The sequence below is a fragment of the Actinomadura vinacea genome (assembly GCF_039532545.1).
GTDB classification, from domain to species: domain Bacteria; phylum Actinomycetota; class Actinomycetes; order Streptosporangiales; family Streptosporangiaceae; genus Spirillospora; species Spirillospora vinacea.
In genome coordinates this window covers 399,117-456,087 of the sequence record NZ_BAAARW010000020.1, presented here as the reverse complement: position 1 = coordinate 456,087, position 56,971 = coordinate 399,117, and the positions used below count along the sequence as shown (strand labels likewise).

49 protein-coding genes and 1 pseudogene (2 of these 50 only partly in view) are annotated in these 56,971 nt (G+C 71.3%); 23 read left to right on the top strand and 27 right to left on the bottom strand.

Annotated elements, in window-relative coordinates; all coding sequences use genetic code 11:
* The 8 genes in view from ABD340_RS26450 to ABD340_RS26415 are tightly spaced (at most 29 nt apart) and all read right to left on the bottom strand, a layout consistent with a single transcriptional unit that may run on beyond the window.
* Nucleotides 1–893, bottom strand: the beginning of a protein-coding gene (locus ABD340_RS26450; RefSeq protein ID WP_344592454.1) for a hypothetical protein. 1,345 nt of this gene lie to the left of the window's left edge; 893 of the gene's 2,238 nt are visible here — the first part of the coding sequence; it begins with the start codon at nt 891–893; its stop codon lies off the left edge, out of view.
* Complete coding sequence (locus ABD340_RS26445) at nt 883–1,659, bottom strand: hypothetical protein (protein WP_344592452.1); 777 nt, start codon at nt 1,657–1,659, stop codon at nt 883–885. Before ABD340_RS26445 ends, ABD340_RS26450 begins: the two co-directional genes overlap by 11 nt.
* Nucleotides 1,659–3,542, bottom strand: coding sequence for a hypothetical protein (locus ABD340_RS26440; protein WP_344592451.1), 1,884 nt, complete (start codon nt 3,540–3,542; stop codon nt 1,659–1,661). The genes ABD340_RS26445 and ABD340_RS26440 overlap by 1 nt, the downstream gene beginning before the upstream one ends.
* Before the next feature lie 3 nt (nt 3,543–3,545).
* Nucleotides 3,546–5,492, bottom strand: coding sequence for a hypothetical protein (locus ABD340_RS26435; protein WP_344592449.1), 1,947 nt, complete (start codon nt 5,490–5,492; stop codon nt 3,546–3,548).
* Nucleotides 5,489–6,670 (bottom strand): protein kinase family protein, encoded by a 1,182-nt coding sequence (locus ABD340_RS26430; RefSeq protein ID WP_344592448.1) that lies wholly within the window; start codon nt 6,668–6,670, stop codon nt 5,489–5,491. The genes ABD340_RS26435 and ABD340_RS26430 overlap by 4 nt, the downstream gene beginning before the upstream one ends.
* A complete protein-coding gene (locus ABD340_RS26425; protein WP_344592446.1) occupies nt 6,667–8,889 on the bottom strand; it encodes a hypothetical protein in 2,223 nt (740 codons plus the stop codon). The genes ABD340_RS26430 and ABD340_RS26425 overlap by 4 nt, the downstream gene beginning before the upstream one ends.
* Nucleotides 8,886–12,020, bottom strand: coding sequence for a tubulin-like doman-containing protein (locus ABD340_RS26420; protein ID WP_344592444.1), 3,135 nt, complete (start codon nt 12,018–12,020; stop codon nt 8,886–8,888). Before ABD340_RS26420 ends, ABD340_RS26425 begins: the two co-directional genes overlap by 4 nt.
* A 29-nt stretch (nt 12,021–12,049) precedes the next feature.
* Nucleotides 12,050–14,431 carry a VWA domain-containing protein gene (locus ABD340_RS26415; RefSeq protein ID WP_344592442.1) on the bottom strand — a complete coding sequence of 794 codons (2,382 nt, stop codon included), beginning with the start codon at nt 14,429–14,431 and terminating at the stop codon, nt 12,050–12,052.
* A 601-nt stretch (nt 14,432–15,032) separates the two neighbouring features.
* Here ABD340_RS26415 and ABD340_RS26410 point away from each other — a divergent pair.
* Nucleotides 15,033–15,161, top strand: a pseudogene (locus ABD340_RS26410) (transposase); the annotation flags it as partial.
* Nucleotides 15,155–16,450, top strand: coding sequence for an RNA-guided endonuclease InsQ/TnpB family protein (locus ABD340_RS26405; protein ID WP_344592441.1), 1,296 nt, complete (start codon nt 15,155–15,157; stop codon nt 16,448–16,450). The pseudogene ABD340_RS26410 and the gene ABD340_RS26405, both read left to right, overlap by 7 nt.
* Before the next feature lie 117 nt (nt 16,451–16,567).
* Here ABD340_RS26405 and ABD340_RS26400 read toward each other — a convergent pair whose 3' ends face one another.
* Nucleotides 16,568–17,476, bottom strand: a complete 909-nt coding sequence (locus ABD340_RS26400) for an isocitrate lyase/PEP mutase family protein (RefSeq protein WP_344592440.1) — start codon at nt 17,474–17,476, stop codon at nt 16,568–16,570.
* A 651-nt stretch (nt 17,477–18,127) separates the two neighbouring features.
* On the opposite strand from ABD340_RS26400, the gene ABD340_RS26395 reads away from it, so the two are divergent.
* Complete coding sequence (locus tag ABD340_RS26395; protein WP_344593251.1) at nt 18,128–20,038, top strand: glycosyltransferase family 2 protein; 1,911 nt, start codon at nt 18,128–18,130, stop codon at nt 20,036–20,038.
* Here ABD340_RS26395 and ABD340_RS26390 read toward each other — a convergent pair.
* From ABD340_RS26390 to ABD340_RS26375, 4 genes are read right to left on the bottom strand one after another with little or no spacing between them, the layout of a single operon-like run.
* Entirely contained in the window at nt 20,025–20,570 is a 546-nt protein-coding gene (locus tag ABD340_RS26390) for a DinB family protein (protein WP_344592439.1), read from the bottom strand. The genes ABD340_RS26395 and ABD340_RS26390 overlap by 14 nt on opposite strands.
* 50 nt (nt 20,571–20,620) lie before the next feature.
* Nucleotides 20,621–21,433 (bottom strand): alpha/beta hydrolase, encoded by an 813-nt coding sequence (locus ABD340_RS26385; RefSeq protein WP_344592437.1) that lies wholly within the window; start codon nt 21,431–21,433, stop codon nt 20,621–20,623.
* Nucleotides 21,430–23,976: a PEP/pyruvate-binding domain-containing protein gene (locus ABD340_RS26380; protein ID WP_344592436.1), complete on the bottom strand. Its 2,547-nt coding sequence runs from the start codon at nt 23,974–23,976 to the stop codon at nt 21,430–21,432. Before ABD340_RS26380 ends, ABD340_RS26385 begins: the two co-directional genes overlap by 4 nt.
* The gene (locus ABD340_RS26375) at nt 23,973–24,635 is read right to left on the bottom strand and encodes a TetR/AcrR family transcriptional regulator (protein WP_344592434.1); all 663 of its coding nucleotides are present in this window, start codon (nt 24,633–24,635) and stop codon (nt 23,973–23,975) included. The genes ABD340_RS26380 and ABD340_RS26375 overlap by 4 nt, the downstream gene beginning before the upstream one ends.
* 76 nt (nt 24,636–24,711) lie before the next feature.
* On the opposite strand from ABD340_RS26375, the gene ABD340_RS26370 reads away from it, so the two are divergent.
* Complete coding sequence (locus ABD340_RS26370) at nt 24,712–24,939, top strand: hypothetical protein (protein WP_344592433.1); 228 nt, start codon at nt 24,712–24,714, stop codon at nt 24,937–24,939.
* Nucleotides 24,940–24,976: 37 nt separating this feature from the next.
* Here ABD340_RS26370 and ABD340_RS26365 read toward each other — a convergent pair whose 3' ends face one another.
* Complete coding sequence (locus tag ABD340_RS26365; protein ID WP_344592432.1) at nt 24,977–25,534, bottom strand: TetR/AcrR family transcriptional regulator; 558 nt, start codon at nt 25,532–25,534, stop codon at nt 24,977–24,979.
* A gap of 76 nt (nt 25,535–25,610) precedes the next feature.
* Here ABD340_RS26365 and ABD340_RS26360 point away from each other — a divergent pair, with 76 nt between their 5' ends.
* From ABD340_RS26360 to ABD340_RS26340, 5 genes are all read left to right on the top strand, one after another.
* Nucleotides 25,611–26,003 (top strand): nuclear transport factor 2 family protein, encoded by a 393-nt coding sequence (locus ABD340_RS26360; RefSeq protein ID WP_344592431.1) that lies wholly within the window; start codon nt 25,611–25,613, stop codon nt 26,001–26,003.
* 137 nt (nt 26,004–26,140) lie between these two features.
* Entirely contained in the window at nt 26,141–27,514 is a 1,374-nt protein-coding gene (locus ABD340_RS26355; protein WP_344592430.1) for a flavin monoamine oxidase family protein, read from the top strand.
* A 233-nt stretch (nt 27,515–27,747) separates the two neighbouring features.
* A complete protein-coding gene (locus ABD340_RS26350; protein ID WP_344592428.1) occupies nt 27,748–28,278 on the top strand; it encodes an RNA polymerase sigma factor in 531 nt (176 codons plus the stop codon).
* 4 nt (nt 28,279–28,282) lie between these two features.
* Nucleotides 28,283–29,146 carry a hypothetical protein gene (locus ABD340_RS26345; RefSeq protein ID WP_344592426.1) on the top strand — a complete coding sequence of 288 codons (864 nt, stop codon included), beginning with the start codon at nt 28,283–28,285 and terminating at the stop codon, nt 29,144–29,146.
* A gap of 4 nt (nt 29,147–29,150) precedes the next feature.
* The gene (locus tag ABD340_RS26340; RefSeq protein WP_344592425.1) at nt 29,151–29,321 is read left to right on the top strand and encodes a DUF397 domain-containing protein; all 171 of its coding nucleotides are present in this window, start codon (nt 29,151–29,153) and stop codon (nt 29,319–29,321) included.
* A gap of 49 nt (nt 29,322–29,370) precedes the next feature.
* Here the strand turns inward: ABD340_RS26340 and ABD340_RS26335 are convergent, their stop codons facing one another.
* Nucleotides 29,371–30,246 carry a LysR family transcriptional regulator gene (locus ABD340_RS26335; RefSeq protein ID WP_344592423.1) on the bottom strand — a complete coding sequence of 292 codons (876 nt, stop codon included), beginning with the start codon at nt 30,244–30,246 and terminating at the stop codon, nt 29,371–29,373.
* Nucleotides 30,247–30,349: 103 nt separating this feature from the next.
* On the opposite strand from ABD340_RS26335, the gene ABD340_RS26330 reads away from it, so the two are divergent.
* Entirely contained in the window at nt 30,350–31,021 is a 672-nt protein-coding gene (locus ABD340_RS26330) for a type 1 glutamine amidotransferase domain-containing protein (protein ID WP_344592421.1), read from the top strand.
* 68 nt (nt 31,022–31,089) lie between these two features.
* On the opposite strand, the gene ABD340_RS26325 is transcribed toward ABD340_RS26330, so the two are convergent.
* Together ABD340_RS26325 and ABD340_RS26320 are read right to left on the bottom strand one after the other, a co-directional pair.
* Nucleotides 31,090–31,344 carry a DUF397 domain-containing protein gene (locus ABD340_RS26325; RefSeq protein WP_344592419.1) on the bottom strand — a complete coding sequence of 85 codons (255 nt, stop codon included), beginning with the start codon at nt 31,342–31,344 and terminating at the stop codon, nt 31,090–31,092.
* 37 nt (nt 31,345–31,381) lie between these two features.
* Nucleotides 31,382–32,227, bottom strand: a complete 846-nt coding sequence (locus tag ABD340_RS26320; RefSeq protein WP_344592417.1) for a helix-turn-helix domain-containing protein — start codon at nt 32,225–32,227, stop codon at nt 31,382–31,384.
* Between the two features lie 328 nt (nt 32,228–32,555).
* On the opposite strand from ABD340_RS26320, the gene ABD340_RS26315 reads away from it, so the two are divergent.
* A complete protein-coding gene (locus ABD340_RS26315; protein WP_344592416.1) occupies nt 32,556–32,951 on the top strand; it encodes an ATP-binding protein in 396 nt (131 codons plus the stop codon).
* Nucleotides 32,952–33,019: 68 nt separating this feature from the next.
* The gene (locus ABD340_RS26310) at nt 33,020–33,850 is read left to right on the top strand and encodes a TIGR03620 family F420-dependent LLM class oxidoreductase (RefSeq protein ID WP_344592414.1); all 831 of its coding nucleotides are present in this window, start codon (nt 33,020–33,022) and stop codon (nt 33,848–33,850) included.
* Between the two features lie 155 nt (nt 33,851–34,005).
* Here the strand turns inward: ABD340_RS26310 and ABD340_RS26305 are convergent, their stop codons facing one another.
* Complete coding sequence (locus ABD340_RS26305) at nt 34,006–34,155, bottom strand: hypothetical protein (RefSeq protein ID WP_344592413.1); 150 nt, start codon at nt 34,153–34,155, stop codon at nt 34,006–34,008.
* Between the two features lie 98 nt (nt 34,156–34,253).
* Here ABD340_RS26305 and ABD340_RS26300 point away from each other — a divergent pair, with 98 nt between their 5' ends.
* From ABD340_RS26300 to ABD340_RS26285, 4 genes are read left to right on the top strand one after another with little or no spacing between them, the layout of a single operon-like run.
* Nucleotides 34,254–34,490: a hypothetical protein gene (locus tag ABD340_RS26300; RefSeq protein ID WP_344592411.1), complete on the top strand. Its 237-nt coding sequence runs from the start codon at nt 34,254–34,256 to the stop codon at nt 34,488–34,490.
* On the top strand, nt 34,487–34,960 hold the full coding sequence (locus ABD340_RS26295; RefSeq protein WP_344592410.1) for a Clp protease N-terminal domain-containing protein: 474 nt from the start codon (nt 34,487–34,489) through the stop codon (nt 34,958–34,960). The genes ABD340_RS26300 and ABD340_RS26295 overlap by 4 nt, the downstream gene beginning before the upstream one ends.
* A gap of 20 nt (nt 34,961–34,980) precedes the next feature.
* Nucleotides 34,981–35,895 (top strand): ABC transporter ATP-binding protein, encoded by a 915-nt coding sequence (locus ABD340_RS26290; RefSeq protein ID WP_344592408.1) that lies wholly within the window; start codon nt 34,981–34,983, stop codon nt 35,893–35,895.
* Complete coding sequence (locus ABD340_RS26285; RefSeq protein WP_344592406.1) at nt 35,892–36,737, top strand: ABC transporter permease; 846 nt, start codon at nt 35,892–35,894, stop codon at nt 36,735–36,737. The genes ABD340_RS26290 and ABD340_RS26285 overlap by 4 nt, the downstream gene beginning before the upstream one ends.
* A gap of 268 nt (nt 36,738–37,005) precedes the next feature.
* Here ABD340_RS26285 and ABD340_RS26280 read toward each other — a convergent pair whose 3' ends face one another.
* Complete coding sequence (locus ABD340_RS26280; RefSeq protein ID WP_344592404.1) at nt 37,006–37,443, bottom strand: winged helix-turn-helix transcriptional regulator; 438 nt, start codon at nt 37,441–37,443, stop codon at nt 37,006–37,008.
* Nucleotides 37,444–37,568: 125 nt separating this feature from the next.
* Between ABD340_RS26280 and ABD340_RS26275 the strand changes: the two genes are divergently transcribed.
* On the top strand, nt 37,569–38,330 hold the full coding sequence (locus ABD340_RS26275; protein ID WP_344592402.1) for an alpha/beta fold hydrolase: 762 nt from the start codon (nt 37,569–37,571) through the stop codon (nt 38,328–38,330).
* A gap of 94 nt (nt 38,331–38,424) precedes the next feature.
* Here the strand turns inward: ABD340_RS26275 and ABD340_RS26270 are convergent, their stop codons facing one another.
* A complete protein-coding gene (locus ABD340_RS26270) occupies nt 38,425–39,906 on the bottom strand; it encodes an alpha/beta hydrolase (protein ID WP_344592400.1) in 1,482 nt (493 codons plus the stop codon).
* 88 nt (nt 39,907–39,994) lie between these two features.
* Nucleotides 39,995–40,534 carry a TetR-like C-terminal domain-containing protein gene (locus ABD340_RS26265; protein WP_344592399.1) on the bottom strand — a complete coding sequence of 180 codons (540 nt, stop codon included), beginning with the start codon at nt 40,532–40,534 and terminating at the stop codon, nt 39,995–39,997.
* A 20-nt stretch (nt 40,535–40,554) separates the two neighbouring features.
* Here ABD340_RS26265 and ABD340_RS26260 point away from each other — a divergent pair, with 20 nt between their 5' ends.
* Complete coding sequence (locus ABD340_RS26260) at nt 40,555–41,121, top strand: siderophore-interacting protein (RefSeq protein ID WP_344592398.1); 567 nt, start codon at nt 40,555–40,557, stop codon at nt 41,119–41,121.
* Between the two features lie 413 nt (nt 41,122–41,534).
* A complete protein-coding gene (locus ABD340_RS26255; RefSeq protein ID WP_344592397.1) occupies nt 41,535–42,368 on the top strand; it encodes an NAD(P)H-binding protein in 834 nt (277 codons plus the stop codon).
* 7 nt (nt 42,369–42,375) lie between these two features.
* Here ABD340_RS26255 and ABD340_RS26250 read toward each other — a convergent pair whose 3' ends face one another.
* Entirely contained in the window at nt 42,376–43,047 is a 672-nt protein-coding gene (locus ABD340_RS26250; protein WP_344592395.1) for a TetR/AcrR family transcriptional regulator, read from the bottom strand.
* A 60-nt stretch (nt 43,048–43,107) separates the two neighbouring features.
* Between ABD340_RS26250 and ABD340_RS26245 the strand changes: the two genes are divergently transcribed.
* Nucleotides 43,108–43,767 (top strand): class I SAM-dependent methyltransferase, encoded by a 660-nt coding sequence (locus ABD340_RS26245; RefSeq protein ID WP_344592394.1) that lies wholly within the window; start codon nt 43,108–43,110, stop codon nt 43,765–43,767.
* Nucleotides 43,768–43,896: 129 nt separating this feature from the next.
* Here the strand turns inward: ABD340_RS26245 and ABD340_RS26240 are convergent, their stop codons facing one another.
* Entirely contained in the window at nt 43,897–45,663 is a 1,767-nt protein-coding gene (locus ABD340_RS26240; protein ID WP_344592393.1) for a glycoside hydrolase family 15 protein, read from the bottom strand.
* A 494-nt stretch (nt 45,664–46,157) separates the two neighbouring features.
* Between ABD340_RS26240 and ABD340_RS26235 the strand changes: the two genes are divergently transcribed.
* Nucleotides 46,158–46,973, top strand: coding sequence for a lytic polysaccharide monooxygenase auxiliary activity family 9 protein (locus tag ABD340_RS26235; RefSeq protein ID WP_344592392.1), 816 nt, complete (start codon nt 46,158–46,160; stop codon nt 46,971–46,973).
* Here the strand turns inward: ABD340_RS26235 and ABD340_RS26230 are convergent.
* Nucleotides 46,963–47,838 (bottom strand): exonuclease/endonuclease/phosphatase family protein, encoded by an 876-nt coding sequence (locus ABD340_RS26230; protein ID WP_344592391.1) that lies wholly within the window; start codon nt 47,836–47,838, stop codon nt 46,963–46,965. The genes ABD340_RS26235 and ABD340_RS26230 overlap by 11 nt on opposite strands.
* A 201-nt stretch (nt 47,839–48,039) precedes the next feature.
* Here ABD340_RS26230 and ABD340_RS26225 point away from each other — a divergent pair, with 201 nt between their 5' ends.
* Nucleotides 48,040–51,408 carry a DUF4132 domain-containing protein gene (locus ABD340_RS26225; RefSeq protein WP_344592390.1) on the top strand — a complete coding sequence of 1,123 codons (3,369 nt, stop codon included), beginning with the start codon at nt 48,040–48,042 and terminating at the stop codon, nt 51,406–51,408.
* 17 nt (nt 51,409–51,425) lie between these two features.
* Here the strand turns inward: ABD340_RS26225 and ABD340_RS26220 are convergent, their stop codons facing one another.
* The 3 genes from ABD340_RS26220 to ABD340_RS26210 are packed head-to-tail and all read right to left on the bottom strand — an operon-like array spanning nt 51,426 to nt 55,045.
* Nucleotides 51,426–53,261, bottom strand: a complete 1,836-nt coding sequence (locus ABD340_RS26220; RefSeq protein ID WP_344592388.1) for a choline/carnitine O-acyltransferase — start codon at nt 53,259–53,261, stop codon at nt 51,426–51,428.
* Complete coding sequence (locus ABD340_RS26215) at nt 53,251–54,144, bottom strand: class I SAM-dependent methyltransferase (protein WP_344592387.1); 894 nt, start codon at nt 54,142–54,144, stop codon at nt 53,251–53,253. The genes ABD340_RS26220 and ABD340_RS26215 overlap by 11 nt, the downstream gene beginning before the upstream one ends.
* Before the next feature lie 31 nt (nt 54,145–54,175).
* Complete coding sequence (locus ABD340_RS26210) at nt 54,176–55,045, bottom strand: HalD/BesD family halogenase (protein ID WP_344592386.1); 870 nt, start codon at nt 55,043–55,045, stop codon at nt 54,176–54,178.
* Nucleotides 55,046–55,434: 389 nt separating this feature from the next.
* Between ABD340_RS26210 and ABD340_RS26205 the strand changes: the two genes are divergently transcribed.
* A protein-coding gene (locus tag ABD340_RS26205; RefSeq protein ID WP_344592384.1) for an outer membrane protein assembly factor BamB family protein crosses the window boundary here: on the top strand, nt 55,435–56,971 show its 5' portion. 629 nt of this gene lie beyond the right edge of the window; only the first 1,537 of its 2,166 coding nucleotides appear in the window; it begins with the start codon at nt 55,435–55,437; its stop codon lies beyond the right edge, outside the window.

Below are 56,971 nucleotides of genomic sequence, written 5' to 3'. Positions count from 1 at the left end.
TCGAGCAGCGCCGCGACCTCTTCGTCGTCCAAGATCGCGTCGGCCGTTCCGGTGCTCAGCCGCCAGGCCAGATGGCGTTCGACGATCAGTGCCCGGTTCCGGACCCGGCCCGGCCGGACCACCAGCTCGGCCACCGCGTCGTCGGCGAATGCCACCGCAGGCCCGACCGTGACGACCATGCGGCAGCCGCGTTCGCGCAGCAGCCCGGTCAGGTGGGTCACGGCGGGGGCATCCAGCTCCCTGGCCTCCGCGCGGGTCAGGTTCCGTTTGATGTAACCGCCGTCCTGGCTCAGGTCGGCGCCGGTGAGCCCGGTCAGGGCGACGTCGGCGTTCAGCGAGTACACCCGGGCCGAATCGCGCAGCAGCCACCTGGCCACCGCGTACCGGCCCTCGCCCTTGGAACCCTGGACGATCACCAGCGGCCCGTCTTCCATCGCCTGCCGCACGGCCGCGAAGTCCTCGGGCTCGACGAAGGTGTGCGCGATCTCCTCGATCACCGCGTCCGGCTGCGCCTTGATCCGTGCGCCGCCGCCGGCGGCGGGCGTGCCGAAGTGGTAGTTGATCTGGTCGCCGCCGACGGCCGTGTCGGCGCGCACGTCCGCCCGGTTGAAGCTGGACAGGGCCTCGCGCTGGTAGGCGCGGCGCTCCCGGCTGCCGCCCCGGTTGCGGTTCTTGAGGATGCTGCCGGGATCGGGGCGCGGCTCGGGCGCGGCCTCCTGCTGCCCCTGTGCGCCGCCGCCCTCCTCACCGGACTGGCCGGGCTGGTCGCGCTCGGGGCCGGGACCGGGGCCGGGGCCGTCCTGGCCGTCCTTGGGCGCGGCGCCGGGCGGGGCCGGGCCATCGCCGCCCCCTCCGGCCGGCGGGGACGCGGGCGGGCGCTCGTCACCGCTCATGGTCGCTCCCGTGGTGGTGGATGTTCAGCTGGTCGCCGCCGATGACCGGCCCGGTGGTGATGATCTTCGCCCCGGTGAAGCTCTCGCGGTGCACGGGCGGAGGCGCCCCCGCCGCGCCCGCGCCCCCGCCCGGCCCCTCCTCTTCCTTCTCCGGGACGGGACCGCCGCCGGCCGCGGCGGTGCCGAGCCGCACGTCGTTCGGGGTGCGGCCGGGCAGCCACAGCCAGGCGTCCACGTCCCGGCCGGGCTCGCGGACGCGCACCCGCCGCGTCCGCTCCGGGTCCAGCGGGATCCGCAGTGCCTCCACGGTGCCGGTGTAGATCTCGTAGGAGAGCAGGACCGCCAGCGCGCAGTCGGTCTGCTCGAGCGCCGCGAGCAGCGGGCGGCTGCGGCACAGCCAGGCGGCGAGCACCGGACCGTCCCCCGAGAAGCCCAGCGAGCTGCGTGTGGCCGGGCCGAAATGGATCGCCAGCCGCAGCCGCAGCCGCGCGTCCTCGGCGACCAGCCGGTTGTGCTGGGCGAGTTCGCTGTTCAACTCCGGGACGAACGCGCCGACCACGGCGTCCTCGGACTCGTCCAGCGGGAGCACCGACAGCTCGCCGCCTTCGGTGTCCTGCCGCCACCACTCGTCGCGCCGCAGGCCCGCCCGCTCGGCCGCGCGCGCCAGCACGTCCTCCAGGCCGCGCTGCATGGCGTCCTGGAACAATTGCGCGCGGGAGCCGTAACCCTCGGCGCCCAGGGCCAGCACGATCCTTCGCAACGTCATCAGAACAGCACCACCTTGGACAGGGCCCCCAGGGCCACCGCGAGCGTCACGAACGCCAGCCAGAGGGCCAGGGCGAGCAGCTCTTTCGGGACGAGGCCGATCGGGATCAGGAACACCCGGGCGGAGCCTCCGGCCGGGCGCGGGGCGACGGGTTGTAGACGGTCCGGTTGCTCGTCCTGGACGAAGGCGGGTTCGTAGGGGTGGTCCAGGAACAGCTTGGTGAGGAGCTTTTCGAGGGTGGGGCCGGGTTCGTCGTCGCGGAACTGCGGCAGGGCCCGGCCCAGGGCGCGACGGACGAGCGGGGGCACGTTGGTCCACGGCTCGACGCCGGCGAAGTGCGAGCCGCTGTGCTGCAGCAGCCCCCTCAGCATGGGCATGACCAGGAGCGCGAGCTGGTCGGCCGCGCGGTCGCCGAACGCCTCGGTCAGCTTGGCCACGTACCATCCGCCGGCCTGGAGGTCCTTGAACACCTCCAGGCCGCCTTCGTACGAGAGCGAATGTCCGAGCTTCGCCTTGGCGCTGATCAGGTACAGCACCTCGACGAAGCGTTCGGTGTTGTCCCGGAGCGTGTGCAGCTGGTGGTAGAGCTTGCCGAAGTCGGGATCGGCGTGCGCGGCTCCTTGCGGTGCGTGCCGCGGGGTGTGCTGGGGAGCCGCCGGGCGCGTGTGCGCGGGTCTGCGCGGCTCCGCCCGGCGCGGTGCGGGTGCGGGCGGAGGTGGAGGCGCAGGTGAGGGCGGAGGCGGCGGCGGAGGCGCGGGTGCGGGCGCGGGAAGCGGCGGCGGCGTCTCCAAGGGAGGCGGAGTCTGCTGCTGGGGCGGCGTCGGCGGTGCCGGCGGCGCCTGTGCGGCCGGACGCTGGGCGCGCCTGGCCGACCAGTACTGGCCCAGGTCGGGGACGGTCTTGAGCAGCTCGAACCGGTCCCGCAGATCGAGCCCGGCGAACCGGTCGACGGGCATGCAGCCGAGCAGGTCCGGGCCCAGCTCACCGAACGCCCGCGCCAGCCCGGCGGCGAACTGCTCGAAATAGTCGTGCCGGTCGTCCACGCCGTTCTCGCCGGACAGCAGGACGGGCAGGCGCTTTCGCGTGTTCCGGTTCCCCGGCTGGAACACCACATGCGGCAGCTTGAGGTCGCGGTCCTCGTCGCCCGCCGCCTCGAACGAGGAGAACGTGGACTGCCAGTGGTCGTCCGGCGGATCGTCCACGCCCGCCGGACGCAGGCCGTGCAGGACGGGGCCCGCGGTGTGCAGCAGCCCCCACAGCAGCGGGACGGCCGGGCCCGTGTAGAGGTTCAGGGCGTCACCGCGCGCCAGCACCGTGACCGGGGTGCCCGGATCGCGGAGCCGGGCGGCGATCAGCCTGGCCAGCCAGCCCAGCCTGTCCTTCGCCTCCCCGGTCAGAACCGGCGCCTGCGGCGCCACCTCCCGCCGCAGCCGCGCCGCGTCGAGCCGGTCGAGCGCGGCGTCCTGCTCGACCGTGCCGGGCGGCGGATCGAGGAACGAGACGAACGGGGTGCGCGACAGCAGCAGCGCCAGCTCGGGCGTGAGCACAGCCACCGGCCCGACCAGCACCCGCGCCACCAGCGCGTGCCGGCCCGACCCGGTGTGCGCGACGCGGCGGGCGTTCGGCAGGTGGCCGCGCACGATGTACGCCGCCTCGCGCGCGGAGGTGGTGAGGTACAGCCGCTGCTCGGGCGAGACGGCCTGGCTGTGCTCCCCGAGCGGCCGGACGTACTGCTTGAGCAGCAGCCGCCACCGGTCCTTGGCCTGGGACTCGAGCTGGGAGGCGGCGATCGCGGTGAGGTCGTAGTTGTCCTGCCAGCGGAACTCGATCTGGTCGATGGCCGGGCCGTGCCGCGGCGCGCTCTGGAACGTCGGATCGGACACCGCTCAGACCCCCACGTTCTCGGCGCCGGGCGCGGACAGCAGCCCCGTCATCGCCATCAGCGCGACCAGGGGGCGCAGCACGCGGCGCGGCTGGACGCCCCGCTCGAAGCTGTCGGAGCCGAGTGCGGACGCCACGTGCAGGGTCGCGCGCGTGCAGTCGTCGTACGGCCGCGTCCAGGCCCGGGCGCCGCGCTGGTGGAGGTAGGCGTACACTTCCTCGCTCTCGCGCAGCGCCGCCTCGGCGGTCAGCGTCTCGACGTCGTCGCGCAGCCAGAACGCGATCGGGTCGTCGAACTTGAGCAGGTCGGCCTTGTTGAGGACCACCGTGGCGCTCACCCGGTCCAGCCGCCCGGAGTTGCGCAGCAGATTGATCACGGTGCTGAAGGTGACGTCGTCGGGGTTGTTCCGCTCCCACAGATCGGGATCGACGACGAAGATCAGCCCGTCCGCCAGCTCCAGGAACCGCTTGGCGTTCTCGACCTCCGCCAGCTCCGAGCCGGCCACGTCGAACAGCGCCATCGGCCGGGTGGCGCCGCCCGCGACGCCGTCGCCCGACAGCACGAACCCGTCGACGAACTGGACGATGTTCTCCCGCGTGGGCGGGATCCGGCGGCCCCGCGCCAGCAGCGGCCGCACGACGTCGCGCATGTACCGCTGGTGCCGCGGCAGCTCGATCGGGTGCGTCCGCACCCCGTGGACGCCCAGGCCGCCCTGCTCGATCGCCCCGACCATCGCCGCGAGCAGGTGCGACTTGCCCGAGTTGGACGCGCCGATCAGCCCGAACACCGCGGGCGGGCCGTGCCGCCCGTAGTCGGCGGGCAGGTAGTGCTCGCCCACGGCGCCGCCGGGGTCGGGGCACTGGACGTAGGCGTTGCGCATCGCCATGGCCCGCTGCTCCGGGCTGGTCCAGGAGGCCGGGTCGAGCTCGACGTAGTCGTCGTGGTCGAGGTCGTAGCGGTAGTGGCCGAGGTCGTGCCAGGCGAGCCTGCCGAGGCAGATCGGGCAGGAGACCTGGCCGTCCGCCGGCTCGTCCGCCGCCTCCTGGGACGGTTCGGCGGCCTGCGGGGACGGGTGCATGGTCGCTCCAAGGACGGTGGACGGCCGGGACGCGGACGAGGCCGCCATCGCCGGCCGCAGCCGGTTCAGCAGGCGCATCCGCTCGGCCAGGGTGCGGCCCTCGAAGACGCCGTGCCGGTGGCACAGGGCGCGGAGGCCGTTCGCCCGGTCCTGCCGGTAGGTCTCCAGCAGCGCCCGGGCGGCGTCGGCGGTGCCCGGGTGCGGCGCCGCGGGCGGCGCGTCGGGCCGGAAGCGCAGATGGATCCCGGGCCGGTCGGGGAGCGCGGGCTGGTCGTCGAAGGTGTCGAACGACAGCTCGGGCGGCGCCGGCAGGTCGGTGGCGAGCACGCCCAGGATCTCGTCGAGCATCCACACCATCCGCGGCGCGTCCTCGCCCGCGGGGGCGGTCACCGCCTCCGCCCCGGCGAGCAGCCGCGACAGCGGGACGTGCAGCAGCCGGTAGGCCGCCCCGTGCCTGCCGCTCACGTCCGGGACGTCGCGGTGTGCGGCCAGGTCGGCGGTCCGCAGTACCTGGTCGTACGGCACGCTGGTGCGGTCCCAGCCGCGCAGCTCCAGCGCGAGCCGGACGGTGAGCAGGCGCCGCGCGCCGATCAGCAGGTGCGCGGTGGCGTTGGCGACGCTGGGCCGCTGGTCCCGGTAGACCGCGACCGCGTCGCTGCCGAACACGCTGTAGAACAGGCTGGGTTCGGGTGCGCCGCCGGGGTCGGTGCGCAGCCACGGGTCCACCCGCTCGTGCCAGAGCCGCAGCGCCGCGGGCGCCCCGAACGACCAGCCGATCGGCCAGAACCCGGGGCCGGAGTCCGCGTCGAAGGGGCTCTGCCCGGTCCAGCGGTAGACGATCTGGTGAAGCTCGTCGGCGGCCATCGCGGTCACCGCCCGAACGCGAGGTAGCCGGTCACCAGGAGCAGCGCCGCCGCGGCGAGCCAGAGCAGCACGGCCGCCCCGCCGGGACGCGACCCGTTCGCCGCCGGTTCCTTCTCCGGCGACGGCGGGGGCGGGGGTTTCGCCTCGGGTTCGGCCTCGGGCTCGGACGGCTCCGGCGGGACGGCGCCGGGGTGCTTGGAACGCCTCTGGTCGGTGAACCTCTTCCTGCCCGCCTCGAACTCCGGATCGGGGCCCAGCAGCCGGATCGGCGCGGTGCCGCCGAACCGCTCCAGGACCTCGGCCACCGGCGGCCGCCGCTCCGCCCGCGCGAACACGCCCGCCAGCCGCCGGGCCAGCTCGGGATGCTCCTCCAGCTGGGCGGCCGAGCGCAGCTCCCGGCCGGTCACCACGTAGAAGATCAGCCGGCCCGCGGCCCACAGGTCGTCGCGGTCGCCGACCGTGCCGGCCACCCGTCCGGGCCGCTGCTCGGGCGCCTGCCAGGGCGGCTCCCCGGTCACGGTGCGGGCCGTGCCGATCAGGGCGGCCTGGGAGAAGTCGGTGACCTGCGCGGTGGAGCCGTCCCAGTAGACGGTGTCGGGGCCGATCCGCCGGTGCGCGATGCCCGCGCCGGTGAGCTGCAGCACGCCCTTCAGCAGGCTGGTCTGGAAGTTCTTGTGCTGGGCGAGGAGCATCCGGCCGGCGTGCCGGCCGACCGGTTCGCCGCGCGGCGGTTCCAGGAAGGCGACCGGGGAGGCCGAGTCCGCCTCGTAGCCGATCAGCTCCGTCACCTCCGCCGGGTACGGGCCGTTCGCGTTCAGCCGGGCCAGCCGGACGCCCGCCAGGATCTCGTTGTCGAGCATCGCGAAGGCGGTGCCGGCCGTGCCGTTCGCTGTGCCGTTCGCGGGGGCGGGCGCGAGCGGGGCGCGGTCGTCGTCCCCGGACGCACCGGCCCGCCTTCCCGGGGACGCGGCACAACTCAGCCGCCGGGCCTCGCGGACGTCCCCGTCCGCTTCGAGCACCAGCTCGACGCGGCTCGCCCGCAACGGCGGCGGCGCGGGATCCGCGGGTGCGTCCAGCTCGACGACCTCGGCGCCGAAGACGTCCCCGAGCGGCGCACGGTAGTAGCGGACGGCTCCCTGCCCGGGCGGTACCGGGTCGGGCGGGATCGGCTGGGACGGCTCGGTCAAGACTCGTCTCCGTTCAGCGAAACGGCACCCGGGTCGCCCATGACGGGGACGCCGGGCGCACCGTCGTCGTCGGTCCAGCTCCAGGCCACGACCCGGGCCCGGAACGGGACCAGCCGCAGCACCCCGCTGTGCGCGGCGGCCGGCAGCCAGACCGTGTCGGCCGGGACGGAGCCGTGGAAGGCCGCCCGCCCGGCCCGCGGCGCGTACCGGATCGCGCGGGGGCGGCCCGGCGGCACGTCCAGCAGCGGCAGGTCGGCCGCCCGGCACAGCTGCCACATCACCCCGGCCGGGTCGTACGCGGCGGCCCGCACCAGCCGGCCCAGGTCCGCGCTGGAGTCGGGCACGGGGGAGACGTCGCGGTCGGAAGCGAACTCCGGCGGCTCCGCCGGGCCGTGCTCGACCACGTGCTCGCGCCATTCCGCCAGCAGGTCGTCCGCCCGCCCGGAAGCCTCGCGGGCGTGCGCGCCGGTGCCGAGCCGGTGGTCGCCCAACCGGTCCAGCGACGGCCGCAGCGCCGTCAGCACGAGATCGGTCATCTGGCGCCGCACCGCCGCCTCGTATTCACCGTCCGGCGCGCCGGGCGGCCCGGTCAGCTCCCGGTCGAGCGCGGACGACTGCTTCCGCAGCGACACCTCCACGCCGTCCACCGCGGCCTGGAACCGGCTGAGGGCGTCCAGCGCCGTCGCCCGGGCCCGGATGCCGGCCCATTCGGCCGCGGCCCGGCCCAGCAGAGCCGACAGCTCGTCCAGGCAGCGGACCGCCCTGGCCAGGGCGTCGGCGGGCCCCCACTCGTCCATCCGCAGCCGCCACGACAGCACGATCGCCGTGATCGCGGCGACGGCGGCCAGCGCCCCCACCACCGGCCAGGCCAGTGCGGGCACATCCGCCGAGCCCGGCGCCCCGGCGCCGCCCGCCCCGGCCATGCCCCCGCCGATCGCCCCGGCCAGCCCGGCGAGCAGGTTGAGGGCCAGCGCGTTCGAATGGGCCGTCAGCGGACGCGAGTTCGGCTCGCGCACCACCGTGAACAGCACCAGCACCATCCACAGCACCGCCGCGAACATGCCGCCCGCCACGCCCGCCGGCATGCACCCCGCCAGCGCGCTCACGGCGGCGCCGACCAGCGGCAGCCACCGCTGCGGGCCGGGGAACGGCACCGGGGCGCGGAGCCGTTCGAGCAGGTCGTCGGGCAGGACGCGGCGCAGCGCGGCTTCGTGCCCGCCCGCGCGGCCCAGCTCGTCGGCCCACTGCCGCAGGCTCTCCCGCACCCGCGGCAGCGACGCCCCCGCCCCGGCCAGCCAGCCGTGCGCCGAACGGTCCAGCGCCCGCCCGATCTGATCGGCGGCCAGCTCCTCCTGCCGCGGCAGCAGCAGGCCCCGCTTGGCGATCAGCCGCTCCGGCGACTCGTGCAGCGGCACCTCCTGCATCAGGCCGCGGACCAGGTCGCGCAGCGTCCCCAGGCGCTCGGCGACCTCGGCCAGCGCCGCCCGGAGCGGGCCGCCGGGCAGGAACGGCGCCCGCCGCCCCGCCAGCGCCGCCGCCACATGGTCGGCATCGGCGATCGCGTCCCTGGCGGCCTCCTCGGCACGTGCCAGCGGGCCGTCCTCGACCAGGTCGGCGGGCGCCGCCCCGGCCGGGCGGCCCGGCAGGTCGTCGCCCAGCGGGGGCAGCGGCTCCTCCGCGCCCGGGTCGGCGAGCATCGACCGCACCGCCGCCCGCAGCGCCACCAGGAAGTCGTCGTCGCGGACGCCCGCCGCGTCCGCCGGCCGCAACGCCGGGCACGCCGCCCCGTAGGGGATGTTCTCCAGCAGCTCGGTCGTCCGCCGGAACACCTCCGGCACCTGGAGCAGCTCGATCAGCCGGGTCAAGCCCGCCCCCGCCGCCGCGCCCCGGTGGTGCTTTGCCGGCGCGGACGCCCGGTACGGCCAGTCGATCCCGGACGGATCGGGCACCCACAGCGCGGCCCGCTCGATCGTGCTCGGCAGCGCGATCCCGTCCCGTCCCGGCTGCTCCCCGGTGACCACGCACAGGTGCCGCCCCACCATGCGCGCGGTAAGGAGCCTGTCGAAGGCGTCCCGGTGGGACAGCACCGATACAGCGTCGTCGACCAGCAGGACGAGGGTGGGGTCCTGCTCCCGGTCGTCGATCAGCTCCTGGGTGCGGTCGAGCGCGGCGGCCCCGTCCGTGTCGCGCAGATCGTGGACGACAACGCGCTCCCTCATCGCCCACCGTCCAGGTACAGCTCCTCCAGCGCGGCCAGGTTCGCGAAGGCGATCTGCGGGCCCTCGAACTCCAGCCGCCGCGCCGCCGGCAGCGTCACCGCCCAGAAGTCGCGCATCTGCCGGGCCCGCGCCAGCGCGGAGGAGTGCAGCCCGGCGAGCTTCTCGTCGATGTAGGCGATCTCCTTGTCGGCGAGGTCGGCCAGCCGGCCGTACAGCTCGGACGGGGGCCGCGGGTTCCCCGAGATCCCGTCCGGCACCTCCCGCATCAGCCGGGCGCAGAACTCGCGGCGGATGCCCTCGTCGTCGGCGAAGGTCCACTTCTCGTACGCGCGCAGCAGGCTGGCCCACGACGACGCGTACACCAGCGGGGTCAGGTCGAGCGTCATCGTCACCCCGCCCGCCAGCGTGATGGTGATGCTCTCGGGCGAGTCCGGCTCGCCGACCGTGGCGACCTTGCCGTTCCACATCGCGCACAGGAGGTGGTGCAGGATCACCGTGCGGTGCTCCTCGTGGGTGGCCAGGTAGCCGGACCGGTAGCCGGTCCGCTGGCGCCACATCAGGTAGTCCTGCGGCTCGGGCGACTCGCTGGCGTCCGCCCAGGTCCGCAGCACCTCGCGGACCTCCCGCACGTCGGTGACGCCCATCGCGGTGCGGAACAGCACCACCGTGACCGTCTCGGTGCTGGTCGGCTTGAACTCGTAGTGGATGTCGCGCCCCGACGGCAGCGTGACGACCTTGCGCAGGTACTCCTGGATGGCAGGGTTCTCCTCGGGCGCCGCGTACGACACCAGCACCTTCAGCTGCCCGCTGCCCTGCGGGGTGAAGTCGGCCGGCACCAGCCCGACCAGCTTGCTGCGGAAATCGCGCAGCTCTTCCTCCTGGAACCGGCCGGTCGGCTTGGCCGCCTCGGCGAGCAGCTCCTGCAGCGTCGGCAGGATCGGGGAGCGCCCCGACCCGCCCTGCCGGAGATAGATCTTGATCCTTCCCTTGACCCGCTCGCGGAGCTGGCTCACCGCCAGCGCCACGTTGTTCTCGCAGGCCAGCGTGTAGGCCTGCCGCCACGCCTCCGGCCCCACCAGCTCCTGCAGCACCTCCGACTCGGTCGCCGCGGCCTGCAGCACGCCCTCGGCGACCAGCTCCTTTTTGACGAAGGCCAGCACCCGGTCGTAGAACCGCTCCAGGTTCCCGCCGGGCGGCAGCAGGTACGACACCCCCACGCGCGGCTGGTAGAGCTTGGCCTCCTGCTCGGGGAAGTCGTCGAGGTCCCGCCGGGCCTCCTCCTCCAGCGCCTCGTTCAACGCGACCAGCGGCGTCTCGGCCCGCTCGGCGTGCTGCTTCCAGCGCGCCGCGAGCGTGTTCCACGGCTCGGTCCACAGCACCTGCGTGCGCCACTGGTACCAGGCGTCCTGCTCCGCGCGGGCGTCCTCGACCTCGGGGTCGCTCCACCGCACCCGCACCGTGCCGAGCCTGCGGTCGCGCATCTCGGGCACGCCCGGCGGCGCGTCCCGCAGCCCCTTCGGCGCGGTCGGGGCGGTGCGCCGCCGGTGCATGATCCCGATGACGCCCAGCCGGTCGGCCTCCGCGGCGAACCGCTCGTCCCCGGTCAGCACCCGGCGCAGCCGGAACGGGTCGAACCGCCCCAGCAGGTGCCGCGCCGCCGCCGGCGGGTCGAACCCGGCCACCAGCTCGGGCACCTTGTCGTCCAGGTCGCGGCGCAGCCGGCCCAGCCCCTCCCGCATCGCCTCCACCCGGTCGGCGAGCGCGTTCTCCACCGCGCGGCGGCCCAGCGCCGGCTCCGGCTCGGCGTGGTCGGCCGGACGCCGCTCCAGGATCTCCCCGATGCCGGCGGTGACCATGAACTCCTTGATGTACGGGGTGTTGCGCTCGGTGGCGGGCAGCGGCTCGGCCAGCCCGGTCACCCCTGCGCGCAGCAGCCGTCCCGCCACCACGTCGGCCAGCTTGTCGACCGGCACCGTCAGCGAGGTCACCAGCGCGGTCGACACCCCGCGGTTGCCGATCCCGTTCTCGGCCTGCACCTGCCGGTCCACCGTGCCGTTGATGAAGCTGTCGGCGAACGACTGGTACTGCTCGCCGTCGGGGTCGCGGCCCTGCTCGAACTCGGTGCCGATCAGCGACAGCACCAGCGACACCACCGACCGGCGCAGGTCGCGCGGCTCGGCGCCCATCGGCCGGCTGAACAGGAACGCGGTCTGCACCGTGCCCGGGCCCAGCTTGACCCGCCCCTCCACCGGGTAGTGCACGGCGACCTCGCCGGAGTCGATCGGCGTCTGCGACTCGTGGCCGCGCAGCGTGCGCGTGCCCGGGTCCGCGTTCTGCTGGTCGACCAGCCGGAACAGGTCCAGCACGGAGCGGCCCGCGTTGAGCCGGGCCGGACGGCCGCCGCCCACGCCCTCGTCGAACGCCGACGGCATCAGCACCAGCGGGTAGATCCGCGGCTTGAGGCCCGAGTGCGAGAACCGCTCGCCGATCAGGTGCAGGTAGTCCCAGAAGATCCCGGCGCCGGTGCCGCCGGCGACCGAGAACGCGACGAACACGTCCACCGCCGGGAGCGAGGGCGTGCGGCCGCTCAGGTGGAACAGGTCGGTCTTGACCTGGCCGCCGGCGAGCTTGTCCAGCGCCTTGCGCAGCTCGATGGTGGCGGGCTTGATCCCGCCGCGCAGCGTCTCGAACAGCGCCGCCCGGCCGATGGTGGGCAGCTGGCCGGCGCCGCGCTGCAACGGGGTGACCCTGGGCTCGCCGCGTTCGGGCGGCAGCCAGTCGGCCACCAGCCGCTCCGCCGACATCCGCAGGCTGATCGCCACCTCCGGGTAGCTGTCGGCGCGCGGCACGAGCGACCGCGCGTAGTGCGCCGTCGCCTCCGCCGCCGGGACGTGCTGCGGCCCGGGCACCACCTTCAGCGGCAGCCGGTCGAGCTCCCCCTGGTTGACGTCGGCGTACACGAACTGCACGCAGTCGGGCAGCTGGTAGCGCAGCGCGTCCTCGCGCCTGCGCATGAACGCGGTCCCGTCCGGCCCGCAGATCTCCTCGCGCAGCCTGCGTTCGAGCTCGGCGCCTATCGCGCAGCCGGTGCCACCCAGCCCGACGAACAGGAAAGGCTGGTAGAGCTTCATCTGATCCCCTCGTGCTTAGAACTCTGTGCTCAGAGCTCGATTTCCGGGTCGTCGGGTCCGGGTTCGTGCGGTCGCGCGGAGCCGCCGGTCATGGGGTCGTCCGCCCGCGGGTCGCGGGACGAGCCCGGCCGCGGCCTCGGCTTCGGCCGGGACGACGGGCGCGGGCGGCGCTTGTCGGTGAAGGCGAGCGTCCACTGGGCGTCCCCGCTGGCGCCGTCCCCGGAGGTCTCGATCGGCTGCCCGGCGGCGCCGATCGGCACCTCCTGCCGCTCCCCGTCGGGGGTGCGGACGTCGACCCGCCCCGGCTGCCCCCGCCGGACCAGGTACGCCCGCTCGCCCCGCTTGGGGTAGTCCAGCCGCGGCCTGCCCTCGTCGGAGTCGCGGATGATGAACCGGAACTGCGCGGCCCACTTGCCGGTCGGGGCGCGCAGCTTCGGCCCGACCGGGTCGCCGTCCCGGTTCAGCACGGCGACCAGGCCCCGCACGTCCACCCGGCGGCGGCGCACATGCCGCACCCACAGCAGCGCCGCCGCGATGAGGGCGAGCACGAGCAGGCCGGCGAGGATGAACGCCCGGTTCCGCTCCCACCACGTGGGCGGCGGCTCGATCGTGACGGTGAGCTGCCCGTTGGCGTAGACCTTGCCGAGGTTCGCGGGGTCGACGGCCTTGACCGTGAGCGAGGTGCCGCCGAGCGCCGCCTGCGGGCCGAACCTGACCTGGAACGGGTGGTCCGACCTGCCCTGGCGCACGGCCAGGTCGGCGGCCGAGAGGGTGGTGGCGGCCTGCGACGGGCCCTCCAGGACGAGCCGCGCGTTCACCGGCCCGCCCGCGTTCTCCATCGTCAGGGTGCCCTCGACGGCCGCGCCGGGCCGCACCTCCGCCTCCGAGTCGAACGCGATCCGGCCCTGCAGGACGGGCGCGTCGGCGGACACGCCCACGGTGACCGGGACCCGTTCGGCGCGGATGCCCTCGCCGGACACCACCCCGGTGAACGTCACGTCCCCGGCGGTGCCGGGCGCGGTCAGCGTGCCCGCGTACCGGCCGTCGCGGGCGACGTCGTCGGGCGCCTTGCCGTCGTCCCGGACGACCACGTCCGACTGCCGCCCGCCGAGCGCGGGCCCGGTCGCGACCACCGCGAAGTTGAGCGAGGCCAGCGTGCCGGGGTCGGTCACCGCGCCCCGGCGGGTGAGCAGCGACAGCCGCACGGTCAGCGGCTGCCCGGTGCGCGCGGCAGGTGGCTCCACCACGATCGAGGAGCGGACCGCGCCCTGCCAGATCGCCGTCGCGCTGACCAGCTGGCGGGACAGCTCCTTGGGCGCGGTCAGCTTGACCTTCCACTTCCCGGCGGCCGGGTTGACCAGGCCGAGCGTCTCGACGACCGAGTTCTCGCCGCTGCGGCTGAACTCGGTGTCGCCGGTCCGGCCGCTGGACGGCACGGGCCGGTCGCCGCCCGGCGCGTAGTAGTCGACCCGGACCCGGGGGTCGCCCTTGGACACGGTGATCTTGCCGTCGGTGGCGATCGGCGGGATGGCGACGATCAGCTCCCCCTCCCCGCCGGGTTGCAGCTCGGTGGTGTCGGTCGGGCTCAGCCCGTAGCAGGCCGCGGCGGCGTGGGCCTCGGAGAGGGAGCGCAGCACGTCTCCGGAACCGCGCACGACCCGGGCCCGCGGCCGGGACCCCGGACGGTCGTTGCAAGCCTGCTGCGAACCGCCGGCGGCGAGCCCGTTCAGCGCGCCCTGGTCGATCTGCGAGCCGAAGCCGAGCGGCCAGATCTGGATCCGTCCGGCGGAGGCCAGCCCGAGCTGGGTCTTGAGCTGGCGCTGCGCCTCGGTGTTGCGGTCGCCCTCGGCGCGGCCGTAGTTCGGGCTGCGGTGCACGTCCAGGTTGCCGTCGGTGAGGACGAACACGACCTTGAGCGCGCCGTCCGGGCCGCCCTGTTCCAGCGTCCGGATCGCCTGGGAGAGCGCCGCCACGTGGTCGGTGTCGTTGCCCTCGGCCTCGGTGCGCCGGTGCAGGCCCCGGACGCAGGACGCCAGGTAGTCGTTGCGCACCGCGCTCTCGACGACGGTGGGGCGGCACAGTTCGGTGACGGCCCGCTGGCCGTCACCGCCGTTGTTGCTGCCGAACCCCAGGACGGTGACCCGGCTCCTGCGGTTGAGCCCGCTCTGCGCGATGGTCGCGGTGGCCTTGATCTCCTCCTTGACGTCCTGGGGGGAGAGGCTGGCGGACTCGTCGGCGAGGATCACTATGTCGAGCGGGGTGGTCTCGGGTGCGGTCGCGGGCGCTGCCGCCGCCGGGGGCGCGGCCGGGGGCGCCGACCGGGCCGAGACCGGCTGGACGGGCCAGAGGGCACCCGCGACCACCACCAGTGCAGCGCTCGTGCGCAGGCACCGGAGAAGAGCTTGTTCCATTCGCGTTCGACCCTGTTCTATGCGCGATCTTGAGCCTTGCGCGGGGCAGCCCGGAACGCGGGGGAGGGGTGTCCCGTACCTGCCGGATCGGAGTTTTGTGAAACGCCGAAGTGCGTCACGTATACCGCAAAGGCTTACGTGAACGCCACCAGAGTAGGGACCGCAAGGCCAGGGCAATGCGCACTAATGCGGGTAGTGATCTATAGTGCGGCCGGAATTGTCTGGATCGGGTCGGTTCTGGAGTCCGATGTCCCGCTGTGACCGGCTGTGACGTGCGAAAATAGGCCACATCAGGCCATCGTCGCGGATGTCCGGCCGAATAGTGTAAGACGCCAGATCGCTCCACTTGGGTCCACCTGACTCCGCGCTGCCCACCTTTCAAGATCCACTAGAAAGGATCACGTATAGCGTATATAGATCACCCGTGCCGGTTGTCGTCGTCCTCATCGATCGAAACTTCTAGGGCGCGGACCACTGGCTTCAGCCATGGGGGTAAGCCCTTCTGCAGGGGTCTTTGGTCTGGTGTTTCGAACTGGAGTGCGATAGGCGACCGTGGTCTATATAGTGGCCAGCCATGGGGGTGACGCTGCGTACGAACCGGAAGTCCCGGTTGCCGCCGTTGTGGACGAACTCCTACTTCGTGGCCACCGTCGGCAGGGCCCCGCTTGAGGTGATCAAACGGTATGTCGAGAACCAGAAGAACGTGTGGGGGGTGGAGTCGTCGTGTTGACGGGGCGCAGGTATGTGCTGGACTTCACGCCCGAGCAGGCCGAGTTCGCTGAGCGGATCGGCGGGGCGTGCCGGGCGGTGTGGAACACCGCTCTGGAGCAACGCCGCGTCTACCGCAGGGGTGGCGTGTTCATCGGATATCACGACCAGGCCCGTCAGCTGGCTGAGGCCAAGACCGAGCCGGGCCTGGAATGGCTGGGTGAGGCGCCGGGGCACTGCCTGCAGCAGACCCTGATCGATCTGGACGCCTCGTGTTCCCGGCACGGTGTGTGGGGGGTGCGGTGGAAGTCCAAGACGGCCGCCCGGCCCTCGTTCCGGTTCCCCGAAGGCGGCAAGATCTGTGTGGAGCGGCTGAACCGCAGGTGGGCCCGCGCCAAGCTCCCCAAGCTCGGGTGGGTCCGGTTCTGGTGGACCCGGCCGCTGGGCGGCCCGGCCAAGAACGCCACCATCACCCGCGACGGGCAGCGCTGGTACATCTCGTTCCTGGTCGAGGACGGCATCGACCCGCCTGGACGGCACGCCCGCCCTGACACCGGGATCGGTGTCGACCGGGGTGTGGCGAAGATCGTGACGACCAGTGAGGGGGTGTTCCATCACCAGGTGTTCGCCACCGGCCGTGAGGTCGAACACGCTGCCAAGCTCCAGCGGGACTTGTCCCGTACCCGGAAGGGATCGAACCGGCGCCGGCATGCCGCCCGCAGATCCGGGGCGTTCAAGGCCAAGATCCGGCGCCGCCGCGAGGACTTCGCCGCCAAGACCGCGTGCGTGCTGGCAGGCGGTCACGACCTGGTCGTGTTCGAGTCCCTCAAGACCAAGAACATGACCCGCCGGGCCGCCCCGAAACCAGATCTGGACCGGCCCGGCCGGTTCCTGCCCAACGGCGCCGCCGCCAAGACCGGGCTGAACAAAGCCATCCTGGACAAGGGCTGGCACCGCATTGAACAAGCCGTACGGGCCAAGGCCCGTTACACCGGCACCATCGTGATCACCGTCAACCCGGCGTACACGTCCGTGACCTGCCACCGGTGCAAGCACGTGGACCCGAAGTCCCGCAAAAGCCAAGCGGTCTTCGCGTGCACCTCGTGCGGGCACACCGGCCACGCCGACGTCAGCGCCGCCAAGAACATCCTCACCGCCGGGAGGGCGGAACCCGCACCACCCAGACCGGGTGTGCGGGCCGGGGCGCGCAAACCACGCAACCGCGTGGGCCGGAAGGCAAACCGCCAAGCAACAGCAGCCCAGGCCACCGCACACCCGGAGCCAGCGCTGGCTGAAATCCCCCGGCTCTAGCCGCGGGGAGCACTTCAAGTAGGGATCGATCCGCAGGCGGGCCGGTGCTGACAGGACAGCCTTCATGCTCTTGTCTCCTCGGGACGGGCCGCCAGGCGGCCCCGGAACCGGTGCTGCCTAAACCAGTGATTCGGACGCGGACGACGCCGGCTCGTGCCTGAAGGAGCCGCTCAGCGGTTTCCTCGGCTTGAGGTGGTGCCGGCTGATGTTCTGCTCCAGCAGGGCGATCGACTCCTTGACGCCCACGGCGCCGTCGTCGTGCTCGGGGAGCCGTCCCTCGTCGGCCTTGAGGGCGACCAGGGCGTCCTGCATCGCGGTCTGCGCCGCGAACAGGCAAGGCGTGCTGTATATCGCCACGTCGACGCCGAGCGCGTCCAGTTCCGGCAGCGAGATGCGGGGCGACTTGCCGCCCGCGATCTGGTTGAACAGCAGCGGCTTGTCGCCGATCACCTCCCGGACCCGCTGGATCCACTCGACGCTGCGGAGGCCGTCGACCAGGACGACGTCGGCGTCGGTGGCGGCCAGCGCCTTGGCGCGGCGCAGGATCTCCTCCTCGGTCCCGGCGTCGGTGCGGGCCACCACGACCAGGTCGCGGCGGGTGGCGAGCACCATGTCGAGCTTCTCCAGGTACTCCTCCAGGGGGAGTACCTGCTTGCCGTCGACGTGCCCGCAGCGGCGCGGTCGCCGCTGGTCCTCCAGGATCACGCCGGACGCGCCGGCCCGCTCCAGGTGCTCGATGACATGGCAGGCGACCTCGGGGTCGACGTAGCCGTCGTCGATGTCGACCAGCAGGTGCCGGTCGGGGAAGGCGAGGCGGAGGCGCTGGACGAACGCCACCATGTCCGGCCAGGCGATGAAGCCGATGTCGGGCAGCCCGTAGTGCGAGGCCGCGAATCCGAAACCGGAAACGAAGAGCCCCTTGTAGTGCTGGGCGGCGACCGAGGCTGAGAACATGTCGAAGATGCCGATGAGGGGCGTTACCCCGTCCGACTTTATCTCGCGGCGAAGGTCGTCTCCGTAATTCACTTTTCACGCTCCCGTGGTTCTTTTTGCAGGTCAGGTGGCATGCCTGGAGGGCCTTTGCCGTCGTTGACGTGGCGTTGGGCCGCACTGGCGTGCCGCACGGTGAACAGTTACCCATACATGGCGTGCTGGCGATGCAATGTACGGTTCACGGGAAAGTAAATTCGCTCGGCCGGGGCGCTTTTCTAGATCATTCGGCAAGGGGTTTCGCGGAACGTTCCAGAAACTGCGGACCTTGCCACCGGATACCGGTGAAGGCCGATCCTGACAGGATAGCAACAGCACCGTCAGATAGCCTGTATTGGCGCGCCATCGGACCCTCTGATCGTCTTGTCCGGCCGGCGTCCGGGCCCCCGGGTGGCCGCCTTCGGCCGCGCCGCCCGGACGAGCAGGGGAAAGATGGCGATTCGGGGTACTTGGTCACCCTGCGTTAGGGGGGAAGTGCGATCGAGCGACCGGGGTCCGGCCGGAAACCGCGCAAGGAGCGGCCGATTTGGCGGCTATGGTGGTCTGAGTGACGGAAGGTGTGATGCTCACTTTCCGTAATGGAGCGTTGACGTTCGACCCGAGTAGTTCGGGCATGGGGCATTGGCGGCCGGAGGGGCGGCCCCGTGACGCATTGAAGGCGGTGGCACCCTGAAAGTCAGCGTGATCATGCCGGTTTTCAACTGCCGGCCCAGCCTGGAACGCGCCCTGCGATCGGTGCGCGACCAGTCGATCGGCCGGTCGATCGGCCCGGAGGCGATGGAGGTCATCGCCGTCGACGATGGGTCCACCGACGGCAGCGCCGCGGAACTGGACCGGTGGGCGGCGGGATGGCCCGCGCTCAAGGTCGTTCACCAGCCCAACTCCGGCGGGCCGGGCGGGCCGCGCAACACCGGGCTGGAGCGCGCGACCGGGGAGTACGTCTTCTTCCTGGACGCCGACGACCGCCTGGGGGCCGAGGCGCTGGAGCGGATGGTCGCCATGGCCGACGCCAACGGCACCGACGTGGTGATCGGACGGTACGTGGGCATCGGCCGCAACGCGCCCCGCTTCGACCGCGACGTGCCGCGCACCACCGTGCTCGCCGCCGACCCGCCCGTGTACGACTCGCTGTCGGTGCTCAAGCTGTTCCGGCGGTCGCTGATCGAACGGCTCGGGCTCCGCTTCCCCCAGGGCCAGTTCTCGCACGAGGACCAGCTCTTCGCGGCCCGCGCCTACTTCGAGGCCGACGGCATCTCGGTGGTCGGCGAGTACGACTGCTACTACTGGATCGACCGCGAGGACGGCACCAGCGTCCTGCAGCGCGGCGGCGCCGGCGCCGCCCGGCACTTCGCGTGCATCGGCGAGGTGATGCGGTACATCGGCGACCGGGTGCCGCCGGGGGCCGACCGCGACCGGCTGATGGCCCGGCACTTCCTCAACGAGATCTTCTCCCGGTTCGGCCGCCGCTACCCGTCCCTGGACCCCGCCGAACAGGCCGCGACCAGGGACGGTGCCCGGCTCCTGCTCGAGGCCTGGTGGACCGCTGGGGTGGCCAAGCGGTTCGGCGCGCGCGGCCGCCTGATCGCCCACTGCGTGCTGAACGGCCTGGACGAGCTGCTCGCGCGGGTCGTCCCGTGCGGCCTGGACGGCACCCCGCCGCCGGTGGCCGTCGAGGGCGCCCGCGCCTTCCAGCTCTACCCCGGGTTCCGGGACGCCGCGCTGGCCGTCCCGGAGACCTGCTACGAGATCACCCACCGGGTGCGGCAGCGGCGCCGCCTCGACGCGGTGGAGTGGAACGAGGGCAGGCTGCGCGTCCGCGGCTACGCGTTCCTGACCGAACTGGGCGCCTGGGACCAGTCGGCGAGGCTCGTCCTGCGGCAGCGCGACGGCGCCGCCGAGTACCAGGTGCCGTTCGACGTGGTGGCCTGGCAGGGGGAGCTGCCCGAGATGGTCGCCGACCTCGACCTGGCGACGCTGGCCGGCGGCGGCCCGCTGCCCGCCGGGCGCTGGGACGCCGTCGCGGTGATGCGGGCCGGCGACATCATGCGTGAGGGCGTGCTGCTCCCCAGGCCGGGCGGCACCGTGGAAACGCCCGGCGCCCGCGTCGTGCCGGTGAAGGGCGGGGCCCCGTACGCGACGCCCTACCTCACCACCGGAACCGGGGCGCTGGCCCTGCACTGCGGCGGCCTGGCGGGCGGCCCCGCACCGGTCTCGACGGTCGCCGCGGCGCTGACCCGGGTCCCCGCGCTGGAACTCGCCCTCGCGGTGCGGACGGCCGCCGACGTCGAGGTCACGGCGGTGCTGCGGCGGCGCGACGGCGAGGCCGAGATCGAGGCGCCGCTGCCGGTCCGGCGCCGGTCCGGCGACGACGTGGAGGTCACCGGCCGCCTCCCGCTGGACGGCCTGACCCCCGGCACCTGGGACGCGTGGTGCCGCGTCGCCGTGTCCGAGTCGGTCGACGAGCGCCGCCTGCGCGCTCCCGAACGGCTCCAGGCCGCGGCCGTGAAGGGCATCGAGCCCTACAGCACGGAGAAGGGCAACCTGTCCCTGAAGGTCGCCCCCCGCCGTCGCATCCGGATGGGGTTCATACGCTCCTGAGCCCGTGCGCCCGCGCACCGTGCAGGTTGCGCACGAGACCGACCTCCGCGACGTTCTTGGTCAGCTCGACGGTCACCCAGCCCGCGACGTCCACCAGCCGCATCTCCATCCCCCAGGGCAGCGAGGCCGTCCGCTCGGTGGAGTCGAGGTCGGCGTCGGTGACGCCGCCGAGCTGCGCCTGCCAGTCGGCCTTGAGATCACGCAGCCACGTCGCCGCGCCCGCCGCGGTCCCCGGCCAGGTGATCTCCTCCCGCGGCGGCGCGCCCGTCCCGAAGCAGTGCCCGAGCGTGGTCGTCCACCAGAACCCGATGTGCCAGGTCAGCCAGCCGATCGTGAGCGCCGGGACGGGCTCGGGCTCGGGCACCTGCCAGTCCGCGATCCACCGCCCCTGCCCGTCGGGACGCACCGTCCAGCAGTAGGCCTCCGGCTCCCAGAGGCAGAGCTCGTCGTCGATCCCCTCCAGGTGGTATTCGAACAGCGCCCAGGCGATATCAAGCTGCCGCAGCAGCAGGTCAACACGATCAGCACCCATTCGGCGAGCCTCCCATCACCCTCGCCCGCCACACCAACCGTTTTCCACGCTTAGAGAAAGCCCTGGGAGCGAAGCCATTCGAGGTATCGGTCCATCCAGGTGTCACACGGCAGGCCGCGTTTCCGCCAGACGAAGGCATGGCCGCCCTCCGCGTACACATGCATCTCGACCGAGCGGTCTGCCGCACGCCAGGCGTCGTACAGCGCGAGGTTGGCGGGCACAACGGTCATGCCCTCGTCATCGCTTGCGAACGCGACGAACAGGGGCGGCGCGTCGGCCGGCACCGCGTAGTCGTCGAACACGGGGGCGTAGATCGGCGCGGCGAAATCGGGGCGACCGGCCGCGTCGCGTCCGGTCGCGGCGCCGATCGTGAGCAGCCCTCCCGAGGAGAAGCCGAGCATGCCGACGCGCGCGGGGTCGACGCCCCAGGCGGACGCCCGCTCGCGGACGACCCGGACCGCGCGGAAGGCGTCGTCCTTGGCCACTCGCGACTGCGACTCGATGGCGTCCATGTTGACGTTCGACGCCCAGGTTCCCAGGAACTCCTCGTCCTCCCGGGGCGTGGGCAGGAGGCGGTATCTGAGGACGAAGACGGTCAGGCCGTGCTCGGTGAGCCGGTTCGCGATCTCGGAGCCCGTCCCGTGGGTGAGCGTGGTGAAGCTGCCACCGGGACACACGATCACCCCGGTGCCGGTCGCCACCGAAGGATCGGGGGCGTGGACGGTCAGCGAGGGCACCGTGACGTTGCGGGTCAGCCTGATGTTCTCGGCGTCGCCGATCTCCGGCACGACGGTTTCCTGGCCGTACGCCGATATGTGCTCGGGGTGTTCATCCCCCAGGGGCACGATCTCGTCCGTGCTCATCGGGATGCCTGTTTCCGGGAACGGAGGAGGGTCACGGTTCCGGCATCGCCGTCGACGGTGATCCGCTCACCGTCGCGCAGGTGCTCGGTCGCCGCGCCGGTGCCGAGGACGGCCGGGATCCGGTACTCGCGCGCCACGATCGAGCTGTGGCTGAGCGGCCCCCCGACGTCGGTGACGACCGCCGAGGCGAGCGCGAAGAGGGACGTCCAGGCGGGGGTCGTGACCCTGGCGACCAGGATGTCGCCCGGGCGCATCCGCCCGAACTCGTCGGGACCGTGGATGACCCTGGCCGGGGCGGTCACTCGCCCGGGGCTCCCGGGCACGCCCTTGATGACCTCTCCCGAGCCCTGATCGCCGTGCCCCGAAACGAACCTGGAGAAGTCGACGCCGAGGAGCTTCATGCCGCCCGGAAGCGCGTGCGGCGGCGCGACCTTCCGCTGCGCCTTCCAGACGGCCCTCCGCTCGGCCACGAGTGCGCGCGAGTCCACGGCTCTACGCCCCGCGTCCAGCGCGGACACGGACGCCTCGAGTTCGTCGAGCCGCAGCCAGAACACATCGTCCTCGTGGGCGATCGCGTTCGCGGCGGCGAGCCGACGGCCGATCTCGCGCAGCGCCTGCCGTACCGCCGGCCAGCCCAGGCCCACATCGGCCAGTGCGTCCTCGCGGAGTGGCGCGGCCGCCTGCGCCCAGCGCAGCACGCGCCGGGCGAGCGACACCCGCGGGCCGCGGCGGGCCTGGAGCCCGCGCATGGCCTCCTCGCGCGCCTCCTGGGCCGCGCGTTGACGCGCGTGCGGGTCGGGCGCCTCCTCGGTGAGGAAGAACCGCAGTGTCTGCAGTAGCGGGGCCGGGTCCTCGGCCGGGAGCGGTTTGGCGAAGTCGAGGTCGTAGACCGAGTCACCGAACTCGGACAGGTGCGCGGCGAACCGGTTCTGGAACTCCGTCCCCTCGTCCGGGACATCGGCCGCCACCCGCTCGGCCAGGCCAGGCTGGTCGCGCACCCAGCGCGCCAGGTCGTAGAGGGACTTCTCGGCACGCACGGGCTTGCTGTCGAAGCCCAGCAGGAACGTCAGCGCGGGCGGGTCGCCGCGGCGCTTGGCGAGCTTGTACACCGAGGCGAACAGCGACTCGCTCATGTACGCCGCGGGCAGGACGCCGCCCTGGATGGTGAGGTAGTAACGGGCCGCTACCTCGACGATCTCGCGGACTCCGGCGAGCAGTTCCGCCGCCGATGTCTCGTCGACGGCGCGGCGGCGGTCGATGACGGCGGCATAGGCCGCGTGCGCCTCACGCCAGCGCTGCGGCGCCGTCCGCAGCCTTCGGGGCAGGGTGACCGCCAGGAACCGCGGCTGGGCCAGGGCCATCCGGGCCACCAGCCCGGCCCTGTAGTCGACGTTGTAGTAGCCGTAGCCGTTGATGACCGCCAGCGGATCGTCGAAGTACGGCAGCCGGATGCTCTTGTAGTGCTCCAGGGTGGCCCGTTCCCAAGCGGGGATGCCGAGGGTGGCGAACAGCGGAGACAGCGGCTCGGGGAGCAGTTCCATGACACTGCCCCGGGTGTACTTGCCCTTCGGATCGGGAAGCGTCCAGTCGTCCGCGGCGCCGGGCAGGGCGGTGATCGGGCGCGCTTGGACGATGTACAGCCGCCCGTCGCGCCGCGCCCACTCGATGTCCAGCGGATGCCCGTACAGTTCCTCGAGCCCGGCCGCGATGCGCGCCAGCTCGGCCGACTGCTCCGGTTCCAGCACCGGCCGTCTACGCATCTCCTCGGGCACCGGTTCTTCACGGGTTCCGGTGGCCGTACGGACCGTCATGACCTGTTTGTCGCTGACATCCTGCTGGACGATCGAGCCGTCGGCCTTGGCGACGACCAGCGTGTCGGGGGTGACCTGCCCACCGACGATGGCCTCGCCCAGTCCCCAGGCCGCGTTGACCATCACCTGGTCCCGGGCGCCGGTCAGCGGGTTGGCGGTGAAGAGGACCCCGGCCGCGTCGGCGGGCACGAGTTCCTGGACGACGACCGCCAGGCTGACCTCGTCCGAGCCGACCCCCTGCCGCTCGCGATAGCCGATCGCCCGCGCCGTCCACAGGGACGCCCAGCACCGCTTCACCGCGTCCAGGACGGCGGAATTGCCGCGGATGTTGAGGTAGGTCTCCTGCTGCCCGGCGAAGGACATGTCCGGCAGGTCCTCGGCGGTCGCGGAGGAACGGACGGCGACCGCCACCTCGTCCCCGTCCAGGCGGGCATAGGCGACGCTGATCGCCTGTGCCACCTCGTCCGGTATCGGCCGGTCGGCGAACAGGGCCGCGATCTGCTCGGCCGCGATGTCATGGTCCGCGGCCGAGGCGGCCTGGAGAATCCGCTCTTCCAGGCCGTGCGCCGCGACGAAGCGGCGGTAGGCGGAGGTCGTCACGTGGAAGCCCGGCGGGACCGGCGAGCCGGCCGCGGCCATGCGCGCCAGCGACGCGCCCTTGCCCCCGGCCCGCTCCAAGGTCGCGCGGGTGTCGTCCAGCACCAGGACCAGTGGTTCGCCGGGTGCGCTCATGACTCCTGTCCTCCCTGGTCGGCGCGGGCCTGCTCCAGCCCGCTGAGCAGAACCGCCTTGCCCGTTTCGAGATCGCCACCGTGCGCCGGGGCCAGGGTCTCGAGCATGTCCGCCAGCGTCTCCAGCACCTCGTCCGACGACGGCTGCCCGGACTCGCCTGGAAAAGTGCTCCTGAGCGCCGGCGTGAGGGCGTCGAGGATGAACGCCACGGCCTGGACGTCGACGTCCCGGCGGACGGTGCCCGCGTCCTGCATCACCTGGAGGAACTCGCTGGTGCCCATGGCGTTCGGCCGCCGCTCGAAAAAGCTCGGCCGCTTGCGCAGGTACTTGCCGAAGACCTCCGCGTCCCTTGCGACGATCGCCGAGGCCAGCGGCAGTGCCTTCAACGCGTGCACCATCGCCCGGTAGACGCTCGCCACGCTCCCGCCTCGCGGATCGTCCTCCACCTGCTCGCGCCACGCGTCCGCGTAGCGATCCAGCTCGCGGAGCACGACCGCCTCGACCAGTTCGTCCTTCGATTTGAAGCGCAGGTAGACCAGCCCGCGGTGGAGTGCGACGGCATCGGCGACATCGCCCATCGTCAGCTTGTTGTAGCCGACCCGGAGCAGCAGATCCGCCGTCGCGTCGAGGATGTCCCGCTCGCGTTCCTGTTCGTTCACGCCCACGATTATCACTCTGACAGTTTTTGTGAATCTGTCAACCATGGCCTCGGGTGGATGCGGTCTACTGGGCCCCATGGGCACAGATGAGACGATCGTCCGCTGGCGGTGGGTGTACGGCTACGACGAGGATCCGCCGGGCGGCTTCGTCTTCGGCGACATGGCCCTGCAGGCCGACGGCGTCCTGCAATGGCGGACCGGCGACAGCCCGTGGTCTCCCTTCCCCTGGTGGCCTGGCGAGAAGGACCCGCAACGCGCGGAAGGAATCCTGCGATCCCGCGGCTACGAGCTCCACCCCGCCTGACGCCGCACTTCTCCCGAGTGCCACCGCTCCTGTCAGGTCAGGAATCGGCTTCGGGGACGGGCCTTAGCAGGGCCTGGAGGCTTGGGCGCAGCAACCGGGCGATGTCGTTGGGGGACGCCTCGCTCAGCGCGGAGAGTTCGAGCAGTTGGTGCCCGATGGAGACACCGAGCATCACCGACACGGCGAGAGCGGCGCGCAACGAGGCGTCCTCGCAGGTGAGGGCTTCGCCGATCTGGTCGACCTGCCGCTCCAGAAGGGCCCGCGCGGAGTCGGCCGCTTCGGGGTGGGTGAGCATCGAGCGCATCATCGCCAGCGACTGCGGGGGCAGGCCGCCCAGCTTCAACCCGAGCGTTTCCAAGAGCTGTTCGACCGGCTCGGCGCCGGTGTCCGGGACGGCCGTGATCCGCACGGCGCGGCTGAAGAGTTCCCGCTTGGAGCCGAAGTTCTGGATGACCAGGGACGGGTCGACGCCCGCCTCCTCGGCGACGGCGCGGATGGTGGTGCGTTCGTAGCCCCGTGCGGCGAACAGCGTCCGGGCCGCCGTCAGGATGCGCTGCTCGGAGCGGCGGCGGCGTTCGGCCCGGGTAGGTCCCACCCGGGCAACCCTACCTTGGCTCAACAAGCGTTGATCAAAGGCGTAAACTCAACGCTTGTTGAGTGAAAGGGGCGTCATGGAGACCATCGTCGAGCGCTATCACCAGGCGATGCGCGACAAGTCGGCTGACGCGCTGGCCGACCTTTACGCGGAGGACGCCGTGCACGAGTTCCCGTTCAGCGTTCCGGGACTGCCGCCCTGCTTCGAGGGGCGCGAGGCCGTCCGGGCCGGCTACCGGAAGATGTGGGAGGCCAGCCCGGTGCTCGTCGAGGGGATCGAGGACGTCACGACCCTCCGCGCCACCGACCCCGAGGTCATCGTGGTCGAACAGGTGGTCACCGGCACGGTCGGGCCCGGTGGCCCGGATCTGCGCGTGCCCGGCCTGCTGGTCCTGCGGATCAGGGACGGCCTGATCGTGCATTGCCGCGATTACATGGACGGTTTCGCGGTGGCCGAGGCCCGCCGCTGAGGTTTGACAGGGCGGCGGTGCGCCGGAAAGGATCCGTCCCACACAAGTGAATCGATGAAGTCGGCGCCGCGGTGGCAGGTGGGTGCGCTGGCGTGTTCGCGCATGTCGCGAACACGACCAACACTCCCGGAGGTAACATGTCCCACCGCTGTCCCGACATCGACGTCATCGTGGTCGGTGCGGGAATGGCCGGTCTCGTCTGCGCGGAGCGCCTCCGTCTCCGCGGACATGAGGTCCTGCTCGTCGAGGCCCGCGACCAGGTCGGTGGCCGTACGGCCGGCCGCGAGGTGGACGGCGAGACCGTCGATCTCGGCGGCCAGTTCATCGGACCGGGCCAGGACCGGATGTACGCCCTGGCCGCCGAGCTCGGCGTGGCCGTCTTCCCGACGTTCACCGCGGGCGCGAACGTACTCGAGACCGGCACCGGACGGTTGCGCCGGTTCCGCGGCATGATCCCGAGACTCGGTCCGCTGACTCTGCTGGACGTCGGGCTCGCCCAGTCCCGTCTCGACCGGCTCGCCCGCTCCGTCGATGCCGACGCCCCGTGGCGTAGCGAGAACGCGGCCGCGCTCGATGGGCGAACGCTGCAGTCCTGGATCGACCGTACGCTCAGGACCCGGGGCGGGCGCCGCTTCCTGGTCCTTGCCTGCCGGGCGATCTGGGCCTGCGAACCGAGCGAGCTGTCGCTGCTGCACGCCCTGTTCTACGTGAAGGCCGCGGGCAGTCTGGCGGCGGTGACCGACGTCGAGGGAGGCGCGCAGCAAGACCGGCTGGACGGCGGGGCATACGGCCTGGCCGCCAGGCTCGCCGAGCGGCTCGGCACCGCGATCCGGCTGAACGCGCCGGTCCGGCGGATCGAGCAGAACGATTCCGGTGTCGTGGTCACCGTCGAGGACGGGACCGCATGGCGCGCCGGGCACGTGGTGGTCGCGGTTCCTCCCCCGCTCGCGGCCCGGATCACCTTCCAGCCACCGCTGCCGGCCGTACAGGACAACCTGCTGCAGCGACTCCCGATGGGCAGCGTGATCAAGTACGTCGCCGGCTACCCGGAACCGTTCTGGCGGCAGGCCGGCCTGAGCGGCACGGCCCTCAGCCTTCGCGGCCCGATCGCGATGACCGTCGACAGCACCCCGCGGTCCGGCCGGCGCGGCGTACTGATCGCCTTCGTCAACGGCACGCCCGCCCGAGACCTCGGCACCCGCTCCGCCGATGACCGCCGGACGATCCTGCTGGACGCACTCGGCCGCCTGTTCGGTCCCCAGGCCGTCACGCCGGTGAGCCTCGTCGAGCGGAACTGGAACGAGGAGGCCTTCACCCGCGGCGCCTACTCGGCGGTGTTCCCACCGGGTGCGTGGACCCAAGTCGGCTCCGCGTGGCGCGCACCCGCCGGCCGGATCCACTGGGCGGGGGCGGAAGCCTCGCCACACTGGTACGGCTACATCGAGGGCGCCGTGCGATCCGGAGAAGCCGCCGCGGACGCGGTCGCGCAGGCCCTGGACCGTCCCTCCTGAGTCCGGCCGCACCGCAGTAGGCCGTCGGCACCGGTGTTGAATTTCCCGTTTTTCCTGCTTGTCGCGGATAATGCAAAAAATCTCCGGACTTGCATATGCAGGGAACCGTGATCTTCTGGACACCTTTTCTAGATGATCAACGATCGGCCGTCCGATCGACTCTTAAAGGGTGATGTGGTTCCCCGTGCGGGGACGGAGAGCCCGGCATGTTCAAGTGAAAGCGGGCAAACTGCATGTCCAACCGTAATCCCTTTCATAGGGATGAAGACCATCAAGAGCGGATCTTTCGGGAGGTGGTGGCCGCGACCAAAAAGGCCGCCGACAGGTTCAGGCTCTCCGCGAGCGACACCGACGACCTGGTGGGTGACGTGCTCGAGTCGCTCTACAAGAACCCCGAGAAGGTCCGGGAGTTGGCGGATCGGAAGGCTTTGGCGGGCTATGCCTACACGACCGCCAGGAACAGGGCGTACCAGAACCTGAAGCTCGCCACGCGGCGGAACGAGGTCCCCCTGGACGTGGCTCACCGCGCCCGCGCGGAGGACGCCGGCGCCCTCGCGACCCGGATGGACGTCACGAACGTGGTCCTGGGGCTCGACGCGCGAATTGCCGCCATCGCGTTCGCGCGCATTTTTCTGGAAATGACTTTTCCCGATATCGCGCAAGAGTTCGGCCTGTCCGAAGGGACGGTCAAAAGCCGTTTCCGGGAGGCGCTGGACGAGTTGAAAAAGGTCATCCGGCACTCGAACGATGGCACTGGAAGGTGAGGAAATGGCAGACCGCGACTGGGAGGCCGAGTTCGAGGCGAGGCTGGTCGCTCTGGCCGCCGCGCAGGAAAGGGAGTTCATCCGGGAGGTCTGCGAAGGCGGATCCGCCGCGGCCCGCCGCACTCGTGTACGTTGGGGGCTGCGGACGGCCGTCACGGCGACTGTCGCCGCCGGATTGGCGCTGATCGTGCTCGGTGCCTACCACGTGCTGGATCCGGCCAACAAATCCGGGGTCACCCCCCTGGCCGACCCGAGCCGTTCGGCGACCGGGTCCGTTCCGATCTCGTTCCCCGAGACGGGCTTCGTCACCGACGACACCACCAGAAGCCCGATGCTCACCAACATCGAGGTCGGCGGCAAGACCTACACCTCGGGCTGGCTGCTCACCGAAGGCATCGTCTTCGCGGAGCGCACGATCGAACTCGAGACCCCCGTGCGGCGCGGCGACCTCACCGCCGTGGTCGCCGCACTGGGCACCTCGGGGCCGTGCCTGTGGACCGCCACCATCGGCGGGATCCGCAAGAGTGTGAGCGCTCCCGCCGACGGTTACAAGAACGTCGCCTTCTCCATCGACCGCCTCACCGACGGGATCGTCCTGAGCGTCGAGCGGCCCGGAAGGCCGCAGGGAAGATGCCTCATGACCGGTATCGAGGTGCACAGCCGACCGTCCGGGCAGAACGAGCGCTCCAGACCCTCGCCCATCGCGCCGGACGACGACCCGGCCGAGACCCCGATGCCCACCAGCCCGCCGCCGAGCCCCGAACCGCCCGAGCCGGTCCCGCCATCCAAGGAATCGCCGTCCACGGTTCAGCCCGAGCCGACCTCTCCAACGCCCACACCCGTTCCCGCCGAGCGAAAGGAAGCATGACTCGATGCCCAACTGGCGTAAGAGCCGACGCTGCGAAAAGGAGGACGCCTGCGTCGAGGTCGCACGGCTGCCCGGCAGCACGATCGGCGTCCGAGACAGCGTGAACCCGGTGGACGGCCCGGTTCTGCGCTTCTCCGTCGCCGCCTGGAAAGCGTTCCGCGCTCGCATCGATTGACAGCGACCAGGCCCGGCCGGCGGTCCAGTGCGACGCCGGCCGGGTGCCCTCATGTGACTTCCGCCGTCCAGGTGCGGCCTTGGAGGAGCAGCCGGCCGCGGACCGCGGCGGCGGCCGGGTGGGCGGCTCCGGCGCGGCCGGCCAGGAACAAGGTGTTGATCGGCGGGACCTGTGGCTGATGGAGCAGGCGCAGGCGGCCGTCCGCCAGTTCGGTGGCGCACAGGTAGACGGGCAATACGGTGATCCCGGCGCCCGCGGTGACCGCGGTCAGTACGCCGCGCAGGTCGGGGACGACGACGGCGGGACCGCGGGTCAGCCGGGTTTCGAAGACGGTGCGCCAGTAGCGGCGCAGGATCGGCAGGTTCTCGGCGTAGGCGATCAGCGGGGCGCGATCGATGTCGTCGGCGGTCCAGGTGGGCGCGGCGACCAGGGCGAATTCCTCGTCGGTCAGCACCTCGACGTCCAGGCCGCGGCGGCGGGGACGGATGCTGGAGACGACCAAGTCCAGGCCGCCGCCGGCCAGGTCGGCCAGCAGGTCGTCGGGCATTCCGAACCGGACGCGCAGTTGCAGTCCCTGGGCGATCAGGTCGGCCAGGGACGGCAGCACACGAGCACACAGCAGTTCGGCGGGCCCGCCCAGGTGGACGGCGCGCTCGAAGGGAGCGTCGGACTGGTCGTGGACCCAGTCCTCCAGGCTGTCGATCGCCGGGGCGACCCGGGTGGCCAGGTGGTCGGCGACCTGGGTGGGCGCCATGCCGCGCGGGACGCGGTCGAACAGCGGCCGATCCAGGTCGGCCTCCAGCGTCTTGATGTGGGCGGTGACGGTCGGCTGGGAGATCCCCCGCAGCTCGGCGGCACGGGACACCGAACCGGACCGGTAGACGGCCACGAAGGTCCGCAACAGATCGAACGAGACGTCACGCACCCCGCACTTCTATCAGAAAGCCGATAGCAGCTGCGGCGATGCCCTATTGGATTTCGATACCGGAAGCCGTGAGGATCAAGCCGACGACAACGAGGGAGACACCATGTCCAAGCGGATTCTCATCGCTCTGACCAGCCACGCGGCCCTGGGCTCGACCGGCCGCGGCACCGGCTTCTACGTCGACGAGGCGGCGGTGCCGTGGGAGGTGTTCACCGCCGCCGGCTACCAGGTGGACCTGGTCAGCGTCGCCGGGGGCGTCCCACCACGCGACGGCGAGGACCAGGCCGACCCCCTGCAGCGCCGGTTCCTGACCGACGAGCGCATCGCCGCGCAGCTGGCCGACACCCCCACCCCCGAGCAGATCGTCCCCGACACCTACGACGCGATCCTGTTCGCCGGTGGGCACGGCACCATGTGGGACTTCCCCGACAACCCGGGCCTGGCGCGACTGGCCCGCACCCTTTACGAGCGCGGCGGCGTCGTCGCCGCGGTCTGCCACGGCCCGGCCGCCCTGGTCGGCCTCACCCTGTCCGACGGCTCCTACCTGGTGGCGGGCAAGAAGGTCGCGGCATTCACCAACGCCGAGGAGACCGCCGTCGGCCTGGCCGAGGTGGTCCCGTTCCTACTGGCCGACCGCCTGACGGCCCAGGGCGCCACACACGTCCCGGCCGACAACTTCACCGTCCAAGTGGTCATCGACGGGCGTCTCATCACCGGCCAGAACCCCGCCTCGGCCCGCAACGTCGCCGAGGCCATCGTGGCGGCACTCAACTGAAGACAGCAGCGGCGTCGTCGCTCCCCGGCACGGAGGGCGACGACGCAGGCGCCCACTTGGCTCGCCGCTCAGCTCAGATCGAGCCGCCCACTCTTCACCGCACCAATGAAGGTCCGCCAAGTCCCCGGAGCGAAGCCAAGCATCGGCCCGTCAGGGTCCTTGGAGTCCCGAGCCAGCACCAACGCCTCATCGGCCGCCACCTCGACGCACTCCCCACCGTTGCCGATGCTGTAGCTGCTCTTCCGCCAGAGGCCCACCTCGACGCAGGAACCGTTGTTGGCGCTGCTGCGTGCCTTGCGCCATGTGATCTGGGAGAAGTCCATCCGGACACCTCCACTTTCTTCGGGTCGCACCGTTTATCTACTGAGCTATGTGGGCGATCAAGGCGCGTGACTCGTCAGGGCCGAGTGCTCTTGCCCGGAGCTGATCGAAGAGTTGGGCGTAGTCGTCGACCTCGACGGCATGCTCAAGATAGATACTGCCCCGCCGATAATCAACGTACACGACATCTGGATCGCGACGATCAGAGAAGCTGAGGACCTCGAAGGCGCCGTGCATGGATGGGTGGGCCCCAGCACTGAAAGGCAGCACCTGGATGGTGATTCCAGGCTGCCGAGAGAGTTCGGCCAGATGGCTCAGTTGTTCGCGCATTGTGCTGACCCCTCCCACCTCTCGACGCAACGCGGCCTCGTTCTGGATCACCCAAAGCTCGGGGCGGTCCGCGACTTCAAGAAGCCGCTGTCGCCGCATACGTACTTCAAGCAGGCGTTCGCCTTCGTCTGGGGACACATCATCGTCTGCGAGGAGGACCCCTCGGGCGTATGCCTCGGTCTGCAGGAGTCCGAAGATCACCTCTGATTGATACGTGCGGACATCCGAGACCTCTTCTTCGAGGCCGACGTACACCTCGAACCAGGAGGGGATCACTTCTCCGTACTTCTGCCACCAGCCGCGTTGGCGGCTCTGGCGGGCGAGGGTGATGAGGACCTCCGCGCGCTCCTCGTCGAGGCCGTAGAACTTGCAGAGCGCCATGATGTCGGCGACTTTCGGGGCGTGGGTCGCGGCTTCGATGCGGCTGACGGTGGCCGGGGCGATGTCGGCGAACCTTGCCGCTTCCTCGCGGGTCTTGCCGGCCTCCTTGCGGAGCCTCCGCATCTCGGACGCGAGTCGACGCCTGCGCACGGTGGGGCTCGTCCGACTTGCCATTCTTGCTACCTCCTGGGGGATATTCCCACCGGTCGGGTCATGATTTTTTGAGCGGGCTCACTCTTTTGGGTTTACAAAATCTGTTAGCTCACTCCACACTGCTGACCATAGCGACCATCACGCACGGTCAGCGCGTGATCACGGAAAATGTCCGGTGATCGTGATTGCGTGCCGTGCCCGGCGAAGGGGCGGCCCGACGGTGTCAGCGGAACTTCGACCGCACGAGGTGCGGTTCGGCCTTCTTGCACATCTGTGTTTCAAGCTCGGGGAGCGGCAGGGGTGCGGTTCGGTGCTTGTTCCTCCCAGTACCGGAGGAACGGTGCTGTACGTGCCGTTCGCGAAGCGTCCCGGACGGCTGGGGGTGGCGGCGGTCGATCATCACGGGCGGTGGCTGGAGAGATCGCTCGGGGCCGCGGCGGCCTCCGAGGACGGTGTCCTGCTGCTGTCAGAGGCGCTGACCAACGCGGTCGTGCACGGTGGCGGTGAGATCGTCGAGGTCGATGCCTTCGTGCAGGACGGGGTTCTGCGGGTCGAGGTCGTCGACGGTGGGGGCGGCGGCGTGCCGCACTACGCCGGGGAGCCCTGCGGTGAAGGTGGTCGGGGCCTGCCGATCATAAGCGTGCTCGCGCGGGCCTGGGGCTACGAGGTCCTGGACGACGGGCGGCTGCGCGTGTGGTTCGAGGTGTCCTGCGCGCCGGCGGGCGTGGCCACGTCCGCCGGTTGACCTCAAGTTAGGTTCAGCAATTAGCGTCGCAGTCGTTCAAAGGACTCCACCACGAAAGGTGTCGGCAGATGACACGGCTCGACCTGGGACCCATCGGCGTGACCCTGGGTGTGCGCGCCGACGGCGGGCACCTCGATGACGCCGCGATGCTGGAGGACCTCGGCTACTCGACGATCTGGATCGTCGGCGGCCAGCTGGCGACCCTGGATCCGCTGCGGGACGTCATCCGGGCGACCGAGACGATTCCCGTCGGCAGCGCGATCATTCCCGCCCAGGTCTACGCGTCCGATGATGTGGTCGCATTGCGCCGCGACCTCGAGGCCACCGATCCTGGACGGCTCATCACCGGGCTGGGCGGAGTGCACGGCGACCGGCCGCTGCGCGACATGAACGCCTACCTCGACAGCCTGGACACCGCCGATCCGCCCGTCCCGGCCGGCGCACGCATGCTGGCGGCACTGGGCCCGCGGATGCTGGAGCTGTCCCGCGACCGCGCGGCCGGCGCGCTGCCGCTGCTGGTCACCCCGGAGTTCACCGCGCACGCCCGCGAGGTCCTCGGCGACGAGGCGACCCTGGCCGTTATGGAGTACGTCGTCCTCGAAAGTGATCCGGGGCTCGCCAGGGACACGGTTCGCGAGTCCATCGGCTTTCTGGTCCGGGTCGGCGGCTACCCGCAGAATCTGCGCCGGATGGGCTTCACCGACGAGGACATCGCCGGGCCGAGCGACCGCCTGCTCGACGGGCTGGTCGCCTGGGGCGACATCGACGCCGTTGCCGCCCGCGTGACACGCCACCTGGACGCGGGCGCCGACCAAGTCGTGCTCGTCGTACAACCGACGCGCCCGGACGCCGTTCCCCACGCGGAGTGGCGCGCGCTGGCCAACGCCCTCATCGGCTGAGCCGGGCAGGAGCAGCTCGGCGCGGTCCGTCCCGTTGCCAAGTGCGACAGCGGCTGACCGTGACCGCTGTGTCAGTCCTTTCCTCTGCTGGAACCCCTGATTCGTGCCTGGGCAGTTGTGCTTGCTTCCAGTCTCCAAGCAGGTGACGTTGCGCTCTACCCGCGCTTCAGGCTCTGGCTGCCGAGCCGTGACTGACTGCTACCGCCAGGAGGCTGACACGTCTGGATCATCCAGTCCCGGCCGATCACCCGCGGCATCATGGCGCGATCGACGTGGTTGCACATGCCCGTGCCCAGCTCGACCACGGCCGGAACTCCATCCCGCTCACTCCGCCCAATCTCGCGTGCCGTCCTTCTAAGCAACTTGGGTTGACTAATGCGGATAGGCAACCTAAGTTGCTTACATGCCCGCTGAGGAGAGGTCCACTGAGCATGACCCCGGTGACGCGCTGGCGGCCGTGGCGGCGTTGCGGCGGCTGGCCGACCAGCTGGAGGACGCCGCGGTCGAGCAGGCCATGCGGGCGGGCTGGGGTTGGCCGCAGGTCGCCGAGGCGCTGGGAGTGACGCGCCAGGCGGTCTACAAGAAACACGCCAAGCGGCTCATCGCCGCGGGCGTCAACCTGAGGAGACGCTCACGATGAGCGAAGTCGACAGGATGCTCCAAGGGATCATCGAACGGGCGGGGGAGGAGGCCCGGCGAGACGGTGCGGCGGCCATTGAGGTGGGGCACCTTCTGCTCGCGATCGCGGCCGACCCGGATCCCACCACGCGCGAGATCCTGGCCTCGGTCGGGCTCGACGAGCAGGGCGCCCGCGAGGCGTTGGAGCGGGAGTTCGAGCACAGCTTGGACGTGGTGGGAGTGTCGGCCTCCGCCTTCGACCTGCCGCCGCCGAGCCCCGCCCCCAAGCCTCCGACGCGTGTCGGGGCGTCGTTCAAGCTCGCGCTCGAACGCGCCATCGCCTGCTGCCCCCGCAAAAGGGATCTGCGGCCCGCACATCTGCTGCTCGGGATCCTGCAGGCCGAGGTCGGCACCGTGCCGCGCGCGCTCGAGCTCGCGGGCATCGACCGGAGCGACATCAGGGAGCGCGTGGGACGCGCCCTCGGCGAATAACGCACGGGAAAGGTGAGGCGATGACGCCTAGTGAGGAGGTCGTGCTCGATGTCGACGGGTTGCGCATGCGCTACGGCGCGACCGACGTCCTGCACGACGTGACGTTTCAGGCACGCCAGGGCGAAGTACTGGTCCTGCTGGGGCCGAACGGGGCTGGCAAGACCACCACGATCGAGATCCTTGAGGGATTCCGGATGCGCTCGGACGGCCGGGTCGAGGTGCTCGGCACCGATCCCGCGCACGGCGACGAGCGGTGGCGGGCGCGCGTGGGCGTGGTCCTGCAATCCTGGCGTGACCACGCGAAATGGCGGGTGCGGCAACTGCTGGAGTATCTGGGTTCCTACTACGCCGACTATTCCACCGCGCGCGTCGAACGGCCGTGGGACGCCGACGAACTGATCGCGGCGGTCGGCCTGACCGAGCACGCCGACAAACAGATCAAGATGCTCTCCGGTGGGCAGCGGCGCAGGCTGGACGTGGCCATCGGGGTCGTCGGCCGGCCCGAGCTGCTGTTCCTGGACGAGCCCACCGCCGGGTTGGACCCGCAGGCCCGGCGCGAGTTCCACGACCTCGTCGTCCGCCTCGCCGAGGAGGGCGCGACCACGATCCTGCTCACCACCCACGACCTGGACGAGGCCGAGAAGCTCGCCGACCGCATCCTGATCCTCAACGGTGGGCGGATCATCGCCGACGGCACGGCGGAGGAGCTGGCGCACCAGATCGTGGGTGCGGACGAGGTGCGCTGGACCCGCGACGGGCGGCGGTTCGTGCAGTCGACCGGTGAGTCCACCAGGTTCGTCTTCGACCTGTTCCGGCAGTACGGCGAGACCGTCACCGACCTTGAGGTGCGCCGGGCCTCGCTGGAGGACACCTATCTGGCCTTGGTGCGCCAGGCCGAAGCCGCGGCGAGCCCGCTGGAAGGAGCGGCCCGATGAGCCGGGGTACGACACCGCTGCGCGCGGGTTTCACGCAAGGGCTGATCGAACTGCGCCAGTCCTTCACCGGCAGCGACCTGTTCGCCCAGTTGCTGTGGCCGGTGGTCACGTTGGTGGCCATCTTCCTGCTACGGGACAGACGCTTCAGAGCCAGCGGCTTCAGCCTGGACGCCCTCATCCTGCCCAGCGTCGTGGGGATGTTCGTCGCGTTCGGTATGCTGCTGTTGCTCCAGCACCTCGCGGCAGAGCGCGAAGACGGCACGCTGCTGCGAGCCAAGGCCACTCCGAACGGGATCCGCGGCTACTTCATCGGCAAGCTGGTCACGGTGTCGGGGACCATCCTGGCGTACCTGGTGATCCTCCTGGTTCCCGGGCTGCTCATCTTCGACGGGCTGGAGTACGGCAACGTCGGCACCTGGCTCACGCTGGCCTGGGTGCTGCTGCTGGGGCTGGTGGCGACCCAGTCCATCGGGGCGGCGCTGGGAGCGCTGATCTCCAGTCCGCGCGGGTCGGGTTACATGTCGTTGCCGGTCATGGGCCTGATCGCGATCTCCGGCATCTTCTACCCGATCGCCGCCCTCCCGGAATGGCTGCAAGGGATCGCCCAGGCGTTCCCCATGTACTGGCTCGGCCTGGGCATGCGCTCGGCGCTGCTGCCGGACGCCGCTGCCGCCGTCGAGATCGGCGGCTCCTGGCGGCACCTGGAGACGGCCGGGGTCCTGGGGGCGTGGGCCGTGCTCGGCCTGGTGGCGGCGCCGATCGTGCTGCGCCGGATGGCGCGCCGGGAATCGGGCTCCAGCGTGGCCGAGCGCCGCGAGAAACTCCTGCAGCGGATCGGGTAAGTGCGGGGAGGTGAGGCGATGCCGGTTCTGCGATGCCCCGGTGGGCGCGGACCAGGTGTGCCCCGTCGAGTTGGACGACGCGGATGCCGCCGTCTTCGTGGGCCTGGCACTGTCTCCGGTCAGCGGCGTCCTGACGGTGGCCGAGTACGTGAGTGACCGCAGGACACCTCCGGTGGCCGCGCGGGCAGGGCTGGCACCTGAAGGAGTACCCGCCGGCGATGGGCTAGCGGCGATCCCTGCCCGCAGTGCCTGGCGTGGATCGTCCTGCTCAGGAACGTGCTGGTGCCGGACGAGCCGCAGGCGGTCGCCCTCGGCGGTCGTCATAGGCGTCGCGGGCCGCGGCGATGGCGGGGCCGGCGTGGCGGGCCCAGTCGGACAGTGCTTCCAGCGGCTCGCGGATGTCTTCGATCAATGCGGTGGTGGCGTACTCCACACGAGGTGGAGCGTCAGCGTAAACGGTGCGGGTGACCAGGCCGTTGCGTTCCAGGTTGCGCAGGCTCAGAGTCAGCATGCGGCGGCTGACGCCCTCGATCGCCCGTTCCAGCTGGGTGAAGCGGCGGGGGCCGTCGCCCAGTTCGACGAGCACCTGGGCGCTCCACTTGTCACCGATCAGGGCCAGCACCTCGCGGAGCGGGCACTCGGCGGTCGCACCGGCACCGGCGGGTGCGGTGCCCTGGTCTGTTACCTCGGTGTTCCGTCGCGACAAGAAAGTGCCTCCTTCACGGCAGTTCGATCATGCTCCAGGATGGTGCCCGTTACAAGTCGTAACGTTCCTGGACAGCGCCCTGTTCGGGCCTGTCGCACGGGACCGGCAATGGCAAGGAGCGGCGGGTGTCCTTCGCACGCAGCAACGGATTCAAGATCGCCTATGAGGTGTCGGGGGACGGGCCCCCACTGGTCCTGCACCCGGGCATGTTCCAGATCGGCGCGCACTGGACCGAATCGGGTTACACGCCGGCACTGACGGCGGACCACACGGTGATCACTGTGGACCCGCTGGGCATGGGAGGCAGCGACGCCCCCCAGGACCCGGCGGCGTACACGCTGGCGCGACGCGCCGACTACGTCACCGCCGTTCTCGACGACATCGGTGCGGAGAAGGCCGCGTTCTGGGGTTATTCGCTGGGGGCCCTGACCGGCTATGCGGTCGCCGTGCACGCGCCCGAGCGGCTCACCAGGCTGATCGCCGGTGCGTTCGATCCCATCGGCGGCTTCCGCTCCGCGATCGGACCGACGCTGCGCCATCTCGGCCTGCCCGCGGACACCGACGCCTACCAGTTGGTGAAGCAGGGAGCCGCCGCCAATGCCGCCCAGGCCGCCGTGGTCGACGCCGGGGAGCCGGGGGCCTTCCGCGCGAACTACGAGGCGTTCTCCCATGAGCCTGGCCCGCACGTCCGACTGGCGGCGGCCGACCTGCCGATGCTCATGTACGCGGGTACGGCCGATCCTTGGCATGAACCGATGCGGACCTTCGCCGACCGGACCGGCATCGGTTTCTTTTCCGTTCCGGACGCCGACCACCAGGGCGGCTGGGACAGGTCGGCGGACGTCCTGCCCCACGTGCTGCCGTTCCTGACCGGCGACCTTTCCTGACCCGGCAAGCCGCCTGCCGCAGCGGTCGTCACGCAGCGGCAGGCGGTCTCGGCACTCATGCGGTCGGCTCGTGCTCTCCGCATGGGACACGCGCTCAGCCGGTGGCGGGGCAGCTGGTGCCGCGTGCGGGGACCTTCAGGTCGGTGAGGTAGGCGTCGACGCTGTTCTCCATGCAGGGGCCGTCGGTGGCGGTGCCGTGGCCGTGGCCCTCGTAGGTGAGGAGCACGCCGCTGCGTCCGAGCTGCCGTTCGACGGACTGCGCCCACGGGTAACCGGTGGCGGGGTCGTGCAGCGAGTTGGACAGCAGGATCTGCGGAGCCCCCTTCACCTTGAGGGGGTGCTGCGGGTTGGCGGTGGGGGCGCCCAGGCAGGATGCCACGATGCGGGCGGTGAGCACGTACGGCATGTCGGGCGCGGCCGTGTTCAGTTCCCGGACGAGTGAGGCGTACTCGCGTTGGTCGCGCACGGGCAGGCGCCAGTCGCCGCAGAAGATCGGACCGGTCGGCGGGAGGGGCGAGAGCGTTGTGGGCCCGGCGGGCAGCGGCTTGCTCGCCTCCATCGTGGCGATGGTCTTGGCCAGGCCCGCGAAGTCGGGCTTGTAGAACGCCTTGAAGGCGATCGTGTTGACCGCGTCGATCGACGCCAGGCGGGTGCCGGGCTTCTTCGGGTCCTCCAGCTCGCCACGCTCGGCGCGGGCCAGGATCCCCTTCCAGATCGCGCGCACGTCCCGGCCGTGCAGCGCGGAGGCCGCGTTGGCGTCGGACCATTTCACGAACTCGTTGAAGGAGTCCTGCGCCGACGTCCCCATGTCGCGCAGGAAGGCGCGGGTGGTGGGGACGCTGTGGTCCATCACGCTCTCCAGGACCATGGCGCGGATCCGCTGCGGATACTTCTCGGCGTACTGGGCGCCCAGCAGGGTGCCGTACGAGCTGCCGTGGAAGTTCAGCTTGGGTTCGCCGAGCGCGACGCGGATGGCCTCCACGTCCTCGACGGTGTTCGCGCTGTCCACATGGTCGAACACAGGGCCGGTGCGCTTCCGGCAGTCCTCGCGCAGCTTCGCGTTGTAGGCGAGGGTGGCGTCGAACTCGGCCTGGTTCGCGATCTTCGGGGACGGACGCTGGGCGACGAGGTCGTCGGAGCAGGTGATGGGGTTGCTGCGGCCGACGCCGCGCGGGTCGAAGCTGACGATGTCGAACCGGCGCCGGACCTCGGGGCTGAACCGGGCGATGCCCCCCACGACGCGTTGGACGCCGCTGTCGCCCGGCCCGCCGGGCCCGAACACCAGTGACCCGACGCGTGCGTCGGGCTCGGTGGCCTTGCGCCGGGCCAGGGCCAGGCCGAACGTCGGGCCGTCGGGGCGGTCCCAATCGACGGGCAGTTTCAGGGTGGCGCACTCCGCGCCGGGATTGTCGGGGTCGTCGCACGGCGTCCAGGTGAGGCTCTGGGCCGCCGCGACGGGGGTGGCGTTCACCGTGGGGGAGGTGACGAAGGAGGTGACGGCGACGGTGCCCGCGGCGAGCCCGGCGGCCACGCCGAGGCCCCAGGCCGCGGTACGTCGTCTGGTGCGGATCTTCATGAAGGCAGAACCTACTCTACAAAGACTTCTCTGCAAACTTCTTTCTGCAAAGTAGTCTCTGTGTGACCTTCGCGTGGCACTGGACGGCTCATGTCTGTGCGGCTTGTTGGTAATCGAGGCCCAGCGTGCGGGCGATGTCCCGCAGGGTCTCCTCGTAGATGGGCGCGAGGTCGGAGTAGACGAAGTCGAGCTGGTTGAGGACCTCCATGCACAGCAGTCCGTACAGCCTGATCCAGCAGGACAAGGCGACGTGGAGGGCTTCGATGGGCAGTTTCCGGCCCAGGCTCGCCGCGTAGGCCTGCAGTTGCCGGCGGACGGACGGCGCCAGATTCTCGGGCGGAGGGATGGGGAAGGGAGCGTCGGCCCACAGGTCCTCGATCTGTTCCAGGAAGACCAGCTCGAAGTCGCGGCCGGCGAGGTTGCGCGATGAGTCGGGGCGCGCCCGGGCGGACGCGGCGGCCGGGATCGGGCTGGCGAAGATCCAGCCGAACTCGGCGGGGTGGGCGATCGCCCAGGCCCGCATGGCGCGGCAGGTGGCCAGGAGGCGCTCGGCGGGCGAGCCGGCGGCATGGGCGTCGCGCGCGGCCTCCATCGCCGTGGTCAGCTCCCGGAAGAAGTCCGCGGTCACCGCTCCGCGATCCGCTGTCGATGTACGGGCTGTTGCGCCCGGCCGAGACGCTGCGCACCTACACGATCTGGGATTTCCTTCCTGAGGAACGGGCCATCGAGTTGCGTGTGCACCTCTACGGCGGGGACGGCATCGGCCTGAGCTGGGCGCGCGAGGCCAAGCCCGGCGATCAGGTGACGTTCTGGTGGCCCCAAGGCGACTTCTTCACCCGCACGGCACCGTTCCATCTGTTCGTCGGTGACGAAACCGCCGGCGCCGCGTTCGGTCCCATGCTGCGGGCGCTGGCCCCCTCCGCCCGCGTGTACGGGGTGCTGGAAAGCGAGGGCGTCGAGCACGACCTGCCGATGCCCGGCCCGCACCGGCTGCGCCGGGTCCACCGCAACGGAGCCCCTGCCGAATCCTCGCGGACACTGCTGGCGGCGGTGGCCGACCTGGACCTGCCCGGCCCCACCGGCGCCGCGTACGTGGCCGGGGAGGCCCGGACCTGCCAGATGATCCGCGACCACCTGGTCCGCGAGCGCGACTGGGATCGCCGCTCGATCAAGGTCAAGCCGTTCTGGGCCCCGGGCAAGCGGGGCCTGCACTGACCGGTACGCCAGGCACATCACCGCTCGTGGGGGGACGCGATGAAAGCGATCATCCTCGGTGGAGGGATCGGGGGCCAGGCCGCCGCGGTCGCGCTGCGGCGGCGCTGCGGGCGTTGGACGCGCTCGGGAGGCACTGGAAGACGCCGTGGTGCTCACCCAGGCCTTGGAGACCGCCCCACGGTCGCCGAAGCGCTGCACGACTATGACCGCGCCCGCAGGCCACGCACGCAGATGATCGCTCGCCGGTCCCGGCAGATCGGTGTGATGGCACATCGCGCCTCCGTCCCGCTGACCACCGCACGGGACGCGGCCATGCGCGTGATGCCCGCCTCAGCCTTCGCCGGATCTCTCGCCCCGTCGTGGGGTGGACCGCGTAACCGCGGGCGAGCCCCCTGGTCAACAAAAGGAGAGCCATGACGATTCTGGTGACCGGCGCGACCGGCAAGGTCGGCCGCAACGTGGTGGCCCAACTGCTGGACACGGGCCGACCGGTGCGAGCGATCTCCCGATCCCCGCAGCGGGCAGGGTTGCCCGAGGACGTAGAGGTCCTGCACGCGGACTTCGCGCGGCCGGAGTCGCTGCACACCGCACTGCGCGAAGTCGAGAAGGTGTTCCTGTTTCCCAGCGCCACCGGCCTGCGCGACTTCACCGCCGCCGCGTCACACGCCGAAGTCCGCCACATCGTCTTGCTGTCGTCCACCGTGCCCGGCTACGACAAGCCCAACCCGATCAGCGAGGCGCACCTCGCACACGAGCGCGACGTCCAGGATTCGGGACTGCCGTGGACGTTCGTCCGGCCGGGCGGCTTCATGTCCAACGACCTCAACTGGGCGGCGACGATCAAAACGCAGGGGGTCGTCCGCGACCCGTTCGGCGACGCGGGCGTCGCGCTCATCGACGAACGCGACATCGCCGCCGTCGCCGTGACCGCGCTCATCGACGACGCCCACATCGGCCGAACCCACGAGATCACCGGACCGCACGCCCTCACCGCGATCGAACGGATCCGCATCCTGGGCCAGGCCATCGGCCGCCGACTGCGCTTCGAACGGCAAAGCTCCGCGGAGTTCACCGAGCAGGTGACGAACGAAGGCTACCCAGCGCAATACGCCGAGGCCGTCCTCGAATTCGGCGCATACTTCGACGGCAGGTCAGGGCCCGTCTATCCCGCGGTCGAGCACATCACCGGACGCCCGCCGCACACCTACGCAGACTGGGCCGCCCACCACGCCCCCTACTTTCGCTGACCCGAGCTCAGGCTGGCGGGCCGGACAACGCCGCCTGCTGGTCTGCCGCGGGGTCGGTGCAGAGCTGGGTCGTCAGGGTGGTGCACGCCCATTCTTCCCACGTGTCCGGTGACCAGCCGCGGTCGTGGACGAAGACGAGGTACAGCTGTGGGCTGAGCAGGCCGAACAGCAGATCCGCGGCCATCGTGACGGAGACGTCGGGGTGGGCGTCGGGCTTGCGGGCCAGCGCTTCGGCCGCGGCATGCTGCACGGTGTGACGCGGATCGGGGCCGTCGGGCCACTGCGCGGCGATCTCCGGGTCGGTGGCCGCGGCGGCCGCGATCACCGGCATGATCGGAGCGATCCGGCCCAGGATCTCGCGGGTGCCGCGAACGTGCGCGCGCAACTGGTCGGCCGCGGTGGGGGCGGCGCACGCGGCGCGGAACCACTCGCGATCCATGGTGGCGACCGGCTCGGTGTCACCGGCGATGGATGTGTCGACGACGTCCTTGAACAGCGTGCGCTTGTTGCGGAAGACGAAGTAGATCGTCTGAACCGCCACGCCGGCCCGGTCCGCGACCTCCTGCAGGCTCGTCGCCCCGTAACCCTGCGCGAGGAACAGTTCCCGCGCCGCCTTGACGACCTTCTCGCGGGTGCGGCGGGAGCGCTCGGCCCGCTTGTCCGGCTTGACGGTGTTCACACCAGGAGTCTATATCTAGAGTTCGTCACTAGAGTTCAACTCTAGATTCTTGGAGGAGCGATGGAAGACGCGCGAGCTGCCCTGCGACGCGAGCGGGAGGGTCGTACGGACCTCGACTGGGAGGAGGCCGTCCGCGGCGAACTGGAGGACTACTACCGCGCCGGCAAGCCGCCGTGGGACACCGACGTGACGCCGCCCGAGCTGGTCGCCCTGGTGGAGGGGCCCGATGCGCTGCCGCCCGGCCGTGCCCTCGAGCTCGGCTGCGGCACCGGAACCAACGCCACGTATCTGGCTCGGCATGGCTGGGAGGTCGTGGCCGTCGATCTGATCGACCGCGCGGTACGGCAGGCCCGGGAGAAGGTCGACGCGGCGGGCGCGGCTGTACAAGTGCTGTGCGGAGACGCCACCCGCCTCGACGAGCTGGACGTGCCCGGCCCATACGACCTGTTCTTCGACCTGAGCTGCTACTGCGGAATCCCGCCGCACCGCCGCGACGCCTACGCCGCCGGACTCACTCGCCGCGCCGCTCCCGGCGCACGGCTGCTGATGTTCGGGTACGGCCCCGAGGCTTTCGACGACCCGATCTCGGGTGTCACCGCCGACGAGTTGCGCGCCAGGTTCGCGGGTTGGGAGACGGTCGAGGTCACACCTGGCACGAACGAAGTGCCCACCTTCTGGTTCACGCTGCGCCGCGACTCCGATGCCTTCGGACGCCGGTAAGTGTCGGCGACTGCCCTGGTCCGGTCGTCTCCGGCGATGAAAGATGTCGATCCCGGACAAAGACACCGGCCCGTGCCTGAAAGGCGCGGGCCGGTGTTCTTATGGAGGACGGCCTTACCGGCCGCTCTCCTAGGCGCTGGCCTCGAACAGGTCCAAGCCGGCGTCGATCGCCCCGAGGTGCGAGAAGGCCTGGGGGGTGTTACCCCACTGCCTGCCCGTTACCGGGTCGATCTCCTCGGCCAGGAGCCCGAGCGGGCCGATGTGGCGCACCATCTTGTGGTACCAGTCCTCGGCGAGCCTTCGCTCACCGATGCGGAGGTAGGCACCGGCCAGCCAGAAGCCGGTGATGACGAACGCCATTTCCTCTCCCGGCAGGCCGTCACCGAAACGCTCGGTGTCATAGCGAAGGAGCATGCCGTTGCGGGTCAGCCCGCTCGCCACAGCGTGCACCGTCGCCCGCACGCGCGGGTCGTCGCCCGGGAGGAAACCGAGCGTGGGGATCAGCAGGCACGAGGCGTCGAGCGCATCGTCGCCCGCGGCGGCGGTGAAGACGCCCCGTTCGCCGACTCCCCGCAGGATCTCCTCCTTCATCTCCCTGGCGGTCCGCGCCCACTCACGGGCCCGACCGCGGTCGCCCCGGATCTCGGCGAGCTTGCTGCCCCGATCCAGCGCGACCCACAGGTACACGTTCGACATCGTGAAGATCCGAGGCGCGCCCCGGATCTCCCAGATCCCGCGGTCGGGTACCCCGCGCGCCTTGAGCGCCCCGTCGACCAGGCGGATCACCAGACGCCAGGTCCGGCTGGTCAGCCGGTCCCACTGCGTCCGGTGGATCAGTTCGAGGAGCTGCCCCCAGAGGTCGTTCTGCCGCTGGGTGTACGCACCGTTCCCTGTGCGAACCGGAGCAGCCCCTTCGTACCCGGGCAGGTGCTCGAGGACCTTCTCCTCCAGCCTGGTCCGTCCGCGCAGGCCGTACATTATCTGTATGTCCTGTTCGGGAAGACCCTCGAGGAACCGCACCAGACCGTCGGCGACCTCGCGGAAGCCGAGGCGGAACAACGCCAGTGCGGTCATCGCGCCATCACGGCACCAGAAGTAGCGGTAGTCCCAGTTCCGGATGCCTCCCGGCGTTTCCGGGAGAGAGGTCGTGCCGGCCGCCGCGGGGAGGCCGCTGAGGGGGCACAGCCCCTTCAGCACCAGCGCGCTGCGCGCGATGTCATGCCCGAAGCGGAATTGCGGAATCCGGCCGCTGGCAAGCCAGCCTCGCCAAGAACCGATGGTGTCCCGCACCTGGGCCTCGGCCTCCATGAAGCTTCGCGGAGGCTCGTGGTCGCCCCAGGCGAGGGCGATGTAGGCGGCGTCCCCCTCCGTGAGGGTTCGGCGTGCCCTGACCCGGCCGCCTTTGGTCGAAGGGCGGTTCAGGTCGGTGGCCCTCCTGAGTTCGAGTCCGTCCCGCGACCGTGCGACGGACCCCTCCCAAGTCACGGACTCGCGCCCGTAGTCGAAGACCGGCTCGAGGTCGGCCTCGACCTGGACCTTCCCCTTGGTGCACCTGATGAGGCGCACGAGGGTCTGGCGGGCGCCGCCGCCCCGCCCCGTCACCAGAACGTCCGTGACGACGACACGCCCCCCTTGCGGAGTGCGCCACTCCGTCTCGATCCCCAGGGAATCAGAGATGTTCCGGGCCACCGGCGTTGCTTCTCCGGTCGGCCCTACCCTGAAGTGGCCCTTGCCTCCGAGGAGCCCGGAGAACACGGAAGGCCCGTCCATCTCCGGGAGGCACATCCAGACGATGTCACCGTCCTTCGCGAGAAAGTTGGTCTCTCCATCGGACACGAATCCGAGGGACTCGATGCCAGGGAACCGGCATCGAGGGGAACACGTACTCTCGAACATGAGCCTGACCTCCTTCTTTGTTTGCGAGGCCAACCCGGACACCTGAGGCCCGGGTGGGTTCGACACTTTGGCGTCGAACACCGTTAACCGTCCCGAAACCTTTGGGAGGGGCAACATCGGCTCGTCCGCGAGAGTGGCGCCGGCAGGCGACCCAGGCGACAGGCCGGCGCCGAATGCGCAGTGAAGGCGGCACCGGGCCGGGTGCCCGGTTCCCGTGAACCGCAGGTGCGTCCGGACCCGCGGGTCAGGACGCACGTCGATATCGATAGCGCGGACCTCAGCGGCGGGTCATCAAGGTGGTCGAGGCTTAGACGATGACGGCGAAGGCTTCCGCCTTCGGCGGGCACGGTGCACGATCTGCTTCAGGCGCCCTTGCCTGCGGCGGACGTTCGCGGGGCCGTGGCCTCGAAGCGACTTAAGTACTGGATGCTGTGTGAACCCCTCTGGGTGGGAGTCGCGTATCTCCGGACATTCCGGTTCTGAGGGGGTGTCGCGTGGTCGCTCGGTTTCTTGCCGTCCTCGTCGGGGTCTGCCTTGTCGCGGTGAGCATCCCGGCCGGTGCGCACGGCGCGATGGAGCTTCCGGTGAGCCGGGCCTCCGCGTGCGGCGGGCCGTACGCCCGCAGCGACGCGTGCCAGGCCGCCGAGGCCAGGAGCGGCGCGGCGCTCGCGCGCTGGGACGACGTGCGCGTCCCGGACGTGCGCGGACGCGACCGCCAGATGATTCCGGACGGGCGGCTGTGCAGCGGCGGGATCGCCCGGTTCGCCGGGCTGGACCTGCCGCGCGCGGACTGGCCCGCGACCACGCTGACCGGCGCCGCGCGCCAGAGCTTCCGCTACCGGGTGTCGATCCCGCACCGCGGCGGCTTCCGGCTGTACGTGACGCGCGACGGCTACCGTCCCGGCAGAACGCTGACCTGGGACGACCTGGAGCCCGAACCGTTCCTGGCGGTGACCGACCCGCCGCGGCGGAACGGGGTGTACGAGTTCTCCGGTCGGCTACCGGAGGGCAAGACCGGGCGCCACGTGATCTACACGGTCTGGCAGACCTCGGACACGCCCGACACCTACTACTCCTGCTCCGACGTGAACTTCGGCGCGTCCCGGTCGAACACGCCGATCGCGGTGGACGTCCCGCCACGGCCGGGGCCGCAGAACACGGCCGGGCCGAGCGCGGCCGGGCCCAGCGCGGAGATGCTCGTGGCCGCCGGGGGCGGGGTGGCGCTGTTCCTGCTCTTCGCGATGGGCCTTACGGCCGCGTTGCTGCACCGCCGCCGTCCGACCGATCCGGTTCCTGTGGTCAGGGCTTGAGCGTCCAGGCGAAGGTCGCGGCGATCGGGTAGTGGTCGGACAGCATCTCGTCGCCGGCGGTTCGGAAGCGCGCGTTCTCGTTGGAGTAGCCGGTGAGGCGCAGGCCGACCGCGTCGCCGTCCCGGAACAGGATCTTGTCGACGACCTCGCACGCGTCGGTGACGTTCGCGTCGTCGCAGACCAGGGCGGGTGCGCCCGCCTGGGGGACGTCGCCGCCGCGCTCGTCCGCCACCCACGCGTCGGTGAGGCCGGCGGTCGACACCAGCTCGCGGATGTTGTCGCCGGTACGGGTGTAGCGGGTGTTGGTGTCGCCCATCACGATCACCGCGTTGCCCGCCGAGCGGGTCGCGATGTACCAGGCGAGCTGGGTGATGTTGGACCTGCGGGCGGCCAGGTCCGCGTCGGTGGTCCCCGCGTTCGCGTGCAGGTTGTAGAGGTCGAGCTCCGCGCCCTCGGCCAGGGTGAGCCTTTTGAAGGTGAAGCCCTTGGGGGTCAGGCAGTCGAAGCCGTTGCAGGAGTTCCACTTCACCCTGGTGAGGCCTCTGAACGGATGGTCCGACATGGTGTTCAGGCCGCTGCCGAACACGACGCCACCGCTTGTCGGGGTGCGGTACGGGTGCTCGTCCGTGCTGTAGAGGTCGGCGTGGTAATTGAAGTCCTCCTGGACGTTCACCACGTTGTAGGCGTTGACCCGCTCGCCGATCGGCTTGGTGTTCTGCGCCGGGTTCCCGCTCGAGATCGGTTCGGGCAGGCCCGCGACGTTGTAGGTCAGGACCGACAGGGTTCCGCCGGAGTCGGCCGCCGCGGGCGCGGGCGTCATCGCCAGCGCCGCGGCGGCCGAGAGGATCATCGTTCTCGCGCGCATGTCGTCCCTCCGGGAGCCGGGCGTCGTGCCGATCAATCTCGCCCGGCGGCGGGTTCCCGGGAAAGGGACGAAGGTGACAAATTTCGTTCGGCGGTTGCGCGTGCGGCACGGGCGGACAGCGCCATTGCCCACCGGGCTGGTCGTCCGCGCCACCACCGCCCCGCCATCCGGTGTCGGTGGGGCGCTGTAGCGTGCGCGGGCATGGACGAAACGAGGCCCTCCCCGGCAGGCGCCGGGTTCCCCGACGAAGACGTCGTGGAGATGCCCGAGAAGTGGCGCTCCCTGGTGCATCCGCGGCGCGGGAAGCCGGTCGACTTCCCGGTCGAGGTCGACCCGGGGGTGGCGGAGGTCGTGCGGGAGATGACCCGCTTGGCCGAGCCCGAGATCGAGGCGATGCTGGGGCACTCGGCCACCGAGCCGGAGATGGCCGACGCGGTGCGCGCGTGGCTGCGCGGTGAGCCCGACCCGGTGGGCGCGGCGGCGGTCGCGTGCGTCATCGTCGAACGCAAGGGGATCGAGGACGACGCGCTGCGCGCCGCGTTCGTCGACGCGTGGACGGTCGAGCACGGTCTCCCGTTCGCGGCGTGCGCGTTCACCGAGCTGTGCGGGGTGCGGCTCGGCTTCCCTCGCCCAGAACCCGTGGCCAGGCGGCCCGATTCCGCCTTCGTCGTCACGGCCGTGGTGGGCGGGGGACAGGGCGGGGTGATGCGTGCCATGCCCGACGACGACCTCGCCCGGTGGTGGGGCGAGGGGACGTTCATGCGGCGGCTGCGTAACCTCATCGCGACCGCGGGCGACGACGAGTACCAGGAGACCGTGCGGCGGCTCGCCGCGCATCGCGGGGACGGGCCGCGGCGGCTCGCGGTCACCTATCTCGTGCCCACCGAACGGAAGTGGGCGGACGAATGCTTCGCGGACGACCACCCCGATATGTCGCTCACCACGCACCTCCAGCTCTTCTGCTCCCTGTCCACCGCCGAGCATGTCGCGGACTTGAACTCGTTCATGCTGCTGTACCGGGAGGAGCGGCTGCCGGAGATCCTCGCGACCCTGCTGCATGGGGGTGGCCGGGCTGCTGCTCCGGCGCTTGCCGCGGACCTTGCCGTCCACTACGGCGACGTCGAGGCGGGCAGGCGCGAGCAGTTCGAAGCGCTGGTCCGGCTGCCGAGCGACGAGGCGTTGCAGGCCCTCGTCGAACGGCTCGACCAGAAGGACGTCCTGCCGTGGCTGACGGCCGCCGCCGACCGGTTCCCCGTGCGGGCGATACGGGTGCTGTCCCAGTCGACCGGTGAGAGCACCGCCGAAAGGCTGGCCATCGAGGGGCTGCTGCGCGCCCGGGTGCACGCCGATCCCGAGCTTGCCAGGGCCGCATTGCCCGCGCTGCCGCCCGAGAGCAGGAAGGTCGTCGAACCGCTGCTGCCCCCTGCCGCCGTGCCCGACGCCGACGACCTGCCCCCGCTCCTGGTCGACCCGCCGTGGACGCGCCCAAGCCGGGGCAAGAGCAAGCCGGTGGTCCTCGACGGGCTGACCGCCCCCGCCGAATCCTCACTGAAGTGGGAGGACGGGGAGTTCGAACGCTTGGACGACGAATTCGACTGGCCCCGGCGTGGGGACGGCGAACTGGCCTGGTTCGAGAAATGGGTCGCGGATAACGGGCGCCTGACCGAACTGTGGCAGCTGCCAGAGGCGGCCCCGGACGCGCCAGTCCAGTACGGCTCGTTGAAGCTTCGAAACTACGATGCCGAGTTGGTGCGCTTCCTGTGGTTGCCGAAGGTGGTGGCGCGGTTCGGTGTCGACGCCCTGCCGTTGGTGTTGCGTACTGTCACGGACAGGGCGGACATGTACGGGGAGTGGCTGCTTCCCTACCTCGACGCGGATGTGGCCCGCACGATGGCGGGCTGGCTCGGCCGGTTCAAGACCGCGAGGGATGTCGTGCACCGCTGGCTGCGGCGGCATGGAGTCGCGGCGGTGCCGTACCTCGTCCCGCTCGCGTTCGGCAAGTCCGGCCCGGTACGGCGTGGTGCCGAGAGCGCTCTGCGGGTGCTGGCCGAGGAATACGGAGAGACCGCCGTGGTGGACGCGGCGGGGGAGGCGGGCCAGGCCGTCGCGGGTTTGTTCGCCGTCGACCCGCTGGAGATGCTGCCCTCCCGCATGCCCAAGACCGACTGGGCCGACCCCGAACGGCTTCCGCGCGTGCTGTTGCGCGGACGGGAGCGCGCCCTGCCCACCGCCGCGACGCGGCACCTGCTGACCATGCTCGCCATATCCAAGGAGGGCAAGCCGTACCCGGGCGTCGACATCGTCCGCGAGCTGTGCGACCCGGCTTCGCTGGCCGAGTTCTCCTGGGAGGTGTTCCTGCGTTGGTACGGCCAGGGCGCGCCCACCAAGGAGAACTGGGCGCTCGCTCAGCTCGGGCTGCTCGGCGACGACACCACCGTGCGGCGGCTGTCCCCCCTCGTCCGGGCCTGGCCGGGGGAGAGCGCCAGCGCCAGGGCCGTGACCGGGCTGGACGCCCTCGCCCGGATCGGCTCCGACGTGGCGCTCACCCACCTGTACGCCCTCTCCCGCAAGGGCAAGTACACGGGGATCAAGGAGCATGCGCAAAGGAAGGTCGAGGAGATCGCCGCCGCCCGCGGGCTGACCTCCGACCAGCTCGCCGACCGTGCCGTCCCCGACTTCGGGCTGGACGCCGAGGGCGGCATGACCTTCGACTACGGCTCGCGCCGGTTCGCGGTGGGCTTCGACGAGCAGCTCCGGCCGTTCGTCGTCGAGGAGAACGGCAAGGTGCGCAAGAGCCTGCCCAAACCGGGCCCGAAGGACGATCCCGTGCTCGCCCCGGCCGCGCACACCCTCTTCGCCGGGCTGCGGAAGGACGTCCGCACGGTGGCCGAGGAGGAGATCCGGCGCCTGGAGAAGGCGATGGTGCGGGGACGCCGCTGGAGCCCCGAGGAGTTCCGGCGGTTCTTCGTCTCGCATCCGCTGCTGTGGCACATCGTCCGGCGGCTGGTCTGGCTCGCCGAAGAGGGGGACGGTGGGACGGCGACGGCGTTCCGGATCGCGGAGGATCGCACGTTCGCGGACGTGAACGACGACGTGGTCGAGCCGTCCGAGACCGCGCGGGTCGGGATCGCCCACCCGGTCGCCCTCGGCGAGTCAGTGAAGGCGTGGTCGGAGCTGTTCGCCGACTATGAGATCCTCCAGCCGTTCCCGCAGCTCGGACGGCCCGTCCACCGTCTCACCGAGGAGGAGCGCACCGCCACCCGGCTGCGCAGGCTCGAAGGACGCGTCGCCCCCTACGGCAAGGCGAAGGGGATGTCGCAGTCGAGGTTCGAGGACTGCGGCGGGGCACTCGTCCGAGCCGACCTCAACGGCCGGTACGTGATCGTCGACATCAGCCCGGGCCTGATGGGCTACTACATGGGCCAGGGCGATGACCAGACCGTCACCGCGGTCCGCGCGGCCACCGACCCGCGCGATCCGGTGCACCCCCCCGGCGGCCTCCCGCTGGGCGAGATCGACCCGGTGACGATGAGCGAGGTGATCGCCGACATCGTCCACATCAGCGAGTGACCCGGGCCGCCGCCGCGTCAGGACGGCGCGGCGGCGGCCTCGGTCTCCAGCAGCGCCTGCAGTTCGGCCACGGCCTCCCTGAGCCTGTCGGCGAAGGTGTGCATCTGGTCGGCGACCCTGCGCGGCGTGCTCAGGTAGACGTTGAACCGGTCGGGGAGGAGCACGTACGCGACGCCGATGCAGTGCTCGCTGGTCGAGCCGAAACCGAAGTACTCGATGTTGGTGGACGGTGCCGAGCTGGTGCTCAGGTAGTCGTCCCGCATGACCAGCCAGCCCGGCGTCTCGAACAGCGTCAGCGGTTTGGTTACCCCCAGCTCCTCGCCGCGCCGCTTCTGGATCAGTTGCAGCTCCCACAGGTGCTGCTCGGGCACCAGGCCGGACTGGCACTCCTTCGCCCGCCGCACGTGGGCGTCGGCCGCGGCGCGGAACGCCTCGCGGCGCGCCGCCTCGTCCGCCGCGGGGTCGTCCATCACGGTGGCGAACCGCACCGCCTCGGGCGTGACGACGCGCATCGCCTCCGTGCGGCCGTGCCGGAAGTGGCGGGTCGCGATGGACTCGTAGGTGGCGCCGGTGCAGCCCTTCGCCCGCTTGTGCGCCAGCTGGTAGGCCATCTGCACGAACGCGTCAGGCGAGATCTTGAGCTGCTTGGCCCGGTCGCCGCCGAAGTCGTCGAACGACACCGTGGTGGTCGCGGTGGCGGCCCCGTAGGCCGCGAACGCCTCGTCCGCCTCCCGTACGATGCCCCGCAGCCCGTCGTCGAGGATGAACTCGATGGGCGCGACCGCCGGTTCGCCCTGCGGCGCGGCGGCCGAGCGCGTCGAGTGCGCCTCGGCGGACTCGCCCAGCATCGCGTCCACGAAGCTGAGCACCGTCGTCCCGTCCAGGCCGCAGTGCTCCACGTTGATGCCGGAGGTGCCGTCGGCGAAGACGATCAGGGACAGCGCCTTGTCGAACCACCGGTTGCCGCTGTCGCCGTGCAGCAGCTGGTCGCAGGCGTGCAGGGTGTCGCGCGGGGTGAGGTCCTCCAGGCAGACGCAGAACAGCGCGGTCTCCACCTGGTCGAGCGAGGCCGCGTTGGCGGGATCGCCGAGGAGCGTCCGCCGGGCCCGCGCCCATTCCGCGCGGGCCATGGTGGTGAGGTGTCCGACGGGGGCGTCCGGCCGGACGGCCGTCTTCGTGATCGCGGTCAGGGCGGTGGTGAGCTCGTCCAGCGTGTGCGGGCGCCCGTCCGGCCCGAGCACGTCCATCCGGAACATGGCGCCGCGGTGGAAGACCACGATGTGCCGTTCGCGCGACGGGCCGGGCCAGGCGTCGGAGTACGGGACGCGGACGGTGTCCTGCGTCTCGCCGGGGATCCGGGTGGTGGAGAACAGGAACTTGTTCTGCACCATCGACAGCGGGCGGCCGCGCTGCGCGACGGGCGGGATGCTCTCGTCGTCCAGCCGCAGCTTGTAGTCGAGGGCCGCGGCGATCAGCCCGGCGGCCCGCTCCGCCTGCGACGCCCCAGGGGGCAGGCCCGGTGCGTCTCTGAACAGGAAGAAGAAGTTGGCGTTCAGCGCGATGCGGTCGCGGCGGCCCAGGTAGCGGTACGGCCAGAACGTGTCGAGCCAGCTGTGCACGCCCTCGCTCGCGTCGTACTCCTCAAGGGCGGCTTGCAGCTTGCGCCCTGGGCCGCCGGGCCGCTGGAACGCCTCCACCGCGGCCCGCGTCTCGGCCAGCTGCTCCTCGGTCAGCAGCGGCGTGCACCAGTCGAGCAGCTTCCCGCAGCTGTCCTCAAGCGCGGGCAGGGGGATGCGGGGCAGGGCGTCCTCGTTGCCGAAGGTGCGGCGGGACGGCTCGTGATCATTGTTCAATTCGTCGATCCTCGGTCCGGACGGTCTCAACGGCGGCCAGGTCCATGATTACGCGTTCGTTCGTGGCGCGGGGGCGAGAAATATGGAGCCGGGCTAAAAGCCAGCCATCCGATTCCGCGCCGCCGGTGTCCACGCCCACGGCGGCGAGCCGGTCCATGACCTGCGCCTGCTCCTCCGCCGTCGCGAATCGGCGCTGCTTGAACATCCCACCGGCGCGGACGGTCTCGTAGCCCGCGGCGTCCAACGTCTCCGCGACGGGGGCGAACGGGAACATGCGCAGCACGAAATGCGCCATCCACGGCTTATTCCCCTTCTGTACGGCCACGACCCGCGCGATCGTCTTTTCGGTGATGTAGCCGAGGCAGCCGGTGGACACGACGAGATCGGCCTCGGCGAGCAGTTCGCGCTGAGGGCCGGTCGGATCGCCGCGCTCCAGGTCGGCGTGGACGGTCCCGTCCAGGAAACCGGCCTCCCGCGCGTACGCGAGGGCGTTCTCCGACGAGTCCAGGCCCAGGAATCGGACGTTCTTCGCCGCGCCCTTCGAGCGGTCCCGTGCGCGCACCAGATCGCGGTCGCGTTCCAGCAGGTCGTCGCGCGACCGCTCGGCGGCGCCGGGGCCGGTGTAGCGCTCGTACAGTTCGTCCATCGTGGTGTCGCATTTCAGCAGGGCCGCGTTGATGCCGTACGAGCACCCGATGTCGAGCACCGTCGGGTCCGGAATCCCGGTCGCGTCCTTGTATTCCTGAATGAGCCGGAGAAAATACGGCTTGGCGAGCTGCGGAATGGCGTAGCCGAGACCGCGGAGGGTGCCGAAATAGGCGCGCGGATCGGGTTGCGTATAGATGTGGTCGAGCGAGATCTTGCCGGTGGTGTCGACGCGCACGTCGCGTTCCTCTCGGGCTGGTCGAGTCGGCCTAGTCGAGGAGGGTGTCGACCCGGACGGCGTGCCCCGCGGCCGCCAGGTGCTCGGGGCGGACGCGGCCGAACAGCTGCCTGGTCCGCGCCACGCTGCCGATGACCCCCGGCCGCTCGCTGTAGGCGAAGATCGCGGTGTGCCGGGGCGTGGTGCCCCGGACCGGGCTCACCCGGTGCAGCGAGTAGCGGCCCTTGAAGAGCTGCAGGTCGCCGGGGCGGAGGTCGAGCCGCCGGACCAGCCGGCCGGCGCGCCCGGCGAGCACGTCCCGGACGTCGCCGAAGTTCTCCGCCTCGGCCGTCCTGATGTTCGGGCAGTATTCGAAGACGCCGCCGTCGCCGGCCCGCTGCGTGAGCATGCTCACCGTGAACTCATTGGTGTCGAAATGCCACGGATGCTCCATTCCCGGATTGACGACGTTCAGGCACAACCCGGACAGCGGGTCGCCGAGTTCGTGGACGCGGCCGAGGCCGAAACAGTCGGCGACGAAACGCTGGAAAGGCTCGCTGGAATAGATCCGCTGGACGATGTGGCCGGCCGGGATGAGGTCGCGCGCGACGAACGCGTTGCCGCGCTCGACGGGAATGCGGGCCGGGTGGTCGTCCGGCAGCGACGCGTCCACGGCGATGTTGTAGGCGTTGACCGTCTCGACCTCGAAATGCGCCAGCGGGGCGAGGGCCGCGCATTCGTCCCGCAGCGCCTCCCGCAGCCCGGGGCGGACGAAATCGGCCAGCACGCTGCAGCCCGATTCCCGCAGTTCGCGGCGGGTGCGCGCGACCACTTCCCGCCAGCCCGCGCCGCCGGGTTCGGACAGGGGATAGCGCTCGGTGTCAACCACCTGTTCGACGTCCCGAGCCCCGGATGTGCCCATGAAGACCCTCTCCGCCCGCGGGCGCGTCGCCGGAGCCGCCCGCCGTCAAGACCTTCGATCCGCGAACAGGCCACGCTGCCTGCGTCTGCCGGTTCCCTCGCGGGAACCACAAACGGGTTCTAGCACATTATTTGCGCATGATTAATGGCCACATTTTCGGTGCCGGAGTTATCACCGGGAGTCGGACCGGCAGGGGTGACCTGTGCGTTCTGATGCCCGCCGGGCAGGCCGGATCGGCCCCAGACGCGGACGATGTGGCCCATATCACCCTGCCCGGCGCGGAGCCGCGGTCCCGGAAAGGGCTTCCCGGGATCAACCAGACCTTCTAGTCTCCTGCTCGGAACACGCTTGGTGAATGACGGAACTCGCGGAGTGGGGAAGGGGAGGCGGTGGAGCCGCTTCAGGCGGGCGACCCGGCGCGGGTGGGCTCCTACCGGCTGCTGGGACGGCTGGGCGCGGGCGGGATGGGCGTGGTCTACCTCGGCCGGTCGCGGTCCGGGCGGCGGGTCGCCGTCAAGGTCATCAGGGCGGAGCACGTCCGGAACGCGGAGTACCGGGCCCGGTTCCGCCGCGAGGTCGGCGCCGCGCGGAAGGTCACCGGGACGTTCACCGCCCCGGTCCTGGACGCCGATCCGGACGCGGCCGAACCGTGGCTGGCCACCGCGTACCTGCCGGGGCTGACGCTGCGCGAGGCGGTCGCATCGTGCGGGCCGCTGCCGCCGGACGCGGTGCGGGCGCTGGCGGCCGGGCTCGCCGAGGCGCTGGCGGCCGTCCACCAGGCGGGCCTGGTGCACCGCGACCTGAAGCCGGGGAACGTGATGCTCACCGCGGGCGGTCCCCGGGTCATCGACTTCGGCGTCGCGCGCCCGCAGGACGACGGGGCGGCCGTCACCCGCGTCGGGACGCTCCTCGGCACCCCCGGGTTCATGTCGCCGGAGCAGGTGTCGGGCGGCGAGGTCGGCCCGGCGGGCGACATCTTCACGCTGGGCGCGGTGCTGGCGTACGCGGCGACGGGCGCCGAGCCGTTCGGCGACGGGCTGATGCACTCGCGGCTGTACCGGGTGATGAACGTCCGGGCGGACCTGGACGGGATCGCCGACGGGTGGCTGCGCGACCTGGTCACCGACTGCCTGCGCCGCGAGCCGGAGCGGAGGCCGTCCGCCGCCGGGGTGGTGGAGCGGCTCGGCGGCGTCGGCGAGCTGTCGCTGCACGGGACGGGGTGGCTGCCCGCCGACGTCGCCGAGGAGATCGACCGGCGCACGGCGGAGCCGCGGCGTCCGCCCGGCCCGCCCGGGGCCGCGGAGCCCGACGCGGTGATCATGGACCTGGCGACCCTGGACCCCGAAGCCCCCGCGGGCCCGGTGGCGACCGTCGACCCGGCCGCGCCCGGCACCGAGCCGGGAAAGGCGCCCGCGGCCCGCAATCCGCTGGGCCGCCGGAGGGCGCTCGCCGCGGGCAGCGTCCTGGCCGCCGGTGGCCTGGGGATCGTGCTCTGGGATCGGGGCCGCGCGCCGGACGCGGGCCGCGCGCCGGAGCGGGGCCGCGCGCTGAGCGCCGGCCGGGCCGCGTCCTCCGCGCCGGCCGGGCCCCCGCCGCGCCCGGTTCCGCGCTGGAAGACGAAGGTGAGCGACTACTACCCGAACCTGCTCGCCGCGGGCGGGGTGGTGCTGGCGAAAAGCGACGAGGACATCATCCGGGCGCTGGATCCCCGCACCGGGCGGGTCCTGTGGAAGCGTCCGGCGCTCTCCCTTTCCTCGGCCGTCGGCGATGTCGCCTATCTCATCACTCCGAACGGCTGGGACCTGACCGCCGTACGGGCCGCGTCCGGTAAGACGCTCTGGACGCACGACTCGCCGCTCGGCAGCCTGCCCGGGGTGGGGCCCGCGGTCACCGGCCCCGTGGCCTGCGTCGGGGACTACAACCGGA

Bases quoted from the DNA above. Each gene is read 5' to 3' on its own strand.
- ABD340_RS26445 (WP_344592452.1), bottom strand. From the start codon at position 1,659: ATGACGTTGCGAAGGATCGTGCTGGCCCTGGGCGCCGAGGGTTACGGC.
- ABD340_RS26425 (WP_344592446.1), bottom strand. From the start codon at position 8,889: ATGAGGGAGCGCGTTGTCGTCCACGATCTGCGCGACACGGACGGGGCC.
- ABD340_RS26420 (WP_344592444.1), bottom strand. From the start codon at position 12,020: ATGAAGCTCTACCAGCCTTTCCTGTTCGTCGGGCTGGGTGGCACCGGC.
- ABD340_RS26415 (WP_344592442.1), bottom strand. From the start codon at position 14,431: ATGGAACAAGCTCTTCTCCGGTGCCTGCGCACGAGCGCTGCACTGGTG.
- ABD340_RS26395 (WP_344593251.1), top strand. From the start codon at position 18,128: ATGCCGGTTTTCAACTGCCGGCCCAGCCTGGAACGCGCCCTGCGATCG.
- ABD340_RS26390 (WP_344592439.1), bottom strand. From the start codon at position 20,570: ATGGGTGCTGATCGTGTTGACCTGCTGCTGCGGCAGCTTGATATCGCC.
- ABD340_RS26385 (WP_344592437.1), bottom strand. From the start codon at position 21,433: ATGAGCACGGACGAGATCGTGCCCCTGGGGGATGAACACCCCGAGCAC.
- ABD340_RS26380 (WP_344592436.1), bottom strand. From the start codon at position 23,976: ATGAGCGCACCCGGCGAACCACTGGTCCTGGTGCTGGACGACACCCGC.
- ABD340_RS26370 (WP_344592433.1), top strand. From the start codon at position 24,712: ATGGGCACAGATGAGACGATCGTCCGCTGGCGGTGGGTGTACGGCTAC.
- ABD340_RS26360 (WP_344592431.1), top strand. From the start codon at position 25,611: ATGGAGACCATCGTCGAGCGCTATCACCAGGCGATGCGCGACAAGTCG.
- ABD340_RS26355 (WP_344592430.1), top strand. From the start codon at position 26,141: ATGTCCCACCGCTGTCCCGACATCGACGTCATCGTGGTCGGTGCGGGA.
- ABD340_RS26350 (WP_344592428.1), top strand. From the start codon at position 27,748: ATGTCCAACCGTAATCCCTTTCATAGGGATGAAGACCATCAAGAGCGG.
- ABD340_RS26345 (WP_344592426.1), top strand. From the start codon at position 28,283: ATGGCAGACCGCGACTGGGAGGCCGAGTTCGAGGCGAGGCTGGTCGCT.
- ABD340_RS26340 (WP_344592425.1), top strand. From the start codon at position 29,151: ATGCCCAACTGGCGTAAGAGCCGACGCTGCGAAAAGGAGGACGCCTGC.
- ABD340_RS26330 (WP_344592421.1), top strand. From the start codon at position 30,350: ATGTCCAAGCGGATTCTCATCGCTCTGACCAGCCACGCGGCCCTGGGC.
- ABD340_RS26325 (WP_344592419.1), bottom strand. From the start codon at position 31,344: ATGGACTTCTCCCAGATCACATGGCGCAAGGCACGCAGCAGCGCCAAC.
- ABD340_RS26320 (WP_344592417.1), bottom strand. From the start codon at position 32,227: ATGGCAAGTCGGACGAGCCCCACCGTGCGCAGGCGTCGACTCGCGTCC.
- ABD340_RS26310 (WP_344592414.1), top strand. From the start codon at position 33,020: ATGACACGGCTCGACCTGGGACCCATCGGCGTGACCCTGGGTGTGCGC.
- ABD340_RS26300 (WP_344592411.1), top strand. From the start codon at position 34,254: ATGCCCGCTGAGGAGAGGTCCACTGAGCATGACCCCGGTGACGCGCTG.
- ABD340_RS26295 (WP_344592410.1), top strand. From the start codon at position 34,487: ATGAGCGAAGTCGACAGGATGCTCCAAGGGATCATCGAACGGGCGGGG.
- ABD340_RS26290 (WP_344592408.1), top strand. From the start codon at position 34,981: ATGACGCCTAGTGAGGAGGTCGTGCTCGATGTCGACGGGTTGCGCATG.
- ABD340_RS26285 (WP_344592406.1), top strand. From the start codon at position 35,892: ATGAGCCGGGGTACGACACCGCTGCGCGCGGGTTTCACGCAAGGGCTG.
- ABD340_RS26270 (WP_344592400.1), bottom strand. From the start codon at position 39,906: ATGAAGATCCGCACCAGACGACGTACCGCGGCCTGGGGCCTCGGCGTG.
- ABD340_RS26260 (WP_344592398.1), top strand. From the start codon at position 40,555: ATGTACGGGCTGTTGCGCCCGGCCGAGACGCTGCGCACCTACACGATC.
- ABD340_RS26255 (WP_344592397.1), top strand. From the start codon at position 41,535: ATGACGATTCTGGTGACCGGCGCGACCGGCAAGGTCGGCCGCAACGTG.
- ABD340_RS26245 (WP_344592394.1), top strand. From the start codon at position 43,108: ATGGAAGACGCGCGAGCTGCCCTGCGACGCGAGCGGGAGGGTCGTACG.
- ABD340_RS26240 (WP_344592393.1), bottom strand. From the start codon at position 45,663: ATGTTCGAGAGTACGTGTTCCCCTCGATGCCGGTTCCCTGGCATCGAG.
- ABD340_RS26230 (WP_344592391.1), bottom strand. From the start codon at position 47,838: ATGCGCGCGAGAACGATGATCCTCTCGGCCGCCGCGGCGCTGGCGATG.
- ABD340_RS26225 (WP_344592390.1), top strand. From the start codon at position 48,040: ATGGACGAAACGAGGCCCTCCCCGGCAGGCGCCGGGTTCCCCGACGAA.
- ABD340_RS26210 (WP_344592386.1), bottom strand. From the start codon at position 55,045: ATGGGCACATCCGGGGCTCGGGACGTCGAACAGGTGGTTGACACCGAG.